Here is a 57,116-nt window from a genome sequence, read left to right as displayed (position 1 = left end):
CAAGGTCGGCGACTACCTGCTTCAAAAATTCTGATTGCACGACATGGGGTGGCCGGAACGGGTGCGCGGCGTCCGGCCACTACTCTTCGTGACTGCTGCGAGCGCTTTGCATCACCAGCTTGCGCAGCCACATGTGCGCAAGGTCACTGCGCATCCTCGGGTGCCAGAACAGGTTCATGGCGAACGGCGAAAGTACCAAGGGCGCTTCGAACAGATCAAGGACCTGAGCGAAGCGCCTCAGGAAACGCCGGGGCAGAGTGCAGATCAGATCGCTGTTCGCCAGAACGAGGGGGGCCAGGGCGTAGCTCTGGATGGAGACCGTCACGTTGCGCTCGCGGCCAATCTCCGCAAGCGCGTCATCGATCATCCCTGCAAAGTGCCCGCCGCTCGTCGAAATGAGCAGATGGTCGAGGGCACAGAACTCGTCCAAGGCAATTGGTCCCTTGCCCCGTGGATGGCCGTGCCGCTGGGCCGTGACGAATTCCTCTTCGAACAGTTTTTGCCCGATCAGACCACCCGAGCCGTCTTCCGCGGCCCCGATGAAGAGATCGACGTCGCCCTGCTCCAGGTGCTCGACGATCCTCGGCTTGTTGGGCACTGTAAAAGCGACCTTTGCGTTGGGAGCTTGGGATTTGAACCGCGGAATGAGGTCCGGAGCCAGGATCGCCGCCGGATTGTCCGTTGCGGCAATGCGATAGACACGTTTGCTTGTCGCAGGGTCGAACAGATGGGCGGTATTCACAAAATCGCTCAACCGCTCGAGCAGGCGCGTGAGTTCGGCCTCAAGCGCCAGGGCGTGAGGCGTGGGGGTCATCCCCCGTCCGGACGCCGCCGTGGTGAAGAGTGGATCGTTCAGCAACTGGCGCAGCCGGGTCAGGCGGGCCGACAAAGCGGATTGGGTGATGTTCAATCTCGACGCCGCATGGGTGACGTTCTGGTGCTTCAACAGCGCGTCTAGTGTCAGCAGCAAGCCAATGTCGAAATCCGATAATCGTTGAGTCAATGGGGCCTCGCAACAGTAGGCGACATTCAATCGATAGCGATCTCTAGCACGGCTTCTGGCTCGGTCCTGTCATTAGCTGTTTCTAACGTCTGGCGGCCTTGTTCTTCTGACGTTGTGCTACATTAATCCATGCATGACAGCGGCGTGTTCGACCGCACATTGAGCGGGCAAGCTCACCTCGCCCCACGCCCTCACGGCACAAATATCAAAAACACATAAGTAAAAAACACCACCAGATGCACCAAGCCGGTCAAGAACGTCGTTCTCTCCGTGCTAAAGCTTACATTGCATATGAAAAGCGCCAGAATCAAAAGCACCGTGTCGGTCGACGGCAGCCCCAGGGTCAGCCCTCTTCCGGTCAGCAGGCTGGCGGCGGCGATTCCCGGTATTGTCAAACCGATTGTGGCGCAAGCCGAACCCATCGCGACATTCAAGCCGCGCTGCAGCTCGTTGTTGAGTGCGGCACGAACCGCTGAAATGGCCTCCGGCATCAAGACCAGCCCGGCGATCATTGCGCCGACAATGGCGTCGGCCTGGGTCACCTGGTAGGCGATGAGCGCATCTTCGACGCTTGCGGCGACTTGCTCGGCCAGCATGACAATGCCGATCAGCCCGATCAGCAGGAGCACGGCGCTGGCGGCGAGGCTTTCGTGAGCGTCGGTTCGCGTCGAAATGCCGTGCGCTTGTCCGTCGATGAAATCGTCCCGGTGGCGGACAGTCTGCGCGAACAGAAAACCGGCATAAAGCAGCACTGAAAGGACGCTGACAAAGCCAAGTTGAGCCGCCGAGAATGTGCCAGGATCCGTGGTTCGCGTGTAGGTCGGCAGAATAAGCGTCATGACGCTGAGCGCGACCAGAACCGCCAGATAGGCGCTGGTCCCCTGGCGGACGATTGCCTGCTTGCGATGACGCCAGCCGCCAAGCGTGAGACACATGCCGACAACGCCGGTGGAGGTGATCATCACCGTCGAGAAGACGGACTCGCGTGCAAGCGTCGGGTTGTTCGCTCCATGCAGCATTATGGAAACGATGATCGACACTTCGATTGCCGTCACCGCAATGGTCAGCACCAACGTGCCGTACGGCTCGCCTACACGCCGAGCCACCGCCTCGGCGTGGTCGAGCACCACGAAAATCGTGGTGAACATGATCGCGCTCGAAAGCGCGCCGATAAATATCCTGGTGCTCAGCGACCCTTCGTCTACCGAGACCCCGCTGGCCTTGACCGCGACAGCCATCGCCAGGGCGGCCAGCGGCATTCCATAGGAAACCGCCGATCGTGCGAAACCACTCATTCAAGCCCCTTTGCAAACCCCGTTTCGCAAGCCCCTTCTGCGAACCCTGCGAAAAGCCTGAAGCGCTGCCCGCTCAAGCCGTCTTCTGCGTTACCAGCCCAAGCTCCGCCACCATGGCCTCGCGCATCAGGAATTTCTGCGGCTTGCCGGTCACCGTCATCGGCAACTCGGTGCGGAAGCGGATGTAGCGCGGGATCTTGAAATGGGCGATCTGGCCGGCGCAGAACGCCTTGATCTCCTGCTCCGTCGTGATCTGGCCCGGCTTGAGCACGATCCAGGCGCAAAGCTCCTCGCCATATTTCGAGTCGGGAATGCCGAACACCTGCACCTCCTTGACCTTGGGGTGGCGATAGAGGAACTCCTCGACCTCGCGCGGATAGACGTTCTCGCCGCCGCGGATAACCATGTCCTTCACCCGGCCGACGATGTTGCAATAGCCCTCTGTATCGATGGTGGCGAGGTCGCCGGTGTGCATCCAGCCGTCGGCGTCGATCGCCTCGCGGGTCTTCTGCTCGTCGTCCCAATAGCCCTTCATCACGGAATAGCCGCGCGTGCAGAGCTCGCCCGGCGCGCCGACCGCAACGGTGGCGCCATCGGCGTCGATGGCCTTGACCTCGACATGAGGATGGACGCGGCCGACGGTCGAGACGCGTTTTTCCAAGGGATCGTCGACGCTGCTCTGGAACGAGACCGGGCTGGTCTCAGTCATGCCATAGGCGATGGTCACCTCAGCCATGTGCATCAGCGACACCACCTTCTTCATCACCTCGATCGGGCATGGCGAGCCGGCCATGATGCCGGTGCGCAGGCTGGAGAGATCGAAGGAGGCGAAATCCGGATGGTCGAGCAGGCCGACGAACATGGTCGGCACGCCGTAAAGCGCGGTGCAGCTTTCCGTCGCTACCGCCTTCAACGTGGCGCCAGCATCGAAGCCCTCGCTGGGGAAAACCATGGTCGCGCCCTTGGTGACGCAGCCCATCGTGCCCATCGACATGCCGAAGCAGTGATAGAGCGGCACCGGGATGCACAGCAGGTCGTCAACGGTGAGCCTGATTGCCGAGGTGACGAAATTGCCGTTGTTGACGATGTTGTTGTGGGTCAGCGTCGCGCCTTTGGGCGCACCTGTTGTGCCGCTGGTGAACTGGATGTTGATGGCGTCGTCCGGTTTCAGCCCTCCGGATATCCGGTCGAGCTTGTCATGCTCGTCGCGCCCGGCCATCGCCAGCACGTCAGCGAAATTGAACATGCCCGCAGAATTCTCCTCGTCCATGCGGATGACGATCTTCAACGCCGGCAGCTTGTTGGCGTCGAGCTTGCCGGGCGCAGCCTTTGCGATCTCCGGCGCCAGCGTCTCAATCATGCCGAGATAGTCAGAACTCTTGAATGTGGCGGCGGTGACCAGCGCCTTGCAGCCGACCTTGTTCAAGGCATATTCCAGTTCGACCAGCCGGTAGGCCGGGTTGATGTTGACCAGGATCAGGCCGATGCGCGCGGTGGCAAATTGCGTCACCAGCCATTCCCAGCGGTTCGGCGACCAGATGCCGACGCGATCGCCTTTCTCGAGGCCGAGCGCCAGGAAGCCGGCGGCGAGGGCATCGACGGTCTCGGACAGTTCGTCCCAGGTAAAGCGCTTGTCCTGATCGACGAAGACGGCGGCATCCAGCGTGCCATATTTGCCGACCGTATCGGCAAACAGCGCCGGGATCGTCAGGTTGAGCAGCGGCACGCTGCGCTCGCCCGAGACATGCGCCGTGCCGTCGACCGGCGCAATGAACGAGCCGCCACTGCGCTTGCCGCGCAGGTTGGTTGCATTCTTCAACTCGTCGAGATTGATCGGCATCGCCGTGTCCTCCGCAGACAGGCCGAGCCTATCAGCCCGGCAGGACGGTGGAAATCCCGTCGATGGTACGGTTGGGAGGTTGGAACGTGAGGGATGGCGCCGAAAATAAAAAACCCGCCTCGGCGGGCGGGTCGTCGGCGCCAATTGGCACCATAGCGAGATTAGTAGCATAGCTGCCGGCACAAAGCAAGAACAACGTTGCTGCGCTTTAGAGAAAATTGCTTCAGGCGCCAGCGGCCAAGCTGCTGATCTCCCCCTTGAGGGGGAGATGGCCGGCAGGCCAGAGGGGGTCGTCTCGCGTGGAGCTCCAGCCTGTTCTGTTCGTTAGGAGAGTCGCGTCAAGACGTACCGACCCCCTCTGTCGCCTTCGGCGACATCTCCCCCTCAAGGCGGGAGATAAGCAGCTTCGCCGACGGCGAAAGCTATCTCTCCACCGATGCCATCCTGGCCGCAATATCGCGCAAAGTCACCTCGTCGGCCGCCGAACGCTGCTTTCTCGAAGCGACGAGACAAGCCTGCGACCGCAGGATAAGGCCGTCGGCCAGCACCTTGAGATGGTTGGCGCGCAGCGTCGAGCCTGACGTGGTGATGTCGACGACGATATCGGCCAATCCGGCCGCCGGCGCGCCTTCGGTGGCGCCGAGGCTCTCGACGATGCGGTAGACCTGGATGCCGTGCTTTTGCGAAAAGAACTGCTGGGTCAGGCGCCAGTATTTGGTGGCGATGCGGAGCCGCCGGCCATGGCGCTGGCGGAAATCGGCGGCGACGTCGTCGAGGTCGGCCATCGTGTCGACGTCGAGCCAGATGTCGGGCACGGCGACGACGACATCGGCATTGCCGAAACCGAGGCGGGCGATGATTTCGGCGCGCGTCTCGCAATCGGCAAGGTTTTCGCGCAACAAATCCTCGCCGGTGATGCCGAGATCGACCGAGCCCTGGCCGATTTCGCTTGATATCTCTGAGGCGGACAGGAACGCTATTTCGACGCCGTCCATGCCTTCGATGCGGGCGCGGTATTTGCGCTCGTCGCCGGGCAGGCTGACGGCGAGCCCGGCCTTGGCCAGCACTTGCAGCGCCTGCTCCTTGAGCCGGCCTTTCGACGGCAGCGCCAGCGTGATCATGGCGCCTTCTCCCGCAGTGCCTCGATGCGGTCGAGCCAGACGGAAAAGCCGACGCCGGGGATCGGTGTTTTTGCGCCGAGCAGCGTCAGCAGCCGGTCGTAGCGGCCGCCGCCGGCCAGCGGCCGGTCGCCGCCCTTCGCCGCGACCTCGAAAACCAGGCCGGTATAGTAATCGAGCGGGCGGCCGAAGGCGGCGTCGTAGCGGATTGTTTTCGCCGGCAGGCCGAGCGCTTCGATTGCCGCGGCGCGTGCCGAAAAATTCTCCAGCGCAGCCCCCAGCGAAAGGCCGGCATCGGCTGCAAAGCTTTCGAGCGCCTGGGCGGCGTTATCGAGCGGCACGTCGATCGCCAGAAAACTCTTCAGCGCCGCAAACGCCTCGTTCGACAGCCGCACGCTGCGCAGCTCGGCCTTCTCGATCAGCCGCCGCGCGATTTCGGACGGCGAACGCCCGGCCGATGCCGACAGCCCGGCCTGTTCCATGCCGCCGGCGATATGGGCCGAAAGAGCTTCCAGATCGCCGTCGAGGACAAGCGCAGCCACCGCGCCTGCCAGCTGGCTGTTGCGCGGCGGATTGGCGAGGTCGGCAAGGGCTGCTTCCAGCATCGGCGCCGAGCCGAAGGCCCGCGCCAGCCGCATGCGCCAGCCGCGCGGCAGGCCAAGCGCTGCAAGCACCGCCTCGAAAATGGTCTGGTCGCCGAGCGTGACCGCCAGTTCCTGGCCGGGCAGCACCAGCGAAAGCAGCGCATGCGCATCGGCCAGCGAACGGGCGTCAGCCTGCGGCGTGTCGCGGTCACCAAGATCCTCGATGCCGGCCTGGAAGAACTCGTTGCCGCCCTCGCGGCGCTGGCGAAACACTTCGCCGAGATAGGAATAGCGGCGCGGCGTACCGGCCTGGCTGGCGATGTGGTCGAGGCAGACCGGAATGGTGAATTCCGGCCGCAGGCAAAGCGTCTGTCCGGTCTCGCTTTCGGTGAGAAAGATGCGGCGCCGCAAATCCTCTCCGGCCATGTCGAGGAAGGGATCGGCCGGCTGCAGCACCGCGACCTCGACGGCATGGGTGTTGCGCGCGGCGAAGAGCTTGGCGATGTCGGATGCGATGGCGGGGCGGGAGGTCATGGCAGGCGCCCTTCCCTTCTCCCCTTGTGGGAGAAGGTGGATTGGCGCGCAGCGCCAAGACGGATGAGGGGTGCTGGAAGAAATGAGGCGTTGGCGTCCCCTGGAACACCCCTCATCCGACCGAGCTTCGCTCGGCCACCGCCCTGGGGCGAGCCACGTGTCTCGCCCCGTCCTTCGGACCCCACAAGGGGAGAAGGGAGCGGCGCCCTACTTGCCACGCGCCGGCTCCCCGGACTGCGCCGCCAGTATCTTCTTCACCTCGGCGACCAGCTCGCTTTCCGCCACCGTCACCTGCGCCGGCCGTGCCGCGCGCCATTCGGCGTTGTCGGCGATCTCGGCCGACATCCGCGCGCCTTCAATCAGGTCCTTGATCTGCACCTCGCGCTTGGCGCGTTCGTCGCCGCCCTGGATGATGGCGACCGGGCTGCCGCGGCGGTCGGCATATTTCAGCTGCGCCTTCATGCCGGCGCCGCCGAGATACATTTCGGAGCGGATGCCGGCGGCGCGCAACTCGGCCACCATCTTCTGGTAGCGGCCGAGGCTTTCGGTGTCCTTGTCCATGGTGAGCACGACGACCGGCGCGATCACATCCGACGTGTCGAGCTTGCCGAGGTTCTTCAGCGCCGTCATCAGGCGCGAGACGCCGATGGAAAAGCCGGTCGCCGGCACCGGCTCGCCACGGAAGCGCGAGACGAGCCCGTCATAGCGGCCGCCGCCGCCGACCGAGCCGAAGCGGACGATTTTTCCCTCTTCATTGGGGATTTCGGCCAGCAGTTCGGCCTCGTAGACCGGGCCGGTGTAATATTCGAGGCCACGGACGACGGAGGGGTCGATGCGGATGCGATCCTCACCGTAGCCGCTTTGGGCGACCATGGTTCTTATCTGCTCCAACTCCGCAAGACCCTCAACAAACGAGGCATTCGTTATGCCCAGATGTTCGAGTTTCCTTTCCTCGACAAGATTGCTGAGCCCTGGGGTGATAGATCCCAGTGTCTGGACAATTTTTTCGGGATCATGCTGCGCCATGACTGTGAAATAGCTGATGACAACGTCGATTTGCGCATTATCCAGCCCGGCGCCCTTGGTGAAATCACCGCTCTCGTCCTTGCGCCCGGCGCCCAAAAGCAGACGAACCCCCCCGACGCCCAGCTTGTCCAGCTTGTCGATCGCCCGCAGCACCTGCAGCCGGCGGCCAGCGTTCTCGTCGCCACCAAGCCCGATCGCCTCCAGCACGCCGTCGAGCACCTTGCGGTTGTTGACGCGGATGACGTAGTCGCCGCGCTTGATCCCCAGCGCCTCCATCACGTCGGCCATCATCATCGCCATCTCGGCATCGGCGGCGACGCCCGGGGTGCCGACCGTGTCGGCGTCGAACTGCATGAACTGGCGGAAGCGGCCGGGGCCGGGCTTCTCGTTGCGGAACACCCAGCCGGAGCGATAGCTGCGATACGGCTTCGGCAGGCGCTCGAAATTTTCGGCAACGAAGCGCGCCATCGGCGCGGTCAGGTCGTAGCGCAGCGACAGCCATTGGTCGTCATCGTCCTGGAACGAGAACACGCCCTCGTTCGGCCGGTCCTGGTCGGGCAGGAATTTGCCCAGCGCATCGGTGTATTCGATCAGCGGCTGATCGACCGGCTCGAAACCGTACAGCTCAAAGACCGAGCGGATCGTCGCCATCATCTTCTCGACGGCACGAATGTCGTCGGCACTGCGGTCGACAAAACCACGCGGCAGCCGCGCTTTCATCTTTTCGGATTTGTCGGCCATGGGATGGGGTACTTTGCTAAAGCAATCGATGACTTATTTCGGGTGGGCGTGTCCTACCGATGCAGCCCGGAGAAGGCAAGCGTTTGCACTTCTTCCTTCTCCCCTCGTCGCGGGAGAAGGCAAGAAGCTGAAACAATTGCGCCATGCGCGCGGCATCGTGCCGACACAATCCGGGCCGATAAGCGCGCCGAAACAAGGGGTTCGGGGCCATGGCCACGCTACAAAAGTTCGACATCATCGATAGCGGCGCACGCGAAGTCCCGGTCCGGCTGCGGCCGGCCGATGGTCATGCGCCGAAGACGACGAAGCAAATCGCAGGACCGTTCGAGATCGCGGCGCAACAGCGCAACGGGCCGACCATGCGCGACGTTCTGATGACCGGCCTGCTGGTCATCTATCCGGTGTTCGCTGCGCTGGCAGCCATCCTCGCCGGGCTTTTCCTGGCCGGCATCGGCGGCGTCTGACAGCGCCTCTTCCTTCTCCCCCCTGTGGGAGAAGGTGGCCGAGCGAAGCTCGGTCGGATGAGGGGTGTTCCAGCGAACGCCAACGCCTCATTCCTTCCAACACCCCTCAACCGTCTCGGCGCTACGCGCCGATCCACCTTCTCCCACAAGGGGAGAAGGCAAGGGGCGCTCACTTCGGCCGCTTGAACGCTTTGCGCTCCGCCTCGACCGGCTCGCGGCAGACGCAGCCCTCGAGATGGTCGTTGACCAGCCCCATGGCCTGCATGAAGGCGTAGACGGTGGTCGGGCCGACAAAGCTCCAGCCGCGCTTCTTCAACTCCTTCGAAATGCGGACCGAGACCGCCGTCGTCGGATTGGCGCGCAGATGGGCGAGATCGACGATCTCGGGCCGCTCGCCTGGGCCGGGCTCGAACTTCCAGAACCATGCGGCCAGCGAGCCGGCCTCGTCGATGAGTTCGCGGGCGCGTTTGGCGTTGTTGATGGTCGAGACGATCTTGCCGCGATGGCGGATGATGCCGGCATTGCCGAGCAGGCGTTCGACATCCTCGTCGGTGAAGGCGGCGATCTTGTCGACATCGAAGCCGGCGAACGCCTCGCGGAAATTGTCGCGCTTGCGCAATATGGTCAGCCAGGACAGGCCCGACTGAAAGCCTTCGAGGCAGATCTTTTCGAACAGCCGGCGATCGTCGGCGACCGGCCGGCCCCATTCGTTGTCGTGGTAGTGCAGATAATCCGGCAGATTGCCGTGCCAGAAGCAGCGGGCGACCCCGTCGGGACCGGCAAGCAGACCTGTCTTTTCATCCATGGCGGAATTCCGTTCGTTGATGTGTCTTGGCGTTAACGCGTTTTGACGCTGTCTTTACCGCGGCTTTACCAGATTCCTGAACCGGGCGGTAACCACACCAAAAGGTTTACTGACAGATCGGCATTTTACGCATTCCGATTCATGTTTCGGTTGCCGCTTCGCGCCCAATGTCCTGGAAATCGGGGAGGCTTTGCGCCCCGGCATGTTCGACGATCAAGGTGCGATCCGATGAAGATATTCCTGTTCCCACTGTTCGGCGCCGCGGCCGTGCTTGCCGCCGGCGCCGCCAATGCCAACGACCGCTATGCCGAGAGGCCCCCGGTGGTGGTCAGCCCCGACCTTTCGGCGCCCTGGGTGCTGCAGCTCGGCCATGCGCCGGGCATCGTTCGGCAGAGCCGGCAAGAGGTGCAGCCGCAACGGCGCTATCAGCGGCAAGCGCAACCCGATCAATTGCGCACGGCAGCGGTGCGGGCGCCGGCCAAGCGCCTGGTCATGCGGCCGCAGATCGATCCCGTCTATTTGCCGCAGCAAGTCGCCTATGACGGCCCGCAGAAGCCGGGCACGATCGTCATCGATACGAGAGAGAATTTCCTCTATCTGGTCGAGAAGAACGGCAAGGCGCGGCGCTATGGCGTCGGCACCGGCAAGCCGGGCTTCGAATGGTCCGGCACCCACAAGATCTCCAACAAGCGGGTCTGGCCGGACTGGCGACCGCCGGCGGTGATGATCGCCCGCGAAGCGGCCAAGGGCCGCTATCTGCCGACCTATCTCGCCGGCGGCATGGAAAACCCGCTCGGCGCGCGCGCGCTCTATCTCGGCTCGACCGAATACCGCATCCATGGCACCAACCAGCCCTGGACGATCGGCGGCGCGGTGTCGTCGGGCTGCATCCGCATGCGCAACGAGGACGTGGTCGATCTTTACGAACGCGTGAATATCGGAACAACGGTGGTGGTGATATAGTTGCCGCGATGAATCATCTGGTCTAGAAAGACATTAGCTTTGGCTTTCTGAGGCCAGATGAATGGACAACGGGGGACGGGCCGTGTGGGGATGCGGCCAGTCACGAAAGGGCAGCGCGGCAAGCCGTGCTGCCCTTTTTGTTTCCGCCAGCGAGAATTGACGGGACGATTTCGCCGGCACGTCGCGCGACGGGCATGGCGGTTCGCTTTTCGCGCTGCCTTTTCGCGGTAACGTTGCTATGTGGCGGCTAAAGTCCCAGACAGAGGCCCTATCTCGATGTCCCTCTCCGATGACAGCCGCTATCTCAGAGGCGGCCCGGTTGCCCAACGCATCATCGCCGGCGTGCGCGAGGACGCGGCGATCGCCACCGCCGAAGGGTTTCCGGCCAAGCTGGTGTCGATCACCGTCGGCGACACCGCGGCGGTCGACGTCTATGTCCGCAACCAGCGCGCCAAGGCCGGGCTGGCCGGCATCGGCTTCGAGGAACGGCGCTTTGGCGCCGACATCACTGCCGGCGAACTGGAAGCGGCGATCCACGGCCTCAATGCCGACCCGCGCGTCACCGGCATCATCATCCAGCGGCCGGTGCCGGTGCACATCCCGATCAAGACGCTGCAGGCGGCTGTGCATCCGCTCAAGGACGTCGAGGGCATGCATCCGGCCTCGATCGGCAACATCGTCTACAACCAGCTCGATCTGGCGCCCTGCACGGCGGCGGCCTCGGTCGAGTTGCTCAAGGAAACCGGGCTCGACCTCAAGGGGCTCGAAGTGGTGGTGGTCGGCCATTCCGAGATCGTCGGCAAGCCGATCGCCTTCCTGCTGATGAGCGAAGGCGCGACGGTGACGGTGTGCCATCACATGACCCGCTCGGTAGCGGCACACGCCCGCCGCGCCGATGCACTGTTCGTCGCCGTCGGCAAGCCGCGGCTGATCAAGGCCGACATGGTCAAGCCGGGTGCTGCCGTCATCGACATCGGCATCAATTCGGAAATCGGGCCGGACGGCGAGGGCCGCATCGTCGGCGACGTCGATGCCGAGAGCGTCAGGCATGTCGCGTCGTGGATCACGCCGGTGCCGGGCGGCGTCGGCCCGATCACCGTGGCGATCCTGCTGCGCAACACCATGGTGGCGCTCAGCCGCCAGCGCGCCCGCTACCAGGCAACCTACGGCACCGCGGACAGGCTGGCGGCGGAGTAAACCAACCGGCGCATCACTCGGCCGCGATAACCGCCCTGTCTTCGGCGACGCCTTCCGGCTTCGACCCGCCATAAGCCCAGTCGAGCAGCTTTATCGTATGCACGACGGGCAGCTTCGCCGCCGAAGCGAGTTGGGTGATGCAGCCGATATTGCCGGTGGCGACGATTTCCGCACCGGTCGCCTCGATATTCCTGACCTTGCGGTCGCGCAGCGTCGCCGAAATCTCGGGCTGCAGGATGTTGTAGGTGCCGGCGGAACCGCAGCACAAATGCCCTTCGCGCGGCTCGCGCACGACGAAGCCGGCTCTGGCCAGAAGCTCCTTCGGCTGGCGGGTGATCTTCTGGCCGTGCTGCATCGAGCAGGCGGAGTGATAGGCGACGACCGTGCCCGGCTTGCGAACCGGCTCGGGCAGCTCGAGGCTCACGAGGTATTCGGTGATGTCCTTGGCCAGCGCCGAGACCCGCGCCGCCTTGTCGGCATAGGCCGGATCGAGGCGCAGCATGAAGCCGTAATCCTTGATGGTGGTGCCGCAGCCGGACGCGGTGATGACGATCGCGTCGAGCCCGCCTTGGTCGATGGCGCGCGTCCAGGCGTCGACGTTCTGCCTGGCCGACGCCAGGGCGGCCTCCTCGCGGCCCATGTGATGCACCAGTGCGCCGCAGCAGCCCTCGCCTTGGGGCACGACAACCTCGACGCCAAGCCGGGTCAGCAGCGAGATCGTGGTGTCGTTGATGCCGGGATCGAGCACCGATTGCGCGCAGCCGGTGAGGATGGCGACGCGGCCATTTTTATTCGTGCCCTGCCCCGCATGGATGCCCAGGGAGGCCATCGGCGATGCGACGGGGATCGACGCCGGGGCGAGCCTGAGCATCGCCGCCAGCGGCTTCAGCGCCGGGATTTTCTCGAACAGCCCGGCAAACGGCTTGCCAAGCCTGGCCAGTTTGAGGGCAGCGCGAAAACGCGAGGGATAAGGCAGCACGAAGGCCAGCATGGCGCGGGTCAGCCGATCGGCCAGCGGACGCTTGTAGGTCTCCTCGATATGGGCGCGGGCGTGGTCGACCAGATGCATGTAGTTGACGCCCGACGGGCAGGTGGTCATGCAGGCGAGACAGGACAGGCAGCGGTCGATATGGGTGACGATCTCCTTGTCTGCCGGACGGCCGTTTTCCAGCATGTCCTTGATCAGGTAGATCCGCCCGCGCGGCGAATCCAGCTCGTTACCGAGCGTCACATAGGTCGGGCAAGTGGCCGTGCAGAAGCCGCAATGCACGCATTTGCGCAGGATCTTTTCCGATTCCGCGACATGCGGATCGGCAAGCTGGGCAAGCGAGAAGGAGGTTTGCACGCCAAAGAGTCCTTACCGTTTGAGCATGATCTTCTCCGAAAACCGGTTCCCACTTTTCGGGATCATGCTCTAAAGTCCGAGGAACCAGCTTTCCGGGTTCTTGACCGGCTCGCCGCGCTGCAGCGCCTGCAATCCGAGAATGCAGCGGGCGATGAACCAGACGGCGACGGCGAATATCAGCACGACACCGATGACCACGACCATCAGCAGCGCCGAGATCAGTGCATAGAGCAGGCCGATCCAGAACGTGCGGATCAGGAATGTGTAGTGGCTCTCGACGAACCCGCCGGCCTTGCCGCGGTTGATATAGGCGAGGACGATGCCGGCAATACCGGTGACGCCGATGACAAAACTGGCAAGGTACAAGATGTAGATGACCAGCGCGTTGGTCGGACCGGGCTGCAGCCAGCGGTCGGTCTGGCGCGGTGCATCGTTTTGACCTGGATTGATATCGCTCATTGTGCTCCTCCCTCGATTGTCGGGGCGAGAGTAGCAGAGCCTGCGCCCGGCGCCATACGGCCGGGATTGAGGATATTCTTCGGGTCGAATTCGGCCTTCAGCCGCGCCGACAGTGCTATCAGCGGCGGCGGCTGCGGTTCGAACACCGGCACGGCGGCGCGGTGCGAAGGGGCAGCGCGCACCAGCGTCGCATGGCCGCCGCCATGTTTTTGGATCAGGCCGCGCAACAGGCTGGCCTCGGGATCGTCCTGCTGCATGCGCAGCCAGATCAGCCCGCCCTGCCAATCGTAGAAGGCGTCGACCGCGGCCTGCATGCGCAGCGCCAGCACCATTTGGTGAGCCTGCGACGGCGCCATCGAGACGCGCCACACCGGCCTTTCGCTGCCGTCGGCGAACGGCGCGCAATCGCGGACATCGCGCCAGACCGAATACGAGACCGAACCCGAAATCTCTTGCAGTGGACCGGCGTTTTTCAGCAGGTCTTTCAGCGCGGCGATGCGGTAGGCGACCGACGGGCCGAACCCCTCGATGCGCAGCAGCGTCGCCGCATCGCTGCCGAGACTGCCGCCGGCGACCCTAGCTGCGACTCGTTCGGGAAGATGGGCGGCGCTCGACACTTCCGCGCTCGAGCCGAGCGCCAGTGCCATGGCGGCGGTGGCACGATCGTCGAGCAGGCCACGGATGGCGAGCGTGACTTCGGTCTCGGCTGAGGGCAGCACCTTGAAGGTGACGTCGGTAAAGACCGCCAGCGTGCCCCAGCTGTTGGCCATCAGCTTGGACAGATCATAGCCGGTGACGTTCTTGACCACACGGCCGCCGGACTTGAAGGCCTCGCCGCGCCCGGAGACGGCCGCTATGCCGAGGATATGGTCGCGCGCAGCACCGGCCTTCAACCGGCGCGGGCCGGAAAGGTTCGCGGCCAGCACGCCGCCAATCGTGCCTTTTCCCGGCTTTCCGCCGAGCAGCGGGCCATAGTCCATGGGCTCGAAAGCCAGTTGCTGGCCGCTTTCGGCAAGCAGGCTTTCGATCTCGGCCAGCGGCGTGCCGGCTTTTGCCGACAGCACCAGCTCGGCCGGCTCGTAGAGCGTGATGCCGGACAGGGTCGACAGGTCGAGCGTATGTTCGCTCTGCGGCGGACGGCCAATACCGCGCTTCGAGCCGTGACCGAGGATTTCGAGCAGCGATTCTTCGGCGGCTGCCCAGGCGACGGTGGAGAGAGTTTCCGCGGCGGTGGAGGGGGTGAAATTGGTCATGAGGAGAAAGCGCCAGCCCCAAATGCAGATATGCCGTGATCCTTCGCGCCCCTCTCTGTCCTGCCGGGCATCTCCCCCGCAAGGGGGGAGATTGGCAGTTTCGCGGCCGGCCTTCGTTCGGCAACGTTAGCGATTGGCGAAAGCGGCGATGAGGGCCAATCTCCCCCTAAGTGGGGGAGATGTCCGGCAGGACAGAGAGGGGTGCGAAGGAATGCCGACATTGAGAAGCGAAGCATCACCTCAAAACCTCGGAATGTCCGGGAACGCCACCTGCCCGCGATGCACGTGCATTCTCCCGAGCTCGGCGCATCGCCTCAGCTGCGGAAACACCTTGCCCGGGTTGAGCAGATGGTTGGGGTCGAAAGCGCATTTGACCCGCATCTGCTGGTCGAGGTCGATCTGGTTGAACATTTCCGGCATCAGGTCGCGCTTCTCGACACCGACTCCGTGCTCGCCGGTCAGCACGCCGCCGACCTTGACGCAGAGCCGCAATATGTCGGCGCCGAAACTCTCCGCCTTGTCGAGCTCGCCCGGCACATTGGCGTCATACAGGATCAGCGGATGCAGATTGCCGTCACCGGCGTGAAAGACGTTGGCGACGCCGAGACCGTATTTCTCCGACAACTCGCGCATGCCGGCGAGCACGCGTGGCAGTTCCTTGCGCGGGATGGTGCCGTCCATGCAGTAATAGTCGGGCGAGATGCGGCCGACCGCGGGGAAGGCTGCCTTGCGGCCGGCCCAGAAGCTCAGCCGTTCCTGCTCCGATTGCGAGATGCGGCATGTGGTCGAGCCGTTCCTATAGGCGATGGCTTCGACAAGGCCGATCAGATGGTCGACCTCAACACCCGGCCCGTCGAGTTCGACGATCAGCAGCGCCTCGACATCCAAGGGATAGCCGGCCTGGACGAAATCCTCGGCGGCGTGGATGGCCGGACGGTCCATCATCTCCATGCCGCCCGGGATGATGCCGGCGCCGATGATGTCGGCGACGCATTGGCCGGCCTGCTCGCTGGTCGGGAAGCCGATCAGCAGCGCCCGCGCCGTCTCCGGCTTCTTCAAAATGCGCACGGTGACCTCGGTGACGACGCCGAGCAGCCCTTCGGAGCCCGTCATTACGCCGAGCAGGTCGTAGCCTTCCGCGTCGAGATGGCTGCCGCCGAGGCGCACCACCTCGCCATTCATCAGCACCATCTCGATGCCGAGCACATTATTGGCGGTTAGACCGTATTTCAGGCAGTGCACGCCGCCGGAATTTTCCGCGACATTGCCGCCGATCGAGCAGGCGATCTGGGAGGATGGATCGGGGGCGTAATAAAAGCCCTCCTGCTCGACGGCGGTGGTGATGCCGAGATTGGTGACGCCCGGCTGAGCGACGACGATGCGGTTCTGAAAATCGATCTCGAGGATGCGATTGAAGCGGCTCATGACCAGCAGCACCGCGTCTTCGAGCGGCAGCGCGCCGCCGGACAGCGAAGTGCCGGAACCGCGCGGCACAACGCGGATGTTGCGGTCGTTGCAGTATTTCAGCACGCGCGAGACCTGCGCCACGGTTTGCGGCAGCACCACGACCAGCGGCAATTGCCGGTAGGCGGTGAGCCCATCGCTCTCGAAGGCACGCATGGTATTGGCCGCGTCGACGACGCCCTCACCCGGCACGATGATGCGCATATCGGCGACGATCTCGTCGCGCCGGCGCAGCGTGGCGTCGTCTGGTTTCGGCATGGCAAGGCCGGACATCGACAGCCTCCTTCGATCGACTGGTAAAAATCTTTTACCAGCGACAGCTGCCCGTTGCAAATCCCGCTTTGGCCGGAACGAACGGCCTATAGCCGGACAGCCTTCCGCAGCGGCAATCTGCCGCTGCATATCTACCCTCCCCCTTGTGGGGAGGGTCGCGAACGAAGTGAGCGGGGTGGGGGATGGCGCGAGGATAGCGCTGACTTTCTCCCCCCTCGAGGGGGAGATGGCCGCGAAGCGGCCAGAGGGGGTCGTCTCACGTAAATCGCCGATATCGTGTCCCGCCGCGAAACGAGGTTGGCGCTCCATGCGGGACAACCCCCTCTGTCGCCTTCGGCGACATCTCCCCCTCAAGGGGGGAGATTACCTGCCTACTCGCCCGGCTGCTTGCCGGGTTCGGAGTGCATGCGGCGCACACGACGCACGCCCCACCAGACGAGCAGGACGGCGAGCGGCACCGAGGCGGCGGTGACCACTTCCGGCGCAAAAGCATGGCCGAAGATCGAGGCGCCCTTGGCGACGTAGCCGATGAGGCCGACGACATAATAGGAGACGGCGGCGACGGAGAGACCTTCGACCGTCTGCTGCAGGCGCAATTGCAGGCGGGCGCGATTGTTCATCGATGCCAGCAGATCGCGGTTCTGCTTCTCAACCTCGACGTCGACCCAGGTGCGCAGCAACGTGGTGGCGCGGGTGAGCTTGCGCGACAGATTGGCCTGGCGCTCCTCGACCGAACGGCAGGTGCGCATAGCCGGGGCGACGCGCCGCTGCAAAAAGCCGCCCCAGGTGTCGTAGCCGGGCACGGCTTCCTCATCGAGCGCCTCCAGCCGCTCGCCGACGATGCCGTCATAGGCGCGGCTGGCGCCGAAGCGGTAGAGGCTGGAGGCGGCGTCAGCCTCCAGTTCGGCGGCAAGTTCGGTCAGGTCAGCGAGCAAGGTCTGGCTGTCGCGGGTTTCGGCGACCTTCATTTCCAGCGTGGTCTGGGCCAGCCTGTCCTCGATGCGGCGGGCGCGTCCCGAAAGTGTCAGCGCCAGCGGCAGCCCAAGCATGGCCAGCGTGCGGTAGGTCTCGATATCGATCAGCCGTTGCGACAGAGCGCCGGTGCGCGCCGGCGTCAGGCCGCGGTCGAGCACCAGAATGCGGGTCAAGCCGTCACCATCCTGGCGGAAATCGGTGACGATTGCGGCGTTGCCGCGCTCGACCAGCGAATAGCACAGGCTGGTCGGGTCGAAGCCGGCGATCAGCCTCTCGTTGGCCGGCGTCCATTTGCGAATTTCAAGCCTGATGCCGGAAATCACCGTTCCCGGTGGCGAAAACCCGTTGCCAAAGGGTGTGTCTTCTTGCCCCCTGCCGTTTTCGGCAAGCGGTCCTTCCCAGAGATAGGTCGAGAACTCGGTGTGCCGTTCCCAGCGCAGCGAGCCCTTGCCCCATTTCATCGCGTGATGGCGGGCATGACGGTCGGGCGCGGCGATGCCGAGACGCTGTGACAGTTCGGAAAGCACGGCCAGATCGACGCCCGAGCCGCCTTCGGTCATGAAGGAAAGCTGCACCAGCACGCGCGGCTTTTCGACCAGCGGGTGCGGCCGGGCGTGAACCTCGCCGAGCGCGCCGGGCCTTCCTTCATGCGCCGGAAAGCCCATGACGCTGCCGCCCATGACGCCGGCTTTGGCGCGTAGCTGGAATTCGAGGTTGGACGGGTCGGCGTCTGGCACGGCTGGTTCCCCGGGCTTCTCTGAGCCCTTTGGCAATGATGTCCCTCTAGAGGCAATCGCCAGGGGACGCAAACGCCCAATTTAGCTGAAGATGATATGGCGCCGCGGCTTCGAAACCGACCCGATCAGGCGAATTGGATAAATAATTTGACCAGTTGGCGACGCTGGCTTTATCTTGCGCACCATCGGTTCAACCCCAGGCAGCCCGTTTGAGCGACATATTCTCCCGGATCGAGCATTCGCGCACGGCCGACGAGGTGGTGCAGCAGATCGAGAGCCTGATCCTCGAAGGCGTCCTGCGCACCGGCGACCGGCTGCCGGGCGAGCGCGAGCTGGCGCGCCAGTTCGAGGTGTCGCGGCCGATCCTGCGCGATGCCTTGAAGGCGTTGGAAGGGCGCGGGCTTTTGACGACACGGCCCGGCGGCGGCACCCATGTCGCCGACGTCATCGGCCAGCTGTTCACCAAGCCGGTGACAGACCTGATCTCGATGCATCGCAAGGCGGTGACCGACTATCTGGAGTACCGCCGCGAGATCGAGGCGGTGGCGGCCGAATATGCGGCGCGGCGCGCCACATCAGACGATCTGGCGCTGCTCGACCGCATCATGGCGCGGATGGACGAGGCGCACCGGACCGGCAATTTCGACGACGAGGCGGAAATCGACGTCGAGTTCCATCACGCGATCTGCGAATGCGCGCACAACATCATCCTGCTGCATACGCTGCGCTCCTGCTATCGGCTGCTGTCGGAAGGCGTGTTCCAGAACCGGCGGCTGGTGTTCAACGTGCCGGGCGCGCGCGAGGCGCTGCTTTCGCAGCACCGGGCCATCTACACGGCGGTCAAGGCCGGCGATCCGGCCGCGGCGCGGCAGGCGGCGATGGATCACATCTCCTATGTCGAACGGTCGATGGCCGAGGCCGAGCGCAGCGGCGACTGGCAGCGCGTGTCGCGGCTGAGGCTCAGGCAGCGCTCCGAGCCCGGTGACGGTGAGGCGGCAAGAAAACAGCCGTAGGCTCCGGCCAGAAAATTCAGCGACGAACCCGCGAAGAACCAGTGGAAAAATCCATGAGCAGCATTCTCACCATCGCCGACCTCAAGGCCCTGGCGCGCCGCCGCGTGCCAAAGATGTTCTTCGACTATGCCGATTCCGGCGCGTGGACCGAAAGCACGTACCGGGCCAACGAAGAGGATTTCCAGAAGATCAAGTTCCGCCAGCGGGTGCTTGTCGACATGGACAACCGCTCGCTGGAATCGACCATGATCGGCGAGAAGGTGGCGATGCCGGTGGCGCTGGCGCCGACCGGCATGACCGGCATGCAGCATCCGAATGGCGAGATGCTGGCTGCGCAGGCGGCGGAGGAATTCGGCGTACCGTTCACGCTGTCGACGATGAGCATCTGCTCGATCGAGGATGTCGCTTCGGTGACCAAGAAGCCGTTCTGGTTCCAGCTTTATGTGCTGCGCGACAAGGATTTCGTGTTCGATTTGATCGACCGCGCAAAAGCGGCGAAATGTTCGGCGCTGGTGCTGACGCTCGACCTGCAGATCCTCGGCCAGCGCCACAAGGATATCCGCAACGGGCTTTCGGCGCCGCCGCGAATGACGCCAAAGCACATCTGGCAGATGGCGACCAGGCCGGGCTGGTGCGTCGGCATGGCCGGCACCAAGCGCCGGACGTTCCGCAACATCGTCGGCCACGCCAAGGGCGTCGGTGACCTCGCCTCGCTGTCGTCGTGGACGAGGGAGCAGTTCGATCCGCATCTGTCGTGGAAGGACGTCGCCTGGATCAAGGAGCGCTGGGGCGGCAAGCTGATCCTGAAAGGCATTCTCGACAAGGAAGATGCGCTGATGGCGGCCAGGACCGGCGCCGACGCGATCATCGTTTCCAACCATGGCGGGCGCCAGCTCGACGGCGCCTCGTCGTCGATCATGGCGCTCGAAGAGATCGCCGACGCCGTCGGCGATACGATCGAGGTGCATATGGACGGCGGCATCCGCTCCGGCCAGGACGTGCTGAAGGCACTTTGCCTCGGCGCCAAGGGCACCTATATCGGCCGGCCTTTCCTGTACGGCCTCGGCGCACTCGGCAAGGAAGGGGTTACCAAGGCGTTAGAAATCATCCGCAAGGAGATGGACATAACGCTGGCACTGTGCGGAAAGCGTCTGGTCACCGACATGGGCAAGGATCAGCTTCGGCGCTAAAGTCCCGTGACGGCATGATCACGGAGGCGACGCAGGCATTGACGGAGCCCGGCATCAATTTTTTCGGCGCACGCGGACCGGAAGGCATGCGTCTTTACGCGATCGGCGATGTGCATGGCCGGCTCGACCTACTGGCGGCCTTGCACCACCGCATCGAGGCTGAGCTCGGTCAGAAGCCGCCGGCCGATTGGCGCGTCATTCATCTCGGCGATTACGTCGACCGCGGCCCGAACTCCAAGGGTGTCATCGACTTTCTGATCGACGCCCAAAAACGCGATCCGCGTCACCTGATGCTGGCCGGGAACCATGACATCGGCTTCCTCGATTTTCTCGATGTCCCCGACCCGGACGGACTGTTCATGCGCTATGGTGGCATCCAGACGGCGCAATCCTACGGGGTGGCCCTCGGTGGGGGCAGCGCCTGGTTTGGCCGAGCCGATGCGGCATTGCGGCAAGGTCACGCCGCGCTGGTCGAGGCCGTGCCGCAGGACCATGTCGAGTTCCTGCGGTCGCTGCCCTTTTCAGTGACATTCGGCGACTTCTTCTTCTGTCATGCCGGCATCCGGCCCGGCATTGCGCTGGAAAGCCAGAGTCCGCAGGACCTGATCTGGATTCGCGACGTCTTCCACGATCACACCGGCCTCCATCCGAAGATCGTGGTGCACGGTCATACGCCGGTGCCCAAGGCCGAGATCACCGGTAACCGCGTCAATGTCGACACGCTCGCCTGGCAGTCGGGAAACCTCACCGCGCTCGTCGTCGACGGTGCGGAAAAACGCATCCTGACGGTCACGGGTGAGAGGGCTTAGGGCATTTTTTGCACAGTGGTTTTGACAGGTCTGGGCGATCGGCAGCGACCGCCGACGGTTCCTGTCAGCCGCCAAAATCTCGGTGGTGGCGGACTGCAAATCTTCGAGATTGCCGAAGCATCCCTTCCTTCGTCATCAACTCTGAGCGATTAGGGCATCGCGAAGCCTTGCGTTGAGGGTGACGAAGGCGTGGGATTATGTGCAGAGGGTCTAACGAAGCGCGGCAGTGACGCCGTAGCCGTCGACGGCATTGTGGTTGTTGGCTGCGTCGGCGGAATAAATGCCGAGGCCGCACAACACGATAGCCGACAACATGGCAAAGGACAAAAAGGCTGCTTTCACGGACGTCATCTCTTGTTGAGCTTTCTGCATCTATGCACGAGCGGGTTACCAATGCGTTGAAACGCAAAATACGTCGCAAATCTCTGACGGTTTCGCGCTTCTAGGCATGTTCTGTATCGGCGGTGTGTCGCGCGGGTCACAGGAAAGGTTCATCGCGGTTGCACCGAAGATGCAGAGCGGGCGCCTTTTAGGATGGCGGACGGACACAGGCCAAGGATGAAACGCGTTTTCCCCGGCGGATTTGCCGCCGCGTGCCAAATATGCAACGTCGCCAAATACGTCGACTGTATGAGCCGTCAGATCGTCGCCACCCAGGCGCGGGCGATGGCGAGGCCGGCGGCATCGGCTTGCGGTCCGTTGCGGGCCATTTCATCGTCGAGCCGGCTGCTCCATTCAGGATGCCGCTCGGCGATCAGCGGTGCAAAGGCTGTGCTCCAGTCGCGAACCATCGGCCGGTCGGCCTCGAAATGGAACTGGAAGCCATAGACGGCGCGGCCGATGCGGAACGCCTGGTTCTCGGCGACGGCGTTGCCGGCCAGCCGCACGGCAGTCCCAGGCAAGACAAAGGTGTCGTCGTGCCACTCGAAGATCGGGAATTTTTCGGGCAAGGCGGCGAGCACCGGATCGGCCTGCGCCGCCGCGGTGAGCGCCACCTCGTGCCAGCCGAACTCCGAGGCGCCGCCTATCTGGTTTTCGCCGCCAAAAGCGCGCGCGACCAATTGGCTGCCAAGGCAGATGCCGAGCACCGGGCGATCCCTGTCGGCAAAATCGCGCGTCAGGTCGAGCAGGCCCGGAAAATAAGGACAGAGCTCGTCGTCCAGCGCATTCTGGGCGCCGCCGAGCACCACCATGGCGTCATGCTCGCCGCCATCTTGCGGCAGCGCGTCGCCGCGATAGGGCCGGCGCAGGTCGATATCGGCGCCCGCCTCGACAAGTGCCGCGCCGATCTGGCCAAGGCCCTCATTGTCGAAGTTCTGGACGACCAAGACCCGCATCGAAACCTGCTGACATGAAATTGATGCAGCGAGCGATATCATGACGCCAGCATTGCAGCCAAGCCAGTATTGCAGCCAGGAAGGAACGCCTATGCCGCTGCAGAACCGGGTCGATCCGTTCGGCGCCATCCATGCCGTGCCGGAGCGCGGCCTGTTCATGGGCAATCGCGGCATCATCCATGACCCCGAGACGAGAACGCTGTTGAAGAATCGCTGGGCGCTGCAAGCCTGGATCATCTGCGTCTGCGAGTTCCGCGACGTGCGGCGCGAGCCGATGGGCCGCAACCGGGCTGGCGGCAAGGCCGGCTGGACCGAGCTGTTTTTCCTCGACGAGGTGACGGCGCTGGCGGCCGGGCATCGGCCCTGCTTCTTCTGCCGGCGCGAGCGAGCCAGGGATTTTGTCCAGCGCTTCGGCGAAGCCTTCGGCATTGCCGAGCCGCGCGCGCCGCAGATCGACAAGCGCCTGCACAAGGAGCGCCTGGCCTCGGGCGGACGGCCGCCGATCATCGCGGCGCAAGACCTCATGGCCCTGGCGGAGGGTTCCATGGTTGCGGACGGCAGCGATGCCTATGCGATGCGCGGCGGCAAAGCGCTGCACTGGTCGTTCGCGGGTTATGGCGAACCGGTAGCGTTCGATAGCTTTGCCGGCCGCCCACTCCGCCTGCTCACGCCGGCGACAACTGTTTCCGTGCTGAAGCGTGGCTACAGACCTGTCTGGCACGTCAGCGCGGAGGCTTGACGCCGGGGACAGCCTCGCCCATTCCTCGGCGATGCGCGCCAATTACAAGATGCAGCGGCTGTTCGTGCCGGATGGGCTTGGACCGGACATCGAGTTCGACGTCGGCCCGCAGCTGAGCCATTATCTCTCGCATGTGCTGCGGCTCGGCGAAGGTGCCGAGGTTCTGGTGTTCAACGGCCGCGACGGCGAGTGGTCGGCGACAATCGCGGCAAAATCGAAGAAAGCTGTACGCCTGAAGGTGCTGGCATTGCAGCGGCCGCAGCCACCGCTGCCCGATCTCGTCTATTGCTTCGCGCCACTGAAGCAGGGGCGGCTCGACTACCTCGTGCAAAAGGCGGTGGAAATGGGCGCCGGCATCCTGCAGCCGGTCATCACCCAGCATACGCAAGTGGCAAGGCCCGGCATCGAGCGCCTGCGCGCCAATGTCGTCGAGGCGGCCGAGCAATGCGGCATATTGGCGGTGCCGGAGGTGCGCGAAGCGGAAAAAATCGAACGCCTGCTCAGCAACTGGGACCGAGAGCGGCGGCTGATCTTCTGCGACGAGGACGCATCGACCAACAATCCCCTGCCGGCATTGCAGGCGGTGCGGGAGAAGAAGCTCGGGCTGCTGGTCGGGCCGGAGGGCGGCTTTTCCGACGAGGAACGCAAGATGCTGAGAGTGCTGCCCTTCGTTACCGCGATTCCGCTCGGGCCGCGCATCCTGCGGGCGGATACGGCGGCGGTGGCGGCACTGGCGCTGATCCAGGCGACAATCGGCGATTGGTGATCAATTCCAGTTACCCGCTGGCTCAGGATTTTTCGCTTGATCGGCTACTGACATTTCGTCCATCTAGCGCCGGCGGTCGTCCGACCGCTCTACAGCGCCGCGCGTCCTTTCGGGCGCGCAAAGGACGCTGTAGCATTTTGATTGGGCACATGATCCTTTCCGAAAATCGAAGCCGATTTTCGGGGTCATGTGCGGAGGGCTATCATGGCGCGCGATACAACCGATTTCCGGCCGGTCGAAAGCGTCGACGAACTCGTCGAGCACCTGGCCGAAGGCAACAAGCCGCGCGACAAGTGGCGGATCGGCACCGAGCACGAGAAATTTCCGTTCTACATCGACGGCAATGCGCCGGTGCCCTATGGCGGCGAACGCGGCATACGCGCCATCCTCGAAGGCATGCAGGACAAACTCGGCTGGGACCCGATCATGGATGCCGGCCGCATCATCGGCTTGGTCGAGCCGACCGGCCAGGGCGCGATCTCGCTGGAACCCGGCGGCCAGTTCGAACTGTCCGGCGCGCCGCTCGAGACGATCCACCAGACCTGCCGCGAAGGCAATGCGCATCTGGCGCAGGTACGCGAGATCGCCGAACCGATGGGCATTCGTTTTCTCGGCCTTGGCGGCAGCCCGAAATGGTCGCTGGCCGAGACGCCGAAAATGCCGAAATCACGCTACGAGATCATGACCCGCTACATGCCCAAGGTCGGCACCAAAGGCCTCGACATGATGTACCGGACCTGCACGATCCAGGTGAACCTCGACTTCGAGAGCGAGGCCGACATGCGCCGCAAGATGCAGGTGTCGCTGAAGCTGCAACCGCTGTCGACGGCGCTGTTCGCCAACTCGCCCTTCACCGAAAGCCGGCCGAACGGATTGCAGAGCTGGCGCGGCGAGATCTGGCGCGACACCGACAACCAGCGCTCCGGCCTGCTCGAGTTCTGTTTCTCGCCCGATTTCGGCTTTGCCGATTATGTCGAATGGGCGCTCGACGTGCCGATGTATTTCGTCATCCGCGACGGCCAGTACCATGACATGACGCACGTCACCTTCCGCCAGTTCATGGCGGGCGCTGCCCGCAACGAATTGCCGGACGGGCTGCCGACGATGGGCGACTGGGCGAACCATCTGTCTACGCTGTTCCCCGACGTGCGATTGAAACGCTTTCTCGAAATGCGCGGCGCCGATGGCGGGCCGTGGCGGCGCATTTGCGCGCTGCCGGCCTTCTGGGTCGGGCTGCTCTATGACGCGGCAGCGCTCGACGCGGCCGAGGCGCTGACTTCGAGCTGGAGCTATGACGAGGTGCTGGCGATGCGCAACGCGGTGCCGGAACAGGGCATTTCGGCGCCCTTCCGCAACACGACATTGCGCGAGATCGCCCGCGACGTGCTCGTCATCTCGCGCATGGGACTGAAGAACCGTGGCCGCAAGAACCGCGACGGCTATGACGAGACCTCGTTCCTCAACACGCTGGACGAGGTCGTCGCGCGCGGCACGACAAGCGCCGAAGAGATGCTCTCCGCCTACCACACGCGCTGGGGCGGTTCGATCGAGCCGGTGTTCATGGAATACGCGTATTAACGCTTCGCTATCCGCATGGTTCATGGTCCGGCAAATTCGCTTCAATCAGTGATGGAAACGAACTAGGCTTCTCCTGCGAGGATTTTCCCGGAGGAGAAAACAATGCCTTCCTTGTTCGATATTCTGGCGCAGGCTCAGAACGGCACCGGCATGCAGGCGCTGGCCCAGCAGTTCGGGCTTTCGCAGCAGCAGACGCAATCGGCGGTCGCGGCGCTGCTGCCGGCCTTTTCACAGGGGCTGAAGCGCAATACGGCGGACCCTTATGGGCTCGGCGCCTTCATGACGGCGATGGCCAGCGGCCAGCACGCCAAATATTTCGAGGATGCAAGCCGGGCCTTCTCGCCGCAGGGTCTCGATGAAGGCAACGGCATTCTGGGGCATTTGTTCGGCTCGAAGGATTTGTCACGCGCCGTCGCCAGCCAGGCCGCGCGGGCGAGCGGCGTCAGCCAGCAGGTCCTGCAGCAGATGCTGCCGGCAATCGCCTCGATGATGATGGGCGGATTGTTCAAGCAGACCACCAACCAGCTAGGCGGGCAGATGCATGCGGCAGGCGGCGGCGGCAATCCGCTCGGCGAGCTCATCGAGCAGATGATGCGGCAGGCGGGCGGCGGCGGCCAGGCGCCGGCACCACAGCCTGCAGGTCCAGCGGACAATCCACTCGGCAAGGTGCTGCAGGATATGTTCGGCGGCGGGCAGCAGCCGCAAAGCCAGCCGCAGCAGACACAGAACCCTTATGGTGACAATCCGCTCGGCAAAGTGCTGCAGGATATGTTCGGCGGCGCACAACAGCCGCAGTCTCAGCCGCAGCCTCGCCAGGCGCCGCGGCAACCCCAGGCGCCGCAGCCGCAGACCAATCCGAGCGGCAGGCCGAGAAATCCGTTCGACGACCTGTTCGGCAAGATGTTCGAGACGGGCGCCCAGCAACGCGACGACTACCAGAAGGGCATGGAGTCGATCTTCGACCAGTTCAAACAGGGAATGGGCCGGCGATAGCGCCACAAGCTGCGAGTCGACGTCCTGTGGGCAAGAGACTGGAACAGATGCGCCGCAACCCTCGCGGTGATTGGTCAATAGCTGATGTAAGGGCAGTTTGTGACGATGCAGGCGTTCAATGCGTGCCGCCACGATCCGGTGGGTCGCATTACAAAGTCTATCATTCGGCAATGGCCGAGATTCTGACAGTGCCTTTTAAACGCCCCATCAAACCCGTATATATTCGAAAACTCGTGGCTTTCATCGACGAGGTAAAGAGACATGGCGGACAGACTTGAATATGCGGTCGTCATCGCACCGCTTTCCGCAGAAGACGGGGGCGGATTTTCGGCCTCGGTCCCCGACCTGCCAGGCTGCATCACCGATGGTGAAACTCCTGAAGAAGCTATCGCTAATGTCCAAGACGCCATATCGTCCTGGATAGAAGCTGCGCACGAACTTGGCAGATCGATACCAAGGCCATCACAAAAGTCGGCCGTCGCCTGATTTCCCAAAAAGAAAGCCCGGTCCTTGCAAGGACCGGGCAGCGCGCAGGCGGCCGGGGGGATCCGGCAGGGAGTGGGGAGCCTGCGTAACTTGATGGCGTCGTGCCTCGAAAAGGTTCAATGCGACCGGATCGCAACTTGTGCGATCAGGCCACCTTGCGGGCAAGATCCTCGATCGTTTCGGCGCGCTCGACTGCGATGACGCGAAGCCTCTCGGTCGGATCGCGGCCAAAGGGCACACCGATAGCGACGTGCAGGTCGGCGCGGGTCAGGCCGATGTCGGCGAGCTCGGCATCTGACATTTCGCCGAGGCGATAAAAGGCGCGGCGGTTTTTCCAGGCGCGGTAAATATTGGCAGCCGCATTGGCCACGCGCGTCGCAACGGCCGGACGCGAGGTGATGCGCGAGGTCTCGGTGGCGAAATCAAACGTAGCCATGTCGGTCTCCTTTAGACTCGAACGGACAAAACCGGTCGATCGGGCGCTGGCGACAGCGGCCGTTCCGGCTTCGATTCACATGCCTTCATGTAGACAATGCGAATTTGCCATGGCGCGATTGATTAATCCAACGAATGTTTCTAATCTTTAGCATCAACATCAATGATGGATTGGACCGATGAAAGCGCCACTCGATCTCGATCAGTTGCAGACCTTCATCTCGATTGTCGACACCGGCAGCTTTACCCGCGCGGCGGAAGCGGTGCATCGCACCCAGTCGGCGGTGTCGATGCAGATGCGCCGGCTGGAAGAGCGGATCGGCAAGCCGCTGTTCGAAAAGGACGGCCGCACCAACAGGCTGACCGAGGAGGGCGACCGGCTGCTCTCCTACGCAAGGCGGCTGCTCTATCTCAACAAGGAAACACTGGCCGCATTCGACGACCGCCGGCTCGAAGGCACCATCCGCATCGGCACCCCGGACGACTATGCCGATCGCTTCCTGCCCGAGATCATGGCGCGGTTTGCCCGTTCCAACCCGCATGTCGAACTGACCGTCATCTGTGAGCCGACGCCGGGACTGGTCGAACACATCAAGCGCGGCAATCTCGACCTGGCGCTGGTGACGCACAATGACGCGCGCGGCCAGTCGGAAGTGGTGCGGCGCGAACCGCTGCTGTGGGTTACCTCGGCCAACCATGCGACGCATGAGCAGACGATCTTGCCGATGGCCTTCGGCCGGCCGAACTGCATCTGGCGGCGGGCCGCCGCCGACGTGCTCGACCAGCAGAACCGCGACTACCGCATCCTGTTCACCAGCTTCTCGGCCACCGTCATCGCCGCCGCGGTGCTTTCCGGCCTGGCGATCTCGGTGCTGCCGGAATGCGCGCTGCGGCCCGGTATGCGGGTGCTGGGCGAGGCCGACGGTTTCGGTGCCCTGCCCGATTGCCGCATCGGCATCATGCGCGGCCAGACCTCGCAGCCGGAGATCGTCGACGCGCTCGCCCGTCATATTTCGGAAAGCCTGGACAATATTTCCGTGCCGCTCGGGGAAGAGACCGGCACGTTCGACTTCGCAACACTCGCCTTCGCGAAGATGAAGCGGACCAAGCCGAGCCAGATCCTGCCGGGCTGGTGAAGGATCGCGCAATTGGGGCGGACATCGAACACGGCCGCCTTGACGCCGGCCAACAACAGTCCCCCAATCGGCCGATGAGCGACGCAGCATCCGAATCACGCACCAACGCCACCGAATATACGGTGAGCGAGATTTCCGGCGCGCTTAAGCGCACGGTCGAGGACGTCTTCGGCAATGTACGGGTGCGCGGCGAGATTTCCGGCTATCGCGGACCGCATTCCTCCGGCCATGCCTATTTCTGCCTGAAGGACGATCGCGCGCGGCTCGATGCCGTGGTGTGGAAGACCACGATGAGCCGGCTGAAATTCCGTCCCGAGGAAGGCATGGAGGTGATCGCCACCGGCAGGCTCACCACCTATCCCGGAAAGTCCAACTACCAGATCGTTATCGACAATCTCGAACCGGCCGGTGCCGGTGCGCTGATGGCGCTGCTGGAAGAGCGCAAGCGCCGGCTGCAGGCCGAAGGGCTGTTCGACGCGGCCCGCAAGCGCCTGCTGCCTTTCATGCCGCGCGTCATCGGCGTGGTCACCTCGCCGACAGGCGCCGTCATTCGCGACATCATCCACCGCATCAAGGACCGGTTTCCGCTGCACGTACTCGTCTGGCCGGTGCGGGTGCAGGGCGAGACGGCGGGTGCGGAGGTGACCGCTGCCGTCAACGGCTTCAACGCACTGCCGTGGGACGGCGCCATCCCGCGGCCCGACCTGTTGATCGTGGCGCGCGGCGGCGGCAGCCTGGAGGACCTCTGGGGGTTCAACGACGAAGCGCTCGCCCGGGCCGTCGCGGCTTCGGGCATTCCAGTGATTTCGGCGGTCGGCCACGAGACCGACTGGACGCTGATCGATCTGGCGGCGGATGTGCGGGCGCCGACGCCGACAGGCGCTGCCGAAATCGCCGTACCGGTCAAAGTCGACCTCGAAGCGACGCTTGCCGGCCTTGGCGCACGGCTGAAGACCGCGGTGTCGCGCAATTTCGAACGCAAGCGGCAGGCAGCACGCGCGGCCGCCCGTGCGCTGCCCTCGCCCGACCAGTTGCTGGCGCTGCCGCGGCGGCGCTTCGACGAGGCGACGAGCCGGCTCGGCCGGGCGCTGTCGGTCAGCGTCGAGCGCAAGCGGGCCAGGCTTCTGGGGCAGCGGCTGACGCCGGCCACCTTGTCGCGGCGGATGAACGAAGCCCGCACGCTGACCCGCCGCGACCTCGCCCGTGCGCAAGCGGCGTTCTTTGCCATCGTGCGCGAGCGGCGAGCGCGGTTTTCGCGCACCGCCACCAGACTGTCACCGGCGCCGATCGCAAGACGGCAGAAACTGCAAGGCGATGCCCTGCTGGCCCTGACGCGACGGCAGGACCACGCGATTTCGAGACGGCTGGACCGTCTGCGTGGAAGACTGACGCAGGCCGACCGGCTGCTGGCGACGCTGTCGCATAAGGCCGTGCTGGCGCGAGGCTTCGCGCTGGTCAAGGATGCGGACGGCGCGGTGGTCAAGCATGCGGCGGAAGTCGCGTCGGGAATGGCACTTTCGCTGGAGTTCGCCGACGGCACCGCGGATGCCGTCGCCATCAGTGGCACGGCGCGGCCGAAGACGGTTGCCAAGTCCGCGGCCAAGCTCAAGGCGCCGGGCGGCCAAGGTTCGCTTTTCTAAGGACGACCAAGGCTTGCTTTCTGAGGACGAAATGACCGACCCGCATCTTGCGACGCCCTCGGGCAAACTGCGTGCACGCGCCTTCGCGATCCCGTTCGAAGGCACGCCAGGGCCTTTAAACGCCATCACCGATGTGCCTGGCGTGACAGTCGGCTATACGACGCTGATCTCGGGGGACGGGCCGCTCGTTGTCGGCAAAGGTCCGGTGCGCACCGGCGTGACCGCGATCCTGCCACGGCCCAGAGGCGAGTTGGCCGTCCCGGCGTTCGCCGGCGTGTTCAGCGCCAATGGCAATGGCGAACTGACCGGCTCGCATCTGATAGAGGAACTCGGAGCGTTCAATCTTCCCATCACCATCACCAACACGCATTCCTGCGGCGTCAGCCGCGACGCAACGCTGCGCTGGATACAGAAGGTGCTGCCGCAATCGCTCGACAGCGCCTGGGCGCTGCCGGTGGCGGGCGAGACTTATGACGGCTTCCTCAACGACATCAACGGCCATCATGTAAGCTTCGAGCACGTGTTTTCGGCGCTCGAGACGGCTGAAAGCGGGCCGATCGAAGAGGGCAGCGTCGGCGGCGGCACCGGCATGATCACCTTCGGCTTCAAGGCGGGATCGGGGACATCCTCGCGCAGCGTCGACTGGAACGGAGAGCGTGTCACGATCGGCTGCTTCGTCCAGTCGAATTTCGGTGCAAGGCGGAACCTCGTCATCCGTGGCGTCAGGACCGAAGCGGAACTCGCCGAACCGGCGGTCCGGGACAACACGCCGCGAGCGGAAAAGAGCTCGATCATCGCGATCGTCGCCACCGATGCGCCATTCATGCCGCATCAGTTGAAAAGACTGGCAAAACGCGTGCCGCTCGGCGTGGCGCTGACCGGCGGCTATGGATACAATACGTCCGGCGATATCTTTCTGGCCTTCAGCACGGCCAATCCCGACGCGGCGCGCGGCGCGGCGGGCAAATTGGTCAGCGCCGGCTACATACCGGATGCCGACATCAACCCGTTCTTCGACGCCGTCGTTCAGAGCGTGGAGGAAGCAATCCTCAACGCGCTGGTCGCCAATGAAGACATGACCGGGCGCGACGGCAATTTCGTGCCGGCATTGCCGACAGAGTGGCTCACGGAGAGATTTGGCAAGGCTGCGCGGCGATAGACCGCGCAACTGCATCAGACAGCCAATGGTCGCCCGGCCGGTTTTGCCGGGGGGCGGTCCGTCAGCCGGCAGGCTTGTTGGAATTCTGCTCGTCCTGGTCGGCCTCGGCCGCCTCTTCGAGCCTCGAAGCAATGAGCTCCTGAATGTCGCCGACCTCTTCCTGGATATCCTCCAGGGGTATGCCGGCTTCGGCAGCCTTGGCCGCACATTCCCTGGCGAGGGTCTCGGCCTGCTTCTCGATTCTGGCTGGCGAGGGCTGGCAATGGACTTTTTCGCCAATCCACCCGCGCAAGAACTCGATCGCGTGTTCACTCATACTGCTGTTCCCTAGCGGCTATGCCGGTTGGTAATCATAAACGTCGGCATCTTGGAAAAGATGCGTGCTGCCATTCGAGCCGAGTCGGCTTCGCCCGGCAAGCCGAACTTGTCCGAGGTCCACAGAGCTGAAGGGAATGGAGGGTTCAAGGAGCACGTTCTGGTTCTTGAGGACTGATTCTCTCGACGAAACTCGTTCGACCCGCGCTATTGTTTCTATTTGCTTTTTTTTGGTTTTCAAGCCGTTTTGGATCACAATAGATGTCGCAATGACTAGCACATTTACCGCGCTCTCGCCGGCACCACGTAAGAGGCGAGCCGTCAAAGCCGCCGCTATATAGTGACAACCCTTTGCAATGTCGACTCCGCTCGCGATCCTGCTTCTTTCCGCCGCGCTTGCCGGGAGATATGTGGTGCGGCGAGCCTTGCAGTGCAAACTGCTGAGCGCCTCATGCAAGGCGTGCAATAGCTTCCTGGCAAGTGGGGCGGTGTCCGAGGAAAAGAGCGGCGGCACTTCGATCAAATACCGCGCAACCGTAACGGTGGAACCCTGAAGTGCTTGTCTCAGGGTGGCTCTCTACCGCTGGCGATAAAGGATCATCCCGCCATGATAGAGAACGCCTTCGACGAACTCACCATCTGCGGTGAAGCCCGTATCGTCCCAGTATTCTATGTGGTTGCCCTCTACTTGATAGCGTCCCCGGTAGGCGCTCTCGCGGTCACCGCGCGCTTCGTCATAACGGCCGTTCGGCAGGAGTTCGTGCCGGACATGGCGATCCTCGGTGATCCACATTCCGACGTAGGGATGATCTTGGTGCGTCATCGGTTCCTCTGCAAGAATTGGAGTTAACAACAGGGCCAGCCCTACTGGCGCAGCAGCGATTGCAACACAAGCGAGCACTGCGGCCAAACGGGGCCGCATCAATGCGCCGCCTTCGTCGGACGCACGACGATCTCGTTGACGTCGACATCGTCGGGTTGTTCGATTGCGTAGCGCACAGCTCGGGCGATGGCGTCGGGTTGCAGGGCAATTGCCCGCCACGTTTTCATGGCAGTGGCGGCGGCTTGGTCGGTGATCGTGTTCGCCAGCTCGCTTTCAACCACGCCAGGATGAATGCAGGTTACGCGGATATCGTCACACTCCTGGCGGAGCCCATCGGAAATCGCGCGGACAGCGTATTTCGTTGCACAATAGACGGCAGCCGTGGGCGAGACGGCCAGTGCTCCGATGGAGCCGATATTGATGATGTGGCCAGAGCCGCGTGCCGTCATCTCGGGCAGGACCGCCGCGATGCCATACAGAACACCTTTGATGTTGACGTCCACCATCAGCTCCCATTCGCCAACCTTCATCGCGGCCATGGCCGACAGCGGCATGACGCCCGCATTGTTGATCATGACATCGACCCGGCCCCATTCGGCCCGGGCGGCATCGGCGAACGCTGCGACATCTGCCCTCTTGGTGACATCGAGCGCTCGCACACGAACCGTTCCACCAGCCGCCTCGATCTCGGCCGCGAGAGCTTCAAGGCGGTCGGTACGCCGCGCGCCGAGGATCAGCTTTGCACCTGCCGCGCCAAGTTCGCGGGCGATGCCAGCACCGATGCCGCTGGAGGCACCGGTGATCAGAACAACTTTGTCCATGGTCATGAAAATGATCCTTTCGGTTCCAGAAATCCTGTGAGTATTTTCACGATGTGAAGGGTAGGCGTGCGATTAAGATCCTGCAGCGCGCCGGTCTGATGGTAGGGTTGCGTTTCATTGGGCGGTGTAGCCGCCGTCGACCAGAAGCAGGGTCCCGGTAATGAAGCTGGACGCCGGCGAGGCAAGAAAGACGATGCTCTCGGCAACTTCTTCCGGCTGCCCGATCCGGCCGATCGGATGTGCGTTGCCAAAGCTTCGCAGCATCTCCCGCCCATTCTCCACCACACCTTCCATGATGTCGGTTTCGATCACGCCAGGGGCAACGGCGTTGCAGCGAATGCCCATGCGCCCGTATTCGATCGCGATCACCTTGGTCAGCTGTGCGACAGCCGCCTTGGAGGAGGCATAGGCCGCCTGCGTCTCGAAGGCCGCAACCGCCGAAATCGATGAGACATTGACGATCGCGCCGCCGCCACCGGCGGCCATCAATTCCACTGCGGCACGGGCGGTGACGAAGCTGCCGCGCGCATTGATCTGCAGAATGCGGTCATAGTCGTCGACGGAGGTCTCCGTCAGACGTTTGTTGAGCGTACGACCGGCGTTGTTCACGACGATCGAGGCGTCCGAAACGCTTCGCCGCGAACTCGACCGAGCGTCTCGCCAGATCCTCGTCGGCGACATCGCCGACCAGGGTTGCCACATCCTCGGCTTCCAATTCACGTACAGTGTCGCTGAGATCGCTTGCCACGATCCGGGCACCCCGGGCACGCAGCAGCTCCGCGGTGCAGCGACCGATGCCGCGTGCCGCGCCCGTCACGAGGGCGATTTTTCCATCCAGGTTCCAGGAAGAAGGCAGTGATGTCATGGGATCTCCTTTGTCAGCCGGCATCGGTTTGGATCGAGACGATCAAGCCTTCTTGCCGTTGCGACAGAGATAGGAGCATGGCATTGTCGCGATAACCCGCCTATTGTTAACCTCTAAGGTAAGTGTTGCTAACCAATGGACGTCGATCTCAATGCAATTGCCGTCTTTGTCACCGTGGCTGAGGAACGCAATTTTCGCGCTGCGGCAGACCGCCTGGGCGTGACGCGCTCGGCGGTAAGCCAGGGCATCCTTAGGCTTGAACAGCGTCTGGGGATCGCATTGCTGCAGCGCACGACACGCAGCGTAAACCTGACCGAAGCGGGTGAACGACTGCTGGCGAGCGTCGCACCGGCGATCGCCGACGTGAACGCGGCAGTCGAAGCCACTACGGAGTTTCTGGACCACCCGCGCGGCCTGCTGCGGATCGCGGTTTCATCGATCGCAGAGGCGTTCCTGTCAGGACCGTTGCTGGCGTCCTTCACGGAAACGTTTCCCGAGGTGCATCTGGACATTGTGGTCACCGACGAGGAGTTCGATATCGTGGCCGAAGGCTATGATGCCGGGGTGAGACTCGGCGAAGTGATCGAGCAGGACATGATCGCCGTGCCGGTATCGGGCGATCAGCGACAGATGGCCGTCGGCGCGCCGCGCTATCTCAACCGGTTCGGAGCCCCCGCTCATCCGCGTGAGCTTGTGGCCCATCGTTGTATCGGCTGGCGGCCGGCGCCCGGAGTTTCGCCTTATCGCTGGGAGTTTGGCGAGGACGGGCGCGAGTTCGACGTGGCTGTTGCGCCCGAGATCACGACCAACGACATGTGGCTGATGATCCGGCTGGCTGTTGCGGGCGCCGGGATCACGTTTGGCATGGCGGACACATTCCGCCCCTGGATCGACCGCGGCGAGCTTGTGCCAATCCTTGACGGCTACTTCCCGCCGTTTGCGGGCTTCTATCTTTATTTCCCCAGCCGGCGGAATATCGCGCCGAAGCTGCGAGCTCTCGTGGATCACCTGCGCGGCACGCGTCAGGCGCGGAATCGCGGGTGACCGCGACCGGATCGTAAAGACCGCTTTAGCGATATTTTGCCAGTCAGAAATGTAGCTGAAAGCTGATGGTACCGTTGGCTGGGATCGAACCAGCGACCTCCGGATCCACAATCCGGCGCTCTAACCATCTGAGCTACAACGGCACGCTTGCCTGAGCGAGATCCAGACGGAACGTTTATTCTCCGGGACCCGCTCTGTCGTTCGGCGATGCGTCCATACGGGCTATCGGAGCTTAATTCAAGGCTTTTGACGGCGCATGATCCCGAAAATCAGTTTCGATTTTCGGAAAGGATCATGCGCAAATCCAAAGTTCTGCGGCGTCTTTTGCGCATCCAAGAGGGCGCGCGGCGCTGTAGTAAAAGATCGTCTCCCAGCGCAAGCTTTCGCCGGACAAAGAAAAGGCCGGCGGGAGGAGGTGCCGGCCTTTTCCTGTTACGAGCCAGCGGGAGGAGGTGCTGGCTGGTTACCCCGGTGAGCAGAGGGAGGAGGTTCCACTCGCCGGGTATTCGTTTGAACGACTATATCGCACATCTATTTGTCTGACGAAATGCGACCTTTTGATGCATCGTCAAACTGTGTCCAAATATTAGGCGATCTTAATTTCTTTCACGGCCTTTTCGAAGGCGGTCTTGATCGGCTTGGATACGTCCTCGGCCGCCTTGGCAGCAACGGCCTGGAAGTCCTTGGCCTGCTCGACGGTCATTTCGACCTGTTTGCGCAGGAATGCTGTCTGCAGCTCGACGACTTCCGACAGCGACTTGGCGCCGATCAGGGCTTCGAAATGTGAGAAGCCGGCTTCGGCATTGGCGCGCAGAGCGGCAATGGTCTTGAGCGACAGGTCGCTGGACACGGTCTTGGCGGTCTCGTAGGTCGACTCCAGCGCTTTCTGGGTCTCCTCGGCGCCGGTCTTCAGCTTGGCATAGGCCTCTTTCGACTGCTCGACGCCTTTTTCGGCGAAGGCGCGGATCTGGTCGGTGGCCTTGGAAGCGTCGAAGCTCGGGAATTCAACGTTTTCGATCGTGTCGGCAGTCTTGGTCCTGGACATTTTCCATCCTTTTCATCGGCAGCGGCTTTGACAGAAAGCCGTCTCGTTCATCTATCATGGCAATATAAAGGCAAATTTTGTGCGTTGCAACATGTTTGTTGCATCGCACCATAGATTATTTGTCTCGCGGCGTTAACCACGCGCCCAGAGATTCCGCTGGTTGCACGCTATGACTTGTGGACCTTCGCGCCGCCGGCTTTTATTAACAAAGCGTTAACCGCAAATTGCCCGCTCTGTGAGGGTCGCCAAGCGCATGCCGGCTGAAAACTACTCCTTCCTCGATGTCGCCGTGCTCGACGCGGTCCGCCTGCGCTTCGCCGCCGGCGACGCGATCGCCATTCTGTCGGCAGATCTCGAGCAGGTGATCTGGGCCAACGGCCCCGGGGCTGCGGTATTCGGCTATCCGGACATCGGAGCGATCATCGGCGCCTCGACAGGATTGCCGCTGATCGCCAGGCGCCAGATCATGGCAACCAGCGGTTTTCCGCAGGTCGGCCGCGACCGTGCCATCACGGTCCGACTGGCGACCGGCCTGACCAGCCGCGCGGTCGGCTTCTTGGCCAGCGCAGTGACAATGCCCGATGGCGAGGAAGCAATCATGCTGGCGCTACCGGGGGCGCAGGCCGGCTCGCGCAGCGCGGCCGAGATCGCCGATCGCGCCATCAGCGGCTTTACCGAAGACGGCCACTACATCGCCTTTGTCGACGCCAAGGGCAATATCGACGCCGCGTCGGACGGCTTTTCGTCGCTCGGCATCCGGCCTGAGACGCTGGCTGCCCTTGTCGCCGACGTGGCAAACGAGAGCGACCGCATCGTCAAGCGCCTGGTTCCGGGCGGATCCAGCTCCTATCCGGCGGGCTTTGCCCGGCTGACGGACGAGCGGCACCTGCTGGTGGTGATCGACGAGGACCGGCTTGACGGCGAGGCCCTTGTTGGCGAGCGCGCCGGCGCGGAAACCGGCAGCGAAGCAGCAGCGGCACCGAGCGGTGGCGATCTTCCCCAGTCGACGGACCAGGACAACGAGCCGCCAATCGCCGGGATGGGTGCGGCGGAGATCGGCCCAGCGAACGAAGGCACCTCCGCAGCGGCGGAGCACGAGCCTCCCGACTTGGCCGACAATCAGCACACGGTTGGCGAAACGCCGACGCAGCATGACCATTGGTACTTCAATGCCGGCGACGACGCGCAGGTCCGTGTGCCCGGCGAAGTCGAGACACCAACCGGCCCCGATGCTTCGCAGGCCGGCTCGGATGCTTCGCAGGAAAGTGCTGCACGAGCCACCAAAGCCGCCTCCCCGGCCGAACGCCCCGCCCCGGCGATCGACCGCACGGCTGCGCCCATGCGTTTCGTCTGGCGTACCGACGCAGAGGGCCGGTTCAGTGCCTTGTCGCCGGAATTTGCCGAACTCGTCGGCAAGCCTGCCGCCGACGTGATCGGCCGCCGCTTCGAGGACGTTTCGGCCGCCTACGGCCTCGATGCTTCAGGCGAGATCGCCGGCCTGCTCGAACGGCGCGACACCTGGTCCGGCCGCTCCGTGCTGTGGCCGGTCGGTGGCACCGATCTGAAGATACCCGTCGATCTGGCGGCGCTCCCGGTTTACAGCCGCAGCCGGGTTTTCGAAGGCTTTCGCGGTTTCGGCGTTGCCCGCAGCGGCGATGCGGTGGTCGATCCGGACGCGGTCGGTATGGCCCTTGTCGCCGACGGCGAACCTGCCGTGACCGTCGCGCCGGAAGCCGTTGAACCTGCCCCCGAGACACCGAAACCCGCCGATCCGTTCCGGGGCGAAGTGCCGGCGCTGACCATCGTGCCAAGACCAGAGCGGCGCTTTGCCGACAAGGTGATCCGGCTGGCCGAGCACCGGCAGCCGGCCAACGACAAGGGCCTGTCGACGCTGGAACGCAGCGCGTTTCGCGAGATTGGCGAGCGTCTCAAGAAGGACAGCACCCCGGCCGAAAAGCCGGCAGACCAGCGGCCGAGCGCCCGGAAGCCAAAGCCGGCTGCGGAGGCCGAGACCAAAGTCGAGGCAACCGGCAAGGCCGACGAGCCAAAGCTGAAAGCTGGTCCGACGGACATGGGTGAAATGCCAGCGCCAGGTCCGGAAAGCGAGGCAGCTGCCGCTGAACCGCCCGAGGCTGATGCGGAGGACCAGAAGGACCTTGCCCGGCTCGACGGCGAGCAGCCCGATGAGACGGCAGAAGAGACGCAAGCCGGCGAACCCGTCACACGCCCGGCCTCCGGGTCGCTGCTCGACTATGCCGACCGCGAACCCAGCGACGAAGCGCAGGAAGGCGTCGAGCCCAGCACGAACCGTCCAACGATCGTCGCCGAGGCGCCGCGGGATGGCGAAGACGACGACAGCATGACGGCCGAAGATTTCCGCGACGCCGAGGACAGCGAAGATTGGTCCGATGACAGCGAAGCCGCCGACGACGATGCCGGCCCGGCGGCGCCAATCGAGCGACCGCAGGCACCACCGCTCAAACTCGACGGCTTCGTGCCGTCGGCGTTTGCCGCCGGAGAGGACAACAAGGGGCCGGATACCTCGATCCTCGGCAAGCTGCCGGTGCCGTTGCTTATCCATTCCGGCGACCACCTGCATTACGCGAACGAGGAATTCCTCGGCTTGACAGGCTATGCGACGCTGGACGCGCTGGACGAGGCCGGCGGGCTCGGCGCGCTGTTTGCCGATCCTTATGACGACGACGGCAGTTCCGACGGCAGCGATCATGCACTGCGGCTGAAGACTCGCGACGGTCAGGAGTTTGCGATCGACGCGATTTTACGCTCCGTCCCCTGGCGGAACGGCAAGGCGCTGATGCTGGTCGTACGCCGTTCCGGCGACGACGAAGCAGCAGCCATTCCACATGGCGCCGCCGACGACCAAACGCAGCCGGATGTTTCCGAGCTCAAGGCGCGCATCGCCGAAATGCGCACCATCATCGACACTGCCACCGACGGCGTCGTGCTGATCAGCCGTAACGGAACGATCCGTTCAATTAGCCGTCCGGCGGAAGCGCTGTTCGGCTTCGACAGCGACGAGGTGACCGGCAAACCGTTCGTCTCGCTGTTTGCGATCGAGAGCCAGCGCGCGGCGCGCGACTATCTCGACGGGCTGTCGGAGCCCGGCGTGGCAAGCGTGATGAACGATGGCCGCGAGGTAATCGGACGCGAGGCGCAGGGGCGCTTCATTCCACTGTTCATGACCATCGGCAGGCTGCCCAACGACAGCGGCTTCTGCGCGGTGGTGCGCGACATCACCCAGTGGAAGCGGGCCGAAGAGGATCTGACCCAGGCACGCGCGGTCGCCGAGCGCGCCTCGTCGCAGAAGACTGATTTTCTGGCCCGCATCAGCCACGAGATCCGCACGCCGCTCAATGCTATCATCGGCTTTTCCGAGCTGATGGTGGACGAGAAATTCGGGCCGGTGGCCAATGACCGCTATCGCGACTATCTGCGCGACATCAATCGTTCGGGCAACCACGTGCTCGATCTGGTCAACGATCTGCTCGACATTTCGAAAATCGAGGCCGGCCAGCAGGAGATGGCCTATGAGGCGGTGTCGCTCAACGACACGCTAGCCGAAACCGTGGCGATGATGCAGCCGCAAGCCAATCGGGAACGCGTCATCATCCGCTCCAGCTTCGCCTCGCGGCTGCCGGAAGTGGTGGCCGATCTGCGCAGCGTGCGGCAGATCGCGCTCAACATCCTGTCGAAATCCGTCCGATATACGCAGGCCGGCGGGTAGGTGATCGTGTCGACGGCCTACGAGATCTCCGGCGACGTCGTCATGCGCGTGCGCGATACCGGCATCGGCATGAGCCAGTCCGAGATCGAGCAGGCGCTGAAGCCGTTCAAGCAGATCAACGCGCTGAAGCGCGGCCGCGGCGACGGCACCGGTCTTGGGCTGCCGCTGACGAAGGCGATGGTCGAAGCGAACCGTGCCAGGTTCACCATCAACTCGACGCCCGGCGAGGGAACCCTGGTCGAAGTCGCCTTTCCCTCGACCCGCGTGCTGGCCGGTTAGGTCTATGGCTGCCCAAAGAAAAAGGCGTCCAACAGGACGCCTTGAATGATAGAATTGCTGTCACAACGGGGGCTTGAGCGAATCAGATCCTCTGGGGGCTAGAGGAACGGGATTTCTCCCTCAAGTTACGCACGACTATCGATGCCGGGCCTTAACAAATCCTTACCCGCGCGTCCGAAAATTTACCAATGTGTACCACTCATGAAATCTAGGTAAATTCCGCAGAGACATTTCGTTAACCATGCCGGAGAGGCAGACGCCAAACCGGCTCTCAGTTTGGATCCGGCTCAGTCGGCAAGCTGCGGCAGGTTGCGGAACAGCTCGAGTGCTTCGGGATTGGCGAGCGCTTCCTTGTTCTTGATGGCGCGGCCATGCACCATATCGCGAACCGCGAGCTCGGTGATTTTGCCCGATTTGGTGCGCGGTATATCGCCGACGGCGACGATCTTGGCCGGCACGTGGCGTGGGCTCGCCCCGGTGCGGATTTTGGTGCGGATGCGTTTTTCCAGCTCGGCGTCGAGCTCAACGCCGGCCGCCAGCCGCACGAACAGTACGACGCGAACGTCATTGTCGAAATCCTGGCCGATGCATAGCGCTTCGAGGATTTCCGGCATCTGCTCCACCTGGTTGTAGATCTCCGCCGTGCCGATCCTGACACCGCCCGGATTGAGCGTGGCGTCGGAACGGCCATGGATGATCAGGCCGCCATGGGCGGTCCATTCGGCGAAATCGCCGTGGCACCAGACATTGTCGAAACGTTCGAAATAGGCGGCTTTGTACTTTTTGTCCTCGGGGTCGTTCCAGAAGCCGATCGGCATTGCCGGAAACGCCTTGGTGCAGACGAGCTCGCCCTTCTCCTGGCGGAGCGGGCGGCCGTCATCGTCCCAGACATCGACGGCAAGGCCGAGCCCCGGCCCCTGGATCTCGCCGGTCCATACCGGTTCGATCGGCACGCCGAGCACGAAGCAGGAGACGATATCGGTGCCGCCGGAGATCGAGGCGAGATGCACGTCCTTCTTGATGCCTTCATAGACGAAACGGAAATCTTCCGGCGACAGCGGCGAGCCGGTCGAGGATATGGCGCGCACGCTGGAAAGATCATGCGTGTGGATCGGCTTCAGGCCGGCCTTGCGCACGGAATCGATGAATTTGGCCGAGGTGCCGAAATACGTCATCTTCTCGGCATCGGCGAAGTCGAACAGCGCATTGCCGTCCGGGTAGAAAGGCGAGCCGTCATAGAGCAGCAAGGTGGCACCCGACGCCAGGCCCGACACCAGCCAATTCCACATCATCCAGCCGCAGGTGGTGAAATAGAAGAGGCGGTCGCCGTCGAGCAGACCGGCATGCAGCCGTTCTTCCTTGACGTGCTGGATCAGCGTTCCGCCGGCCGAATGGACGATGCATTTAGGGATGCCGGTCGTGCCCGACGAAAACAGGATGTAGAGCGGATGCGAAAACGGCAGCCTTTCGTAACTGACAGGCCTGGCGGCAAAGGGTGACAGCGCCTCCTCCAGCGCAGCCGCCTTGTCGATGGTCGCCGCGACGTCGAGCGAGGTGCCGAGATAGTCGACAATGAGGACTTTGCGCACGGTGGCGAGCTTGCCCGCTACGGCCGCGATCTTGTCGGCGACTTCGATCGCCTTGCCATTGTACCAGTAGCCGTCCGGCGCGATGAACACGACGGGCTCGATCTGGCCAAACCGGTCGAGAACCCCCTGCTCGCCGAAATCTGGAGAGCAGGACGACCAGACGGCGCCGATCGAGGCGGCAGCCAGCATCGCTGCAACGGCCTCCGGCATATTGGGCATCATCGCGGCGATTCGGTCGCCCTTCTTCACCTTGAGCGACAGGAAAAGCTGCTGCAGGCGCGAGGTCAGCGCATGCAGCTCGTTCCAGGACAGCCGCCGCTCGACCTTGTCCTCGCCGCGAAAGACGATTGCGTCGCCAAGCCCGGTTTTCTTCAGGAGATTCTCGGCGAAGTTCAGCTTCGCGTCAGGGAAGAAGGTCGCGCCGGGCATCTTGTCGCCATCGACCAGCACGCGTTCGCCCTTATCGCCGACGATGCCGCAAAAGCCCCAGACCAGGCTCCAGAAGGTCTCGCGGTCATCGATCGACCAGCGATGCAGTTCGGCATAGGAGGAGAAAGCCTTGCCGGACCTGGCCGCCGCGGCGTTCATGAAGGCGGTCATCGGCGCAGCGTCGATCTGCTCTTGCGTCGGGGTCCAGAGCGGTGCGTCGTCAGCCATCCATTGTTCCTCCTTAAAGCACGTCACGTTTGAAGAGATTCACGCGACGCGCTTTAAACTTTTGTCGTTATGCATGTCGTTTATCCCAAAACCGCTGCGCACTTTTGGGCGACATGCATTGGCATCGCTTATGCATATCGCGATGCAGCAGAGCAAGATTTTGTTGGACCGGGCCGGCCCGGGTGTGCGCAAATGCCATCGCCGGGCCATAAAGACTTGAAATGCGTCAGCCGTCGGTTACACCCGTCGGGCGATTTTGTCGGAATGGAAGCATACGGGGCGATATGCCATCACCTTTGATCCGACGCGGAATATGGGCGATCGGCGCAGCCGTCATCGTCATCGCGCTGGTTGTCGCAGCTTTGCCGTTGATCGCCTCGACCCGCATCGTGCGTGACCGCATCGCGTGGGAAATGAGCGCTTGGAGCGGTTTCAGGGTCACCATCGATGGCGCGCCGCGGATCGAGGTCTGGCCGAATTTCCGGGCGATCCTGAGCGACGTGACGCTGTCGCAATGGACAGAGACGGATGCGCCGCCTGTGGTCGAGGCCGAACGGGTCGAGGTCGACCTCTCGGCGATGGCGGCGCTGCGGGGCGACGTGGTGTTTTCAACGGCGCGGCTGGTGCGGCCGACGATCAGGGTTCAGCGTAGCGCGAGTGGGTTTTTCCTGCCTGCGATTCCTACCGGCGGACGCATTACGCGTTCGATCGACGCTGCCCGCGCGGTGATCAATACAAATCCCGCCAAGCCGGATCTTGGCAAGCTGCCGGCAGATCCGTTCGGCACGGTCGAGTTCCGGGACGGCCGCGTGGTGGCTGCCATCGGCGGCAAGGACCAGGAGATATTGAGCAGCCTGAGCGGCCAGGCGAATTGGGCCGCGATGAACAGCAATGCGACGCTATCGGCGACCGGGATATGGCGCGGCGAAAGCGTTGCCGTCGATGCCGCATCGCCGAACCCGCTGGTGCTGTTTGGCGGAGGCGCAGCACCTGTCACCTTTTCCTTCAAGGCGGCGCCTGCCAGCTTTTCATTCGACGGCTTGGCCAGCATGTCAGAGAATGGCTATTTCGACGGCCAGGCAAAATTTGCCGCACCTTCGCTGAGACGTGTGCTCGAATGGTCGCAGGCCGGCATCGCGCCCGGTGCCGCAATCGGCTCGATCTCGGTTTCGAGCAAGATCACGGCGACGGACGGACGCATCAAGTTCGAAAACACGGCCCTAACCCTCGACAACAACCCCGGAATGGGCGCGCTGGACTTCACCTACGGCGAGACACTGCCGGTGATCTCCGGCACACTTGCCTTCGATACGCTCGACCTCAGATCGTTTCTCTCGGCCTTTACGCCCGTGCCATCCGCCGGCGCCGCCGGCCCGGGCGAAATCGACACAAGCTTCGCCGACCGGATCAATCTCGATCTCAGGCTGTCGGCCGCGCATGCCACGGCAGGCGCAATCCAGCTTGCCGACGTCGCCGCCACCGCACAGGTCAAGAATGGCCTCGCCGTCTTCGACATCTCCGATGCATCCGCCTTTGGCGGCAACATCCAGAGCAGCGTCCGTTTCGACCGCAAGCCCGCCGGCACGGAAGTCGAGATCCGGCTGCTTGCTTCCGATATCGACGGCGGCGCTTTCGGCACCGCAGCCGGGATGACGCGTCTGGTGCCGATCGGCACCGGAACCGTTTCGGTCATCCTCAAGGGGCCGGGCAGAACCTGGGACTCCATTTTCGAAAACGCCAATGGCTCGCTGTCCGCGACGTTCGGCGCGGGTGCGCTGAGCCGGCTTAACCTGCCGGCGTTCCTCAAGCACACCGAACAGGGCGGATTCTTCGCGCTCGACGACGTCTCGGACGGAACGCTGCCGATCGACGGGGCCGAACTCAAGGCGAGCGTTTCGAACGGCGTGGCGCGCATCGACAAGGCCGAGGTGAATTCCGCGCAATACAAGATCTGGCTTTCCGGCATCGCATCCTATGCCGGACGCGGGTTGGCGCTGTCCGGCGGCATCGTCCAGCCGAGCCAGGCTGCCACGCAGACGAACGGCCAGGCGCCCAAGCAGTCGTCGTTCTTCGTCGGCGGCACGTGGAGCACGCCGTTCATCTCGCCGATAAGTCGCGGCGTTTCAGGCGAGTAGGCAGCAAGAACTCAACCTCGCTGCGCCGCCTGCTCGTCGCGCTGGCGCTGCACCTCGCGGCGTTTGTTTGCGAGCGAAGCGATGATCACGCCGACGGCGACGACGGCGATCAGGATGGTGCAGGCCGCGTTGATTTCCGGCGTCACGCCGAGGCGAACCTGACTGTAGATCTTCATCGGCAGCGTCGTGGCGCCGGGACCCGAGGTGAAGCTGGCAATGACCAAATCGTCGAGTGAAAGCGTGAAGGCCAGCATCCAGCCGGAGACGATCGCCGGCATGATGACCGGCAGCGTGATCTGGAAGAAGGTCCTCACGGGTGGCGCACCGAGGTCCATCGCGGCCTCTTCCAGCGAACGATCAAACGTGATCAGGCGCGACTGGACCACCACCGCGACGAAGCACATGGTCAGCGTGGTGTGGGCAAGCGTCACCGTGAGAAAGCCGCGGTCGAGGCCCACGGCGACGAAGAGCAGTAACAGCGACAGGCCGGTGATGACTTCCGGCATGACCAGCGGCGCAAAGACCATGCCGGAAAACAGCAGCCGGCCGCGAAAGCGCGTGTAGCGCGTCAAGGCGAGCGCCGCCAGCGTGCCGAGCACGGTGGCCACGGTGGCCGAGATGACGCCCACGCGCGCCGTCACCCAGGTGGCGTCCATCAGACCCTGATTGTGGAACAGCGAGACGTACCATTTCGTCGAGAAGCCGCCCCAGACAGTGACCAGCTTCGACTCGTTGAAAGAGAACACGACGAGCAGGACGATCGGCAGGTAAAGAAAGGCAAAGCCGAGCACGATCGAGGTGATATTAAAGCGGCTCCAGGTGGCGTTCATTTGTCCTGCTCCTGGGCGCGCGCCTGGGCTCGCTGGAAGATCATGATCGGCACGATCAGCAGCAGCAGCAGGATGACGGCAACGGCGGACGACACCGGCCAGTCGCGGTTGGCAAAGAACTCATTCCACAGCGTCCTGCCGATCATCAGCGTCTGCGAGCCGCCGAGCAGGTCGGGAATAACGAACTCGCCGACGGCGGGAATAAAAACCAGCAGGCAGCCGGCGATGACGCCGGGCAGCGACAGCGGGAAGGTGATCTTCCAGAAGGCGCTGGTCGGCGGGCAGCCGAGATCCTTGGCCGCCTCGATCAGCGAATAATCCATTTTCTCAAGCGACGAATAGAGCGGCAGCACCATGAACGGCAGATAGGAGTAGACGATGCCGATGAAGATCGCCGTGTAGGTGTTGAGGATGATCAGCGGTTGGCTGATGATGCCGGTGGCGAGCAGCAGCTGATTGAGCAGGCCCTCGGGCTTGAGGATGCCGATCCAGGCGTAGACACGGATCAGGAACGAGGTCCAGAACGGCAGTATCACCAGCATCAGCAAGGTCGGACGGATCGTCGCCGGAGCGCGTGCCATGCCATAGGCTATGGGATAGCCGATCAGCAATGTCAGGACGGTCGAGATGGCGGCGACGATGACACTCGTCACATAGGCGTTGAAGTAGAGCGCATCCCGCGTCAGCAAGATGTAGTTGTCGAAATTGAGCGCGCCAACCCCCGAGATGAACCCGGAAATGCCGCCGCGGAAATCGAGCACCGGAGTGTAGGGCGGCATGGCGATCGCCGTCTGCGACAGCGAAATCTTGAAGACGATGATGAAGGGAACGAGGAAGAAGAACAGCAGCCAGAGATAGGGAATGATGATGACGAGACGGCCGACGAAAGCCGCGCCCAGCCTGGCCAAGGCGGATTTGCCGGCAGCGCTTGCCGGAGGGCTTGTTGGGGCGGTGACGGCGGACATGATCGTCGCCTACCGCGTCAGCACGATGCCGGCGTCGGGGCGGAAAGAAACCCAGGCGCGGTCGTTCCAGTTCAGCGGATCCTCGGTGAGGCGTGCCGCGTTCATGGTACTCGCCCGCACCACCTGACCGTCATCCAGCCTGACGTGATAGACGGTCATGTCGCCGAGATAGGCGATGTCGTAGACCTCGCCCTCGATGGCGTTGACGGCACCGGCCGGTTTTGTGGACGACACTTTGATCTTCTCCGGCCTGATGGCGAAGGTGACGGCAGTCCCTGCGGCGGCACTGCCGGCGTTGTCGGTGCGGATGGTGATGCCGTTGCCGGCATCGATGCTTGCGCTGCCGGCCTCGCCGCGCGCGATCTTGCCGTCAAACATATTCACGTTGCCGACGAAGCCGGCGACGAAGCGCGAGCCCGGCGCTTCGTAGACCTCGGCCGGCGTCGCCACCTGCATCACCTCGCCCTTATCGATGATGGCGATGCGGTCGGCCATCGTCATCGCCTCTTCCTGGTCATGGGTGACGACGACGAAGGTGAGGCCGAGGTTCTGCTGCAGGTCCATCAGCTCGAACTGGGTTTCCTCGCGCAGCTTCTTGTCCAGTGCGCCAAGCGGCTCGTCGAGCAGCAGGACTTTCGGCCGCTTGGCGACCGAGCGGGCCAGTGCGACGCGCTGGCGCTGGCCACCGGACAATTGGTGCGGCTTGCGCTTGGCGAACTGCTCGAGCTTGACCAGTCTCAGCATCTCAGCGACGCGCTTTTCGACATCGGCCTTGCCCATGCCTTCCTGCTTGAGGCCGAACGCGATGTTGTTCTCGACCGTCATGTGCGGGAACAACGCATAGGACTGGAACATCATGTTGACCGGCCGCCGGTATGGCGGAATGCCGCGCAGATCCTGGCCGTCGAGCAGGATGCGGCCGGCGGTCGGCTCCTCGAAACCGGCAAGCATCCTAAGCAGCGTCGATTTCCCGCAGCCTGAGGCCCCGAGCAGGGCAAAGAATTCGCGTTCGAAGATGGTCAGCGACAGATTGTTGACGGCAGTGAAGTCACCGAATTTTTTGGTGACGTTGTCGAACTGGATGTATGGCTTGGCGTTAGGATCGTTCCAAGGCGCAAAATCCCTGCGGATGCTGCCAAGCGATTTCATGTCCCACTCCGTCCTGCTGCTTGCCCCGCGAAAAGCGACCCCGGCAGCCGGCTGCCGGGGCCTAGTCAGGTTGTTATTGGCCGGTGACGATCTTAGTCCAGGTGCGGGTGATGATGCGCTGGGTCTTGGGGTCGTAAGGCGAAACGGTGTAGAGTTTCTGCAAGGTGGCAGCGTCCGGATAGATCGCCGGATCCTCCAGGATCGCCTTGTCGATGAACTGCTGCGACGCCTTGTTGCCGTTGGCATACAGAACGTAGTTTGACGATTTGGCGATCACTTCGGGCTTCATCATGTAGTTGAGGAATTCAAGCGCTTCGGCGACATGCGGTGCATCGGCCGGGATCGCCATCTGGTCGAACCACATCTGGGCACCTTCCTTCGGCACGGAGTAGCCGATCTCGACGCCCTGCTTGGCCTCTTCGGCGCGGTTGCGGGCCTGGAAGACGTCACCCGACCAGCCGACCGCCAGGCAGATGTCGCCATTGGCCAGGGCGTTGATATATTCGGAGGAGTGGAACTTGCGGACATAGGGCCGGACCTTCAGCAAGGCTTCTTCGGCCTTGGCAATATCGTCGGCGGACGTGCTGTTCGGGTCGAGACCAAGATATTTCAACGCCGCCGGTATGATGTCGGCCGGTGAGTCGAGCACATAGACACCGCAGTCTTTCAGCTTGGCCAGACTTTCCGGATTGAAGAACACATCCCAGCTGTCGATCTTGTCGGTGCCGAGCGCTGCCTGCACCTTCTTGATGTTGTAGCCGATCCCGACCGTGCCCCACATGTAGTTGATCGAATATTCGTTACCGGGGTCGTATTTGGCGGTTCGTTCCAGAACGGTGTCCCACATGTTGGAAATGTTGGGCAGCTTCGATTTGTCGAGCTTCTGGAACACACCTGCCTGGATCTGGCGTGCGAGGAAATTGCCGCTGGGCACGACGACGTCGTAGCCGCTGCCGCCGGCGAGCAGTTTCGTTTCCAGGATCTCGTTGGAATCGAAGGTGTCGTAGACGACCTTGATGCCGGTTTCCTTGGTGAAGTCGTCGATGATCGAACTGTCGATATAGTCGGACCAGTTGAAGACGTTGACGACACGGTCCTCGGCATGCGCGCCCAAGGTGAAAACTGCCAGAAACGCCGAAGTCGCCGAAAGCCAGAGCGCTTTGCGGGTCATGCTATTCTCCTTTGATGAGTGTTCCGTCGCCAGCTCGTCGCGGCGTTCGCGCGGCTGGGCATTTGCTTCAGGGTATTGAGCTTGCAGGCAGGCGACAAGCGCGAATTGCCGGCGCCATTATGGTTCGGCGACGAGGCGACAGTGAAGACTTGGCGTGGCGTTGGTGGTGTTCCGGGGCCGTCAGAAGCTTTCGCTACGGCGCAGGCAGGGAGACGACGATGTTGTCCGGCCTCGATGCGGCCGGCATGGAGACTTGGCAAGATACGCCTGTCTTGTTGTTGCCGTGACCGCAGCCTGCCCGCGCGGCTGCGACATTGTCAATGGTTCATCTCGCTTTGGCGCGCTCGCCGCATCAATTAGGCGACGGCACACCGGTGACGCCCGCCCGCCCCGGCCGCGTCTGGCGCTTGAATTCGAGCCCGATATGGACGAGCAGCGCGGTGACGACGACCGCACCGCCGAGGATGGTGCGCGCCGACGGCACCTCGGAATGGATGAGCCAGACCCAGATCGGGCCAAGGATCGGTTCGAACGTGCCGAGCAGCGCCGCCACAGCGGCCGGAACAAGCCGGGCGCCGGTGGCGAAGAAGGCGAGACCGATCCCCAGATTGATCACGCCGAAGGCAAAAAGGAAGCCCATGTCGTGGCTGGAAACGCCCATTGCCGACGTCTGCGATGCCGCGAAGGCGGCCGCCAGCATCGTGCCGAGGCAGGTCGCCGGGGTCATGCGCACATGGGCAAAGCGGCGCGTGATGACGGTGGCGATCGAGAACATGACGGCGATGAGCAGCGCCAGCCCGTCGCCGATCGGCGATACGGCGCCATCGAGCGATTCCGACACCATGATGGCGACGCCGGCAATGACGGCGGCGATCGCCACCCAGGTCGTCACGGCCACCCGTTCGCGAAACAGCACCCAGGCAAACAGCGCCGCCAGAAGCGGCACGCCGGCCTGCATCAAGAGGATGTTGGCGACGGTGGTATAGGCCAGCGCCACTACAAAGCAGGTGGACGCCGTGGCGAAGCAGAACGCGACGGCAAGGCCGGCAAGGCCCATGTCGCGAAACAGCTTCAGCGTGCCACGCCAGCCGTCGCGCCAGACTATGAAGCAAAGCAGAAAGGCGGCCGCCCAGACCGAGCGCCAGAACACCACCGTCCAGCTGTCAGTGTTGTCGATGAAGCGCGCAATGGTGCCGCCAAAACTCCACATTAGCGCCGACAGGAATACCAGCAGGAAGCCGACGCGTTCCCCTTGCGGCGACACGATCGGCGAAGCGGCAACCGGAGATGATGCGGTATCGGTCATGGATGCGACTGTCGGCGAATTCGGAGCAGCACGACATGCAATGGACGACAGAGACGTGCCTCATTCGCGTAACGCAAAGCAGAAGGCCGGGCGTGATCCAGTTCAATGTTCCGTTTGGCGCACTGATGAGGGCGCCTCGCCCTCGCCCGGCGATGATCCGAGGCGACCTGTCGACGATGGCTTTACGACGTGCCCCTGTTGCCGCGGATAAAGCGCCAGAGACCGGCCAGCGGAACCAGCAGGAGCAGGCCAAACTTTTTCAGCGCGATCAGCGCCACGACCAGAAAACCTGCTTTCGCCGCCAGCTTTCCGGCAATCAGGCCACCGAAGCCAATCGCCGCAACCGTATCGACGCCCGGCACGAAATCGGCGTATGTCTTGCCGGTATTGAAGTCCGCGAGGCCAAGCACTTCATCCAGGCTTTGCCTTATCTCCGGCAATTGTTCCATCGTCGCGATATAGCTCATCACGAAGACGCCCTCCCTGCCAAGGAAACGGACGTCGTAGTTGAGCGTATGGGCGGCATCGTTCCCAAATTGCAGCTCCTTGGCCCAGTGCAGGCGCTTGTGGGCCGCGTCATAAACCGGCGGCGACGCCCAGCCGATCAGCGTAATGGGCGCATAGCCATCCTTTACCCTCTGATCGTTGCCGGACAGAGTGTCTGACTGCATGTTGCGCAGCAGTTCATTGTAATCGATGGACGCGGCGTCGCTGTCGTCGACGTAACCGATCTTTTCCCAGCGCAGCTCTATCCCCCAATTGTTGTCGGCAATGGGATCATGGGAGACTGGAAAGATCATGCCGAGGGCATCGGAACCAGAGTCGGGCGGATTGCCCCAGGCTTTGGTGAGGACGGAGAGCGTGTCCTTCTTGTCCAGAAAATAGAACTTGTCCTTGAGGTCGAGATGGATGCCTTCGGCAAGATTTATCGCGCCGGTCTTCGGATCGATCTTGTCCAGGAACGCCTTGCCGGCATCATTATACTATTGATAGGACTTGAAGAAATCCGAGGACTTTTCAGCCAATGCGGGATCGGCCGAAAACGCGAGCGCCAAGCCAAACCAAAAAACTGTCCTGCCCATCATTGATCCCCCGACCGTTGCGCAGTTCTTTTTTTGATACCGTACCGTCAATGCTGAATCAATATTCGGCTGAATCAATATTTTGGCTGAGTCAATATTTTGGCTGAACCAATATTTTGGCCGGCAACTGCGAACCAGCTTACTGGTCGCCGCCGCAGGAACAGATGAGGTTCTTCGGTCGAAGATTCAGCCGCAATATTGCTGGAGCCGAATCACTGAAAATCGAAGGCGCTCAGTCCCGTCACCATTTCGTCGAGGCCGAGCGGGCGTGTCACCGGTGGCTCTGCGCGGGCGAGGCAGCCGATGCGTTCGCACAGCCGGCAGGCGGGGCCTATCGGCGTCGCCGCCGCCGTGGCGCTCTGTCCGGCCTTGCCGATAGCGGCCGGCCCCGGCAACGCCGCTCCGTAGACGACTTCGTCGCGAAAACCGATGTCGCAGCCGAGCAGCAGCGCCGTGCGGCGCGGTCGCTCGGCAAACGAGCCCTGCGGCCCTTCGAGCGTGCGGGCAATGCAGAGAAACGCTGCACCATCTGGCATTTCCACCGCCTCGACCAGGATTTGGCCGGGCTGACCGAAGGCGGCATGGACCGGCAGCTTCGGACAGCCGCCACCGAAACGGCTTTGCGGAAAGCCGTGGCCGCCCGCCTTGCGAAAGCGATTGCCGGCATTATCGACCTCGAGCATGAAGAACGGCACAGCCAGCGCACCCGGCCGCTGCAGGGTCGTCAGCCGGTTGGCCGCCTGCTCGAAGGAAACGCCGAAGCGCGACCGCAACATGTCGATGTCATAGCGGGCGCGGACCGCTGCGGCGTGAAAAAGCTGATAGGGCATCATCAGCGCGTGCGCGGCATAGCGGCCGAGCTCGAAACGGGCGAGCCGGCGGGCTTCGTCCGTGGTCAGCTTCAGCGCCTGGATTTCGGCAGCGACAGCGACACTCATGCGGATCAGGCAGGCCTCCATCGCCACCTCGCGCAGCTGATCGAATGGCGACAGGCGTTCGGACAGGAACAGGCGTTGCGAGTGACGGTCATAGCGACGGCGCCAGTTGGGCATGGTGGCGACCGGCAGCACCTTGACGACGATGCCGAACTCACGCCTCAGCCAGGCCTTGAGCGCACTGAGCAGATCGTCGCCGGGATCGAGCACCGAGGTGAATGCCTCGGCCTCCTCTTCGAGTGGCGCAAAATGGTTCGGCCGGCGCTCGAAAATCTCGTGCACTTCGTCGATCGGCAGGCGGGCGCCTGAGAGCGCGGTCGCTTTGCCGTCACGCGCGAGAAGCTCGTTGAGGTCGGAGAGCCGCTCGGCCTGCTCGCGATAGGCGCGAAACAGCTTTATGACAGCAGCGGAGGCGTTGGGCGCCGCCTCGGCAAGCTCGATGAGCTCCTGATCGCCCGGCAGTTCGCCGGCCAGCAGCGGATCTGAAAACACTTCCTTCAAGTCGGCAACCGACCCCCTCGCCTCGCCTTGCAATTCGTGCGGGTCGACCTTGTAGACGGATGCCAGTCTCAGGATCAGCTGCACCGTCAGCGGCCGCTGGTTGCGCTCGATGAGATTGAGATAAGACGGCGAGATGCGGAGCCCTTCGGCCATCGCCGTCTGGGTCAGGCCCTTGGCGTTGCGGATGCGACGAATGCGCGGTCCGGCGAAGATTTTATGGTCGCCCAATCGACTGTCCTTGACAGGAATTTACATCCACCGATGGCATGACGGTCTTTACAATCATGACAGATTTACAGCTCTCATCGGTCAAACACAACACAGGTTTTCCCTTATTTTGCGGCCTATTCTGAGGTTTATCTCGCTTGTCCTCGTCCTGAAATGTAAATGGTGTCACACACGGCGCACGTATTTCCCTGTGCGGCGTTTTCCGAAACCGGCATCGAAAACCGTTTGGAGCGACCAATGACCGATTTTTACAACCTCGTCCCCTCGGCGCCGCAAGGCCGCTTTGACGGTATCGAACGGCCCTATTCGCCGGAGGACGTGAGGCGGCTGCGCGGCTCGATCCAGATCCGGCAGAGCCTCGCCGAAATGGGCGCCAACCGGCTGTGGCAGCTCATCCACGAAGAGGATTTCGTCAACGCGCTCGGTGCCATGTCGGGCAACCAGGCGATGCAGCAGGTGCGGGCCGGGCTGAAGGCGATCTATCTGTCCGGATGGCAGGTCGCCGCCGATGCCAACACCGCTTCCGCCATGTACCCGGACCAGTCACTCTATCCCGCCAATGCAGCGCCCGAACTGGTCAAGCGCATCAACCGCACCCTGCAGCGCGCCGACCAGATCGAGACGTCCGAAAGCAAGGGGCTGTCGGTCGACACCTGGTTCGCGCCGATCGTCGCCGATGCGGAGGCCGGCTTCGGCGGGCCGCTCAACGCCTTCGAGATCATGAAGGCGTTCATCGAAGCAGGGGCTGCCGGCGTCCACTACGAGGATCAGCTGGCTTCGGAGAAGAAATGCGGCCATCTTGGCGGCAAGGTGCTGATCCCGACCGCCGCACATATCCGCAACCTCAACGCGGCGCGGCTTGCCGCCGACGTCATGGGCACCCCGACGCTGGTCGTGGCACGCACCGACGCGGAAGCGGCAAAGCTCTTGACCTCCGACATCGACGAGCGCGACCAGCCCTTCGTCGATTATGGTGCCGGCCGTACCGCGGAGGGCTTCTATCATGTCAGCAACGGCATCGAGCCCTGCATCGCCCGCGCCGTCGCCTACGCGCCCTATGCGGACCTGATCTGGTGCGAGACTTCCAAGCCCGATCTGGCGCAGGCCAGGACGTTTGCCGAGGGCGTGCGCAAGCACCATCCGGGCAAGCTTCTCGCCTATAATTGCTCGCCGTCTTTCAACTGGAAGAAGAACCTCGACGACGCGACGATAGCGAAGTTCCAGAAGGAACTCGGCGCCATGGGTTACAAATTCCAGTTCATCACGCTGGCCGGTTTCCACCAGCTCAATTTCGGCATGTTCGAACTGGCCCGCGGCTACAAAGAGCGGCAGATGGCGGCCTATTCGGAACTGCAGGAAGCTGAATTTGCCGCGGAAGCCAATGGCTACACCGCCACCAAGCACCAGCGCGAGGTCGGCACCGGCTATTTCGACGCCGTCTCGATGGCGATCACCGGTGGCCAGTCTTCGACCACGGCCATGCATGGATCGACCGAGCACGCCCAATTCAGGCCGGCGGCGGAATAGCGGAATAGCAGACAAACAGAGGGAACGCCCAAACGGGCATGGCAACACAACAGGCATGGCAACACAGGGAGAAGACCAATGGCATCGATAAGCCGCGTCAAGGAACGGGCCGAAGAGCAGGCCACCAGCATGAATGTCGACCAACAGGCGACCATCCGCATGCTGGCGAATGACCTGCACAGGCTCAATCAGTCGGTGATGAAGGCTGTCGAGGCTGGCGTCTCGGTCGAGCTGGTGCGCTCAGCACGGCACCATGGCGGTGACGGCAACTGGGGCGACCTGCTGATCCCGGTGATCGTCACGCAACGGAGCCACGGCTGATGAACTTCTACAGCGCCGCGCCTTTTGAACGCATGCTATCGCACCTCACAAGCCGCGGCTCTGCCTAGTCCGGCAGAGCCGCGAGTGCAACAATTTCAATGACAAGGTCGGGATGCGCAAGCGCTGCAACTCCAATCACTTCCGAGGGCGGCGGGTTGTTGTAGCTGCAGTGCTTCGGGCAGTGCTCGGCAAAGAACTCGTCCAAGATGTCCAGGCGAAAATTGGGAGAGCTCAGAACACCGCCATCGGGAAATGGTCCCTTAACGAAGAAGCTCAGCCTGATGAGATATTCGAGTGCACTGCCGAGCTCCTCCAGATCTGATTTGATGTTCGTGAGAATTTCGCGCCACTGCGCGGCTGCATCGCCGACGGCGCCACCTCCGCTTTTGCCGATCGGATCATAGTTCTCGGCGGTCGCAGTGTTTCCGGAAAGGTAGACAAATCCCTTTGCGCCGGTAACGACCGTACCCTTTCCCCACGGCATCAACCGGCCATTTTTAAATTTCTTGTGAGTCACGAGGTCCATTGTCATCCCCCTCGCTCAAAGAGACGTGCTTAGCCAACGAGGAAGGATAGTCCGGCGAGGCGATACGACAAGCTCGCGACCGACTTGCCTCGCCTTCGTCCAACCTGCGTCAATCCTGCTGTGGCTGCGAGTTGATGCGTTCGCGCCTCAAAGCCAAACTTCGCTGAGGCCTGCCCAGTTGTGGGGTCGACTTTGCCTTTCCAGCGGCGGCAGAGAACAGCACTTAATTTTAATTTTAGTGTTTCTTGCGATATTCTCCTCATGTGCCATTTCAGCTTGACATGAGCAGCGATCTCACGCCAATTACCCGTCAAGTTTCAACCCTGCATTGAAACATTGAACAACGGCCTGCCCTCCATGTGCCCAGCGAATCGCGATATCGACACTGCAAAACAGCTGGCTTTCGGTAGCCGGGACGTGGAGACCGGGATGCGCCCGGATTTCTCGCGGGTGCTGGTAGTCGGAAAATCACCGATCAACCGGGTCGTGGTTTCGAAGATCGTGGAGCGGTCCGGCCTCAAACCGATCTCGGAAACTCCCGAAACCGCGGCAAAGGCCTTGCACGCACTGGTTCCCGGCACTGTCGTTCTCGACGGCGGAGCGGAGAACGGGGACTGCGACGCCTTGCTGACGGGCATCGATGCACTGCGGAGGGCGTCAGGCAAATCGCTTCCGTCGGTAATCCTGCTTTCAGTCAAGACCGGCACTCCGGAGACCCTGGGCCTGTCGAGCGTCATCGATGCGGTGGTCGTCAAGCCGATCACCACCGAACGGCTGCAGCCGGTGATCGACCGGCTGGTCGGGCTCGGCCGCAACTGACCTCTTACCGCGACGCGTCGACTGCAGACCTGATCAATCAATCTCGCCGATACGCTCGATCAGGCCTGGCAGTTCACCGAGATTGGCTATCTGGCGAAAGCGTGGTGCCGTGACCGGCGGCTCGACATGTTCCAGCACCCAGGTCAGCTCATGCGGCACGTGGATGCCCCAACTGCCCGCTTCGATGGCCGGCACGACGTCCGATTTGAGCGAGTTGCCGACCATCATGCTCTTTTCCGGGCCATCGCCGTGGCGGCTGAAGATGCGGCTATAGGTGGCAGCGCTCTTGTCGCTGACGATTTCGACCGCATGAAACAGCTCGCCCAGTCCGGATTGCGCGAGCTTGCGTTCCTGGTCGAACAGGTCGCCCGTGGTGATCAGCACCAGGCGGTAGGCGCCGGCCAGCTTTTCCACGGTTTCGCGCGCATGGGGAAGCGGCTCGATCGGATGGCTGAGCATCTCGCGGCCCGCGGCGAGAATTTCGGCGATGGTTGAGGCCGGCACCTGGCCTTCGGTGACCTCGATCGCCGTCTCGATCATCGACAGCGTAAATCCCTTGATGCCGAAGCCGTAGACCGCAAGGTTGCGCTTCTCGGCCTCCAGCAATCTTGCCGAAATCCGGTCCTCCTGGGCGCGGTCGGCGAGCAGCACGGCAAAGCGCTTCTCGGTCATGCGGAAGAACTGTTCGTTCTGCCACAGCGTGTCATCGGCATCGAAGCCGATCGTCGTCAGTTTGCGGTTGTGTTGCATTCGGTGTGTTCAATTGCGGCGTTGCGGGAGGCCGACCCTAGACCAGGATGTTTTTATCCGGAAGCCGTTCTGTTCCCCGGGTATCGAGGCGGGACGCCAGCCGGCTGCCCTTCCCTTTCGTGGCCGGCAACGGCTATACTCCACAATCTGCAACAAATCTGGTGATTGATGCCGCCTGCAAAAAAGGAAGTCCGTCCGTCGAGCCGCGGAGGACGCGCCCGCACGCCTGCCTTCGTGAAAAACCAACGCGGCGTCAAGAACTGGAAGGAAGTCAGCGCCTGGCTGGAATGGCGCGGCATCGAAGACATCGAATGCATCACACCCGACCAGG

Annotated in this window: 52 protein-coding genes, 1 tRNA gene and 1 pseudogene (2 of these 54 cut by a window edge); 23 read left to right on the top strand and 31 right to left on the bottom strand. The window is 63.0% G+C overall.

The genetic code is table 11. The features are described 5' to 3' along the window. Positions 1-34 carry the 3' end of a hypothetical protein gene (locus NKJ08_RS09845; protein ID WP_352781682.1) on the top strand. Its footprint begins 908 nt before the window's first position, so the window shows 34 of its 942 coding nt (coding positions 909-942); its start codon lies off the left edge, out of view; its stop codon occupies positions 32-34. A gap of 45 nt (positions 35-79) precedes the next feature. On the opposite strand, the gene NKJ08_RS09840 is transcribed toward NKJ08_RS09845, so the two are convergent. The 6 genes from NKJ08_RS09840 to hisS form a co-directional block, all read right to left on the bottom strand. Beyond that, positions 80-1,003 carry a LysR family transcriptional regulator gene (locus NKJ08_RS09840; RefSeq protein WP_352526385.1) on the bottom strand — a complete coding sequence of 308 codons (924 nt, stop codon included), beginning with the start codon at positions 1,001-1,003 and terminating at the stop codon, positions 80-82. A 191-nt stretch (positions 1,004-1,194) separates the two neighbouring features. Beyond that, a complete protein-coding gene (locus NKJ08_RS09835) occupies positions 1,195-2,298 on the bottom strand; it encodes a calcium:cation antiporter (RefSeq protein WP_352526384.1) in 1,104 nt (367 codons plus the stop codon). A 73-nt stretch (positions 2,299-2,371) separates the two neighbouring features. Then, entirely contained in the window at positions 2,372-4,138 is a 1,767-nt protein-coding gene (locus NKJ08_RS09830) for an AMP-binding protein (protein ID WP_352526382.1), read from the bottom strand. A 422-nt stretch (positions 4,139-4,560) separates the two neighbouring features. Continuing rightward, complete coding sequence (gene hisG / locus NKJ08_RS09825) at positions 4,561-5,259, bottom strand: ATP phosphoribosyltransferase (protein WP_352526379.1); 699 nt, start codon at positions 5,257-5,259, stop codon at positions 4,561-4,563. Beyond that, complete coding sequence (locus NKJ08_RS09820) at positions 5,256-6,374, bottom strand: ATP phosphoribosyltransferase regulatory subunit (protein ID WP_352777817.1); 1,119 nt, start codon at positions 6,372-6,374, stop codon at positions 5,256-5,258. Before NKJ08_RS09820 ends, hisG begins: the two co-directional genes overlap by 4 nt. A gap of 207 nt (positions 6,375-6,581) precedes the next feature. Next, the gene (hisS, locus tag NKJ08_RS09815; RefSeq protein ID WP_352526375.1) at positions 6,582-8,141 is read right to left on the bottom strand and encodes a histidine--tRNA ligase; all 1,560 of its coding nucleotides are present in this window, start codon (positions 8,139-8,141) and stop codon (positions 6,582-6,584) included. A 209-nt stretch (positions 8,142-8,350) separates the two neighbouring features. Here hisS and NKJ08_RS09810 point away from each other — a divergent pair, with 209 nt between their 5' ends. Then, entirely contained in the window at positions 8,351-8,605 is a 255-nt protein-coding gene (locus NKJ08_RS09810; RefSeq protein WP_352526373.1) for a hypothetical protein, read from the top strand. Between the two features lie 169 nt (positions 8,606-8,774). Here the strand turns inward: NKJ08_RS09810 and NKJ08_RS09805 are convergent, their stop codons facing one another. Further along, entirely contained in the window at positions 8,775-9,410 is a 636-nt protein-coding gene (locus NKJ08_RS09805; protein ID WP_352526371.1) for a DNA-3-methyladenine glycosylase I, read from the bottom strand. Positions 9,411-9,638: 228 nt separating this feature from the next. Here NKJ08_RS09805 and NKJ08_RS09800 point away from each other — a divergent pair, with 228 nt between their 5' ends. Together NKJ08_RS09800 and NKJ08_RS09795 are read left to right on the top strand one after the other, a co-directional pair. Beyond that, positions 9,639-10,373: a L,D-transpeptidase gene (locus tag NKJ08_RS09800; RefSeq protein WP_352526369.1), complete on the top strand. Its 735-nt coding sequence runs from the start codon at positions 9,639-9,641 to the stop codon at positions 10,371-10,373. A gap of 276 nt (positions 10,374-10,649) precedes the next feature. After that, the gene (locus NKJ08_RS09795) at positions 10,650-11,570 is read left to right on the top strand and encodes a bifunctional 5,10-methylenetetrahydrofolate dehydrogenase/5,10-methenyltetrahydrofolate cyclohydrolase (RefSeq protein WP_352526368.1); all 921 of its coding nucleotides are present in this window, start codon (positions 10,650-10,652) and stop codon (positions 11,568-11,570) included. A 13-nt stretch (positions 11,571-11,583) separates the two neighbouring features. Here the strand turns inward: NKJ08_RS09795 and glcF are convergent, their stop codons facing one another. The 5 genes from glcF to NKJ08_RS09770 form a co-directional block, all read right to left on the bottom strand. Next, positions 11,584-12,915: a glycolate oxidase subunit GlcF gene (gene glcF / locus NKJ08_RS09790; RefSeq protein ID WP_352526366.1), complete on the bottom strand. Its 1,332-nt coding sequence runs from the start codon at positions 12,913-12,915 to the stop codon at positions 11,584-11,586. A gap of 69 nt (positions 12,916-12,984) precedes the next feature. Beyond that, positions 12,985-13,374 carry a DUF4870 family protein gene (locus NKJ08_RS09785; protein WP_352526364.1) on the bottom strand — a complete coding sequence of 130 codons (390 nt, stop codon included), beginning with the start codon at positions 13,372-13,374 and terminating at the stop codon, positions 12,985-12,987. Further along, entirely contained in the window at positions 13,371-14,627 is a 1,257-nt protein-coding gene (locus tag NKJ08_RS09780; protein WP_352526362.1) for an FAD-binding protein, read from the bottom strand. The genes NKJ08_RS09785 and NKJ08_RS09780 overlap by 4 nt, the downstream gene beginning before the upstream one ends. A 240-nt stretch (positions 14,628-14,867) precedes the next feature. Then, positions 14,868-16,364, bottom strand: coding sequence for an FAD-linked oxidase C-terminal domain-containing protein (locus NKJ08_RS09775; RefSeq protein ID WP_352526360.1), 1,497 nt, complete (start codon positions 16,362-16,364; stop codon positions 14,868-14,870). 371 nt (positions 16,365-16,735) lie between these two features. Further along, entirely contained in the window at positions 16,736-18,019 is a 1,284-nt protein-coding gene (locus NKJ08_RS09770) for a DUF3422 family protein (protein WP_352526419.1), read from the bottom strand. A 266-nt stretch (positions 18,020-18,285) separates the two neighbouring features. Between NKJ08_RS09770 and NKJ08_RS09765 the strand changes: the two genes are divergently transcribed. From NKJ08_RS09765 to NKJ08_RS09755, 3 genes are read left to right on the top strand one after another with little or no spacing between them, the layout of a single operon-like run. After that, positions 18,286-19,089 carry a FadR/GntR family transcriptional regulator gene (locus tag NKJ08_RS09765; RefSeq protein ID WP_352526358.1) on the top strand — a complete coding sequence of 268 codons (804 nt, stop codon included), beginning with the start codon at positions 18,286-18,288 and terminating at the stop codon, positions 19,087-19,089. A 53-nt stretch (positions 19,090-19,142) separates the two neighbouring features. After that, positions 19,143-20,279, top strand: coding sequence for an alpha-hydroxy acid oxidase (locus NKJ08_RS09760; RefSeq protein ID WP_352526356.1), 1,137 nt, complete (start codon positions 19,143-19,145; stop codon positions 20,277-20,279). 38 nt (positions 20,280-20,317) lie between these two features. Next, entirely contained in the window at positions 20,318-21,088 is a 771-nt protein-coding gene (locus tag NKJ08_RS09755) for a metallophosphoesterase family protein (protein WP_352526417.1), read from the top strand. 210 nt (positions 21,089-21,298) lie between these two features. Here the strand turns inward: NKJ08_RS09755 and NKJ08_RS09750 are convergent, their stop codons facing one another. Beyond that, positions 21,299-21,430, bottom strand: coding sequence for a hypothetical protein (locus NKJ08_RS09750; RefSeq protein WP_280952144.1), 132 nt, complete (start codon positions 21,428-21,430; stop codon positions 21,299-21,301). A 296-nt stretch (positions 21,431-21,726) separates the two neighbouring features. Then, on the bottom strand, positions 21,727-22,425 hold the full coding sequence (locus tag NKJ08_RS09745) for a type 1 glutamine amidotransferase (protein WP_352526355.1): 699 nt from the start codon (positions 22,423-22,425) through the stop codon (positions 21,727-21,729). A 91-nt stretch (positions 22,426-22,516) separates the two neighbouring features. On the opposite strand from NKJ08_RS09745, the gene NKJ08_RS09740 reads away from it, so the two are divergent. From NKJ08_RS09740 to NKJ08_RS09720, 5 genes are all read left to right on the top strand, one after another. Next, positions 22,517-23,164 carry a hypothetical protein gene (locus NKJ08_RS09740; protein WP_352526353.1) on the top strand — a complete coding sequence of 216 codons (648 nt, stop codon included), beginning with the start codon at positions 22,517-22,519 and terminating at the stop codon, positions 23,162-23,164. Between the two features lie 31 nt (positions 23,165-23,195). Then, positions 23,196-23,930 (top strand): 16S rRNA (uracil(1498)-N(3))-methyltransferase, encoded by a 735-nt coding sequence (locus NKJ08_RS09735; RefSeq protein WP_352781686.1) that lies wholly within the window; start codon positions 23,196-23,198, stop codon positions 23,928-23,930. 204 nt (positions 23,931-24,134) lie between these two features. Continuing rightward, the gene (locus NKJ08_RS09730; RefSeq protein ID WP_352526352.1) at positions 24,135-25,508 is read left to right on the top strand and encodes a glutamate--cysteine ligase; all 1,374 of its coding nucleotides are present in this window, start codon (positions 24,135-24,137) and stop codon (positions 25,506-25,508) included. Positions 25,509-25,610: 102 nt separating this feature from the next. Next, a complete protein-coding gene (locus tag NKJ08_RS09725) occupies positions 25,611-26,501 on the top strand; it encodes a DUF937 domain-containing protein (protein WP_352526351.1) in 891 nt (296 codons plus the stop codon). 261 nt (positions 26,502-26,762) lie between these two features. Next, positions 26,763-26,987, top strand: a complete 225-nt coding sequence (locus NKJ08_RS09720) for a type II toxin-antitoxin system HicB family antitoxin (protein ID WP_352526349.1) — start codon at positions 26,763-26,765, stop codon at positions 26,985-26,987. Positions 26,988-27,132: 145 nt separating this feature from the next. Here NKJ08_RS09720 and NKJ08_RS09715 read toward each other — a convergent pair whose 3' ends face one another. Next, a complete protein-coding gene (locus NKJ08_RS09715; protein ID WP_352526347.1) occupies positions 27,133-27,423 on the bottom strand; it encodes a DUF1127 domain-containing protein in 291 nt (96 codons plus the stop codon). A 178-nt stretch (positions 27,424-27,601) separates the two neighbouring features. Here NKJ08_RS09715 and NKJ08_RS09710 point away from each other — a divergent pair, with 178 nt between their 5' ends. From NKJ08_RS09710 to NKJ08_RS09700, 3 genes are all read left to right on the top strand, one after another. Continuing rightward, positions 27,602-28,558, top strand: coding sequence for a LysR substrate-binding domain-containing protein (locus tag NKJ08_RS09710; protein ID WP_352526346.1), 957 nt, complete (start codon positions 27,602-27,604; stop codon positions 28,556-28,558). Between the two features lie 74 nt (positions 28,559-28,632). Beyond that, the gene (xseA, locus tag NKJ08_RS09705) at positions 28,633-30,198 is read left to right on the top strand and encodes an exodeoxyribonuclease VII large subunit (protein WP_352526345.1); all 1,566 of its coding nucleotides are present in this window, start codon (positions 28,633-28,635) and stop codon (positions 30,196-30,198) included. Between the two features lie 31 nt (positions 30,199-30,229). Continuing rightward, positions 30,230-31,357, top strand: a complete 1,128-nt coding sequence (locus NKJ08_RS09700; RefSeq protein WP_352526344.1) for a DmpA family aminopeptidase — start codon at positions 30,230-30,232, stop codon at positions 31,355-31,357. Between the two features lie 61 nt (positions 31,358-31,418). On the opposite strand, the gene NKJ08_RS09695 is transcribed toward NKJ08_RS09700, so the two are convergent. The 4 genes and pseudogenes from NKJ08_RS09695 to NKJ08_RS09680 all read right to left on the bottom strand — a co-directional run bounded on the left by NKJ08_RS09695 (position 31,419) and on the right by NKJ08_RS09680 (position 34,181). Beyond that, positions 31,419-31,673, bottom strand: coding sequence for a DUF768 domain-containing protein (locus tag NKJ08_RS09695; RefSeq protein WP_023719384.1), 255 nt, complete (start codon positions 31,671-31,673; stop codon positions 31,419-31,421). A gap of 576 nt (positions 31,674-32,249) precedes the next feature. Then, positions 32,250-32,594 carry an Atu4866 domain-containing protein gene (locus NKJ08_RS09690; protein WP_352526415.1) on the bottom strand — a complete coding sequence of 115 codons (345 nt, stop codon included), beginning with the start codon at positions 32,592-32,594 and terminating at the stop codon, positions 32,250-32,252. Continuing rightward, entirely contained in the window at positions 32,594-33,322 is a 729-nt protein-coding gene (locus NKJ08_RS09685) for an SDR family oxidoreductase (RefSeq protein ID WP_352526343.1), read from the bottom strand. Before NKJ08_RS09685 ends, NKJ08_RS09690 begins: the two co-directional genes overlap by 1 nt. A gap of 108 nt (positions 33,323-33,430) precedes the next feature. Next, positions 33,431-34,181 (bottom strand): annotated as a pseudogene (locus NKJ08_RS09680) (SDR family NAD(P)-dependent oxidoreductase). A gap of 135 nt (positions 34,182-34,316) precedes the next feature. Between NKJ08_RS09680 and NKJ08_RS09675 the strand changes: the two are divergent. Then, positions 34,317-35,225: a LysR family transcriptional regulator gene (locus tag NKJ08_RS09675; RefSeq protein WP_352777828.1), complete on the top strand. Its 909-nt coding sequence runs from the start codon at positions 34,317-34,319 to the stop codon at positions 35,223-35,225. 66 nt (positions 35,226-35,291) lie between these two features. Here the strand turns inward: NKJ08_RS09675 and NKJ08_RS09670 are convergent. Beyond that, positions 35,292-35,368 (bottom strand) — tRNA-His (locus tag NKJ08_RS09670). A gap of 443 nt (positions 35,369-35,811) precedes the next feature. Continuing rightward, positions 35,812-36,270, bottom strand: a complete 459-nt coding sequence (locus NKJ08_RS09665; protein ID WP_352526342.1) for a phasin — start codon at positions 36,268-36,270, stop codon at positions 35,812-35,814. A gap of 253 nt (positions 36,271-36,523) precedes the next feature. On the opposite strand from NKJ08_RS09665, the gene NKJ08_RS09660 reads away from it, so the two are divergent. Together NKJ08_RS09660 and NKJ08_RS38990 are read left to right on the top strand one after the other, a co-directional pair. After that, a complete protein-coding gene (locus NKJ08_RS09660) occupies positions 36,524-40,015 on the top strand; it encodes a PAS domain S-box protein (protein WP_502906322.1) in 3,492 nt (1,163 codons plus the stop codon). Next, positions 40,016-40,294: a sensor histidine kinase gene (locus NKJ08_RS38990; RefSeq protein WP_502906321.1), complete on the top strand. Its 279-nt coding sequence runs from the start codon at positions 40,016-40,018 to the stop codon at positions 40,292-40,294. A 287-nt stretch (positions 40,295-40,581) separates the two neighbouring features. Here NKJ08_RS38990 and NKJ08_RS09655 read toward each other — a convergent pair whose 3' ends face one another. Next, positions 40,582-42,540 carry an acetoacetate--CoA ligase gene (locus NKJ08_RS09655; RefSeq protein ID WP_352526339.1) on the bottom strand — a complete coding sequence of 653 codons (1,959 nt, stop codon included), beginning with the start codon at positions 42,538-42,540 and terminating at the stop codon, positions 40,582-40,584. A gap of 284 nt (positions 42,541-42,824) precedes the next feature. Here NKJ08_RS09655 and NKJ08_RS09650 point away from each other — a divergent pair, with 284 nt between their 5' ends. Further along, positions 42,825-44,675, top strand: coding sequence for an AsmA family protein (locus NKJ08_RS09650; protein ID WP_352526338.1), 1,851 nt, complete (start codon positions 42,825-42,827; stop codon positions 44,673-44,675). Positions 44,676-44,686: 11 nt separating this feature from the next. Here NKJ08_RS09650 and NKJ08_RS09645 read toward each other — a convergent pair whose 3' ends face one another. The 7 genes from NKJ08_RS09645 to NKJ08_RS09615 all read right to left on the bottom strand — a co-directional run bounded on the left by NKJ08_RS09645 (position 44,687) and on the right by NKJ08_RS09615 (position 52,842). Beyond that, positions 44,687-45,505: an ABC transporter permease gene (locus tag NKJ08_RS09645; protein ID WP_352526337.1), complete on the bottom strand. Its 819-nt coding sequence runs from the start codon at positions 45,503-45,505 to the stop codon at positions 44,687-44,689. After that, entirely contained in the window at positions 45,502-46,470 is a 969-nt protein-coding gene (locus NKJ08_RS09640) for an ABC transporter permease subunit (RefSeq protein WP_352526335.1), read from the bottom strand. Before NKJ08_RS09640 ends, NKJ08_RS09645 begins: the two co-directional genes overlap by 4 nt. 9 nt (positions 46,471-46,479) lie before the next feature. Then, positions 46,480-47,619: an ABC transporter ATP-binding protein gene (locus NKJ08_RS09635; protein ID WP_352526334.1), complete on the bottom strand. Its 1,140-nt coding sequence runs from the start codon at positions 47,617-47,619 to the stop codon at positions 46,480-46,482. A gap of 73 nt (positions 47,620-47,692) precedes the next feature. Then, positions 47,693-48,790 carry a polyamine ABC transporter substrate-binding protein gene (locus tag NKJ08_RS09630; protein ID WP_352526333.1) on the bottom strand — a complete coding sequence of 366 codons (1,098 nt, stop codon included), beginning with the start codon at positions 48,788-48,790 and terminating at the stop codon, positions 47,693-47,695. A gap of 352 nt (positions 48,791-49,142) precedes the next feature. Beyond that, positions 49,143-50,096 (bottom strand): DMT family transporter, encoded by a 954-nt coding sequence (locus NKJ08_RS09625; protein ID WP_352526331.1) that lies wholly within the window; start codon positions 50,094-50,096, stop codon positions 49,143-49,145. A 182-nt stretch (positions 50,097-50,278) separates the two neighbouring features. Further along, complete coding sequence (locus NKJ08_RS09620) at positions 50,279-51,007, bottom strand: DUF2167 domain-containing protein (RefSeq protein WP_352781685.1); 729 nt, start codon at positions 51,005-51,007, stop codon at positions 50,279-50,281. 383 nt (positions 51,008-51,390) lie between these two features. After that, positions 51,391-52,842 carry a helix-turn-helix domain-containing protein gene (locus NKJ08_RS09615; protein WP_352526328.1) on the bottom strand — a complete coding sequence of 484 codons (1,452 nt, stop codon included), beginning with the start codon at positions 52,840-52,842 and terminating at the stop codon, positions 51,391-51,393. A 237-nt stretch (positions 52,843-53,079) separates the two neighbouring features. Between NKJ08_RS09615 and aceA the strand changes: the two genes are divergently transcribed. After that, on the top strand, positions 53,080-54,369 hold the full coding sequence (gene aceA, locus NKJ08_RS09610; protein ID WP_352526327.1) for an isocitrate lyase: 1,290 nt from the start codon (positions 53,080-53,082) through the stop codon (positions 54,367-54,369). A gap of 78 nt (positions 54,370-54,447) precedes the next feature. Further along, on the top strand, positions 54,448-54,690 hold the full coding sequence (locus NKJ08_RS09605) for an SMc00767 family acetate metabolism repressor (protein ID WP_352526326.1): 243 nt from the start codon (positions 54,448-54,450) through the stop codon (positions 54,688-54,690). A gap of 64 nt (positions 54,691-54,754) precedes the next feature. Here NKJ08_RS09605 and NKJ08_RS09600 read toward each other — a convergent pair whose 3' ends face one another. Beyond that, on the bottom strand, positions 54,755-55,216 hold the full coding sequence (locus NKJ08_RS09600) for a RidA family protein (RefSeq protein WP_352777838.1): 462 nt from the start codon (positions 55,214-55,216) through the stop codon (positions 54,755-54,757). Positions 55,217-55,645: 429 nt separating this feature from the next. Between NKJ08_RS09600 and NKJ08_RS09595 the strand changes: the two genes are divergently transcribed. Next, positions 55,646-56,035, top strand: coding sequence for an ANTAR domain-containing protein (locus NKJ08_RS09595; RefSeq protein ID WP_352526324.1), 390 nt, complete (start codon positions 55,646-55,648; stop codon positions 56,033-56,035). Between the two features lie 33 nt (positions 56,036-56,068). On the opposite strand, the gene NKJ08_RS09590 is transcribed toward NKJ08_RS09595, so the two are convergent. Next, a complete protein-coding gene (locus tag NKJ08_RS09590; RefSeq protein ID WP_352781681.1) occupies positions 56,069-56,785 on the bottom strand; it encodes an HAD family hydrolase in 717 nt (238 codons plus the stop codon). 168 nt (positions 56,786-56,953) lie between these two features. Between NKJ08_RS09590 and NKJ08_RS09585 the strand changes: the two genes are divergently transcribed. Continuing rightward, a protein-coding gene (locus NKJ08_RS09585; RefSeq protein WP_352526320.1) for a glutamine synthetase family protein crosses the window boundary here: on the top strand, positions 56,954-57,116 show its 5' end (the start). 1,271 nt of this gene lie beyond the right edge of the window; the window shows 163 of its 1,434 coding nt (coding positions 1-163); the start codon lies at positions 56,954-56,956; its stop codon lies off the right edge, out of view.

Origin of the sequence: Mesorhizobium sp. M0244, assembly GCF_040321795.1 — a bacterium.
Taxonomy (GTDB): Bacteria; Pseudomonadota; Alphaproteobacteria; order Rhizobiales; family Rhizobiaceae; genus Mesorhizobium.
Note: the sequence above shows the minus strand (reverse complement) of the source record. Positions and strands in the feature narration are given on the sequence as shown.

Coding starts and splice junctions, on each gene's coding strand:
- NKJ08_RS09835 (WP_352526384.1), bottom strand. CDS start 2,298: ATGAGTGGTTTCGCACGATCGGCGGTTTCCTATGGAATGCCGCTGGCC.
- NKJ08_RS09830 (WP_352526382.1), bottom strand. CDS start 4,138: ATGCCGATCAATCTCGACGAGTTGAAGAATGCAACCAACCTGCGCGGC.
- hisG (WP_352526379.1), bottom strand. CDS start 5,259: ATGATCACGCTGGCGCTGCCGTCGAAAGGCCGGCTCAAGGAGCAGGCG.
- NKJ08_RS09820 (WP_352777817.1), bottom strand. CDS start 6,374: ATGACCTCCCGCCCCGCCATCGCATCCGACATCGCCAAGCTCTTCGCC.
- hisS (WP_352526375.1), bottom strand. CDS start 8,141: ATGGCCGACAAATCCGAAAAGATGAAAGCGCGGCTGCCGCGTGGTTTT.
- NKJ08_RS09810 (WP_352526373.1), top strand. CDS start 8,351: ATGGCCACGCTACAAAAGTTCGACATCATCGATAGCGGCGCACGCGAA.
- NKJ08_RS09805 (WP_352526371.1), bottom strand. CDS start 9,410: ATGGATGAAAAGACAGGTCTGCTTGCCGGTCCCGACGGGGTCGCCCGC.
- NKJ08_RS09800 (WP_352526369.1), top strand. CDS start 9,639: ATGAAGATATTCCTGTTCCCACTGTTCGGCGCCGCGGCCGTGCTTGCC.
- NKJ08_RS09795 (WP_352526368.1), top strand. CDS start 10,650: ATGTCCCTCTCCGATGACAGCCGCTATCTCAGAGGCGGCCCGGTTGCC.
- NKJ08_RS09785 (WP_352526364.1), bottom strand. CDS start 13,374: ATGAGCGATATCAATCCAGGTCAAAACGATGCACCGCGCCAGACCGAC.
- NKJ08_RS09780 (WP_352526362.1), bottom strand. CDS start 14,627: ATGACCAATTTCACCCCCTCCACCGCCGCGGAAACTCTCTCCACCGTC.
- NKJ08_RS09775 (WP_352526360.1), bottom strand. CDS start 16,364: ATGTCCGGCCTTGCCATGCCGAAACCAGACGACGCCACGCTGCGCCGG.
- NKJ08_RS09770 (WP_352526419.1), bottom strand. CDS start 18,019: ATGGGCGGCAGCGTCATGGGCTTTCCGGCGCATGAAGGAAGGCCCGGC.
- NKJ08_RS09760 (WP_352526356.1), top strand. CDS start 19,143: ATGAGCAGCATTCTCACCATCGCCGACCTCAAGGCCCTGGCGCGCCGC.
- NKJ08_RS09745 (WP_352526355.1), bottom strand. CDS start 22,425: ATGCGGGTCTTGGTCGTCCAGAACTTCGACAATGAGGGCCTTGGCCAG.
- NKJ08_RS09740 (WP_352526353.1), top strand. CDS start 22,517: ATGCCGCTGCAGAACCGGGTCGATCCGTTCGGCGCCATCCATGCCGTG.
- NKJ08_RS09735 (WP_352781686.1), top strand. CDS start 23,196: ATGCGCGCCAATTACAAGATGCAGCGGCTGTTCGTGCCGGATGGGCTT.
- NKJ08_RS09730 (WP_352526352.1), top strand. CDS start 24,135: ATGGCGCGCGATACAACCGATTTCCGGCCGGTCGAAAGCGTCGACGAA.
- NKJ08_RS09725 (WP_352526351.1), top strand. CDS start 25,611: ATGCCTTCCTTGTTCGATATTCTGGCGCAGGCTCAGAACGGCACCGGC.
- NKJ08_RS09720 (WP_352526349.1), top strand. CDS start 26,763: ATGGCGGACAGACTTGAATATGCGGTCGTCATCGCACCGCTTTCCGCA.
- NKJ08_RS09715 (WP_352526347.1), bottom strand. CDS start 27,423: ATGGCTACGTTTGATTTCGCCACCGAGACCTCGCGCATCACCTCGCGT.
- NKJ08_RS09710 (WP_352526346.1), top strand. CDS start 27,602: ATGAAAGCGCCACTCGATCTCGATCAGTTGCAGACCTTCATCTCGATT.
- xseA (WP_352526345.1), top strand. CDS start 28,633: ATGAGCGACGCAGCATCCGAATCACGCACCAACGCCACCGAATATACG.
- NKJ08_RS09700 (WP_352526344.1), top strand. CDS start 30,230: ATGACCGACCCGCATCTTGCGACGCCCTCGGGCAAACTGCGTGCACGC.
- NKJ08_RS09695 (WP_023719384.1), bottom strand. CDS start 31,673: ATGAGTGAACACGCGATCGAGTTCTTGCGCGGGTGGATTGGCGAAAAA.
- NKJ08_RS09690 (WP_352526415.1), bottom strand. CDS start 32,594: ATGCGGCCCCGTTTGGCCGCAGTGCTCGCTTGTGTTGCAATCGCTGCT.
- NKJ08_RS09685 (WP_352526343.1), bottom strand. CDS start 33,322: ATGACCATGGACAAAGTTGTTCTGATCACCGGTGCCTCCAGCGGCATC.
- NKJ08_RS09675 (WP_352777828.1), top strand. CDS start 34,317: ATGGACGTCGATCTCAATGCAATTGCCGTCTTTGTCACCGTGGCTGAG.
- NKJ08_RS09665 (WP_352526342.1), bottom strand. CDS start 36,270: ATGTCCAGGACCAAGACTGCCGACACGATCGAAAACGTTGAATTCCCG.
- NKJ08_RS09660 (WP_502906322.1), top strand. CDS start 36,524: ATGCCGGCTGAAAACTACTCCTTCCTCGATGTCGCCGTGCTCGACGCG.
- NKJ08_RS09655 (WP_352526339.1), bottom strand. CDS start 42,540: ATGGCTGACGACGCACCGCTCTGGACCCCGACGCAAGAGCAGATCGAC.
- NKJ08_RS09650 (WP_352526338.1), top strand. CDS start 42,825: ATGCCATCACCTTTGATCCGACGCGGAATATGGGCGATCGGCGCAGCC.
- NKJ08_RS09645 (WP_352526337.1), bottom strand. CDS start 45,505: ATGAACGCCACCTGGAGCCGCTTTAATATCACCTCGATCGTGCTCGGC.
- NKJ08_RS09640 (WP_352526335.1), bottom strand. CDS start 46,470: ATGTCCGCCGTCACCGCCCCAACAAGCCCTCCGGCAAGCGCTGCCGGC.
- NKJ08_RS09635 (WP_352526334.1), bottom strand. CDS start 47,619: ATGAAATCGCTTGGCAGCATCCGCAGGGATTTTGCGCCTTGGAACGAT.
- NKJ08_RS09630 (WP_352526333.1), bottom strand. CDS start 48,790: ATGACCCGCAAAGCGCTCTGGCTTTCGGCGACTTCGGCGTTTCTGGCA.
- NKJ08_RS09625 (WP_352526331.1), bottom strand. CDS start 50,096: ATGACCGATACCGCATCATCTCCGGTTGCCGCTTCGCCGATCGTGTCG.
- aceA (WP_352526327.1), top strand. CDS start 53,080: ATGACCGATTTTTACAACCTCGTCCCCTCGGCGCCGCAAGGCCGCTTT.
- NKJ08_RS09605 (WP_352526326.1), top strand. CDS start 54,448: ATGGCATCGATAAGCCGCGTCAAGGAACGGGCCGAAGAGCAGGCCACC.
- NKJ08_RS09600 (WP_352777838.1), bottom strand. CDS start 55,216: ATGGACCTCGTGACTCACAAGAAATTTAAAAATGGCCGGTTGATGCCG.
- NKJ08_RS09595 (WP_352526324.1), top strand. CDS start 55,646: ATGCGCCCGGATTTCTCGCGGGTGCTGGTAGTCGGAAAATCACCGATC.
- NKJ08_RS09590 (WP_352781681.1), bottom strand. CDS start 56,785: ATGCAACACAACCGCAAACTGACGACGATCGGCTTCGATGCCGATGAC.